This is a genomic window from Streptomyces sp. NPDC040622, assembly GCF_055593965.1.
The window spans coordinates 114,290-171,960 of sequence record NZ_JBVIXD010000003.1; the positions used below are offsets into that span (position 1 = coordinate 114,290).

At 71.2% G+C, this 57,671-nt stretch carries 42 protein-coding genes, 2 tRNA genes and 2 pseudogenes (2 of these 46 running past the window's edge); 15 read left to right on the plus strand and 31 right to left on the minus strand.

Annotated elements, in window-relative coordinates; all coding sequences use genetic code 11:
- The 4 genes from ACZ592_RS08900 to ACZ592_RS08915 form a co-directional block, all read right to left on the minus strand.
- A protein-coding gene (locus tag ACZ592_RS08900) for an AfsR/SARP family transcriptional regulator (protein WP_471580834.1) crosses the window boundary here: on the minus strand, positions 1–2,968 show its 5' portion. The gene continues 407 nt to the left of window position 1, outside the view; the window shows 2,968 of its 3,375 coding nt (coding positions 1–2,968); its start codon is at positions 2,966–2,968; the stop codon falls past the left edge of the window.
- Between the two features lie 410 nt (positions 2,969–3,378).
- Entirely contained in the window at positions 3,379–5,574 is a 2,196-nt protein-coding gene (locus ACZ592_RS08905; RefSeq protein WP_471580835.1) for a sensor histidine kinase, read from the minus strand.
- The gene (locus tag ACZ592_RS08910; protein WP_471580836.1) at positions 5,564–6,343 is read right to left on the minus strand and encodes a response regulator transcription factor; all 780 of its coding nucleotides are present in this window, start codon (positions 6,341–6,343) and stop codon (positions 5,564–5,566) included. Before ACZ592_RS08910 ends, ACZ592_RS08905 begins: the two co-directional genes overlap by 11 nt.
- A gap of 205 nt (positions 6,344–6,548) precedes the next feature.
- A complete protein-coding gene (locus tag ACZ592_RS08915) occupies positions 6,549–7,034 on the minus strand; it encodes a hypothetical protein (protein WP_471580837.1) in 486 nt (161 codons plus the stop codon).
- Between the two features lie 328 nt (positions 7,035–7,362).
- Here ACZ592_RS08915 and ACZ592_RS08920 point away from each other — a divergent pair, with 328 nt between their 5' ends.
- Complete coding sequence (locus ACZ592_RS08920; RefSeq protein ID WP_471580838.1) at positions 7,363–9,126, plus strand: histidine kinase; 1,764 nt, start codon at positions 7,363–7,365, stop codon at positions 9,124–9,126.
- Between the two features lie 33 nt (positions 9,127–9,159).
- The gene (locus tag ACZ592_RS08925; protein WP_471581399.1) at positions 9,160–9,870 is read left to right on the plus strand and encodes a response regulator; all 711 of its coding nucleotides are present in this window, start codon (positions 9,160–9,162) and stop codon (positions 9,868–9,870) included.
- A gap of 598 nt (positions 9,871–10,468) precedes the next feature.
- Here the strand turns inward: ACZ592_RS08925 and ACZ592_RS08930 are convergent.
- A complete protein-coding gene (locus tag ACZ592_RS08930; protein ID WP_471580839.1) occupies positions 10,469–11,917 on the minus strand; it encodes an aminotransferase-like domain-containing protein in 1,449 nt (482 codons plus the stop codon).
- Positions 11,918–12,030: 113 nt separating this feature from the next.
- Between ACZ592_RS08930 and ACZ592_RS08935 the strand changes: the two genes are divergently transcribed.
- The gene (locus ACZ592_RS08935; RefSeq protein WP_471580840.1) at positions 12,031–12,933 is read left to right on the plus strand and encodes an alpha/beta fold hydrolase; all 903 of its coding nucleotides are present in this window, start codon (positions 12,031–12,033) and stop codon (positions 12,931–12,933) included.
- Positions 12,934–13,026: 93 nt separating this feature from the next.
- On the opposite strand, the gene ACZ592_RS08940 is transcribed toward ACZ592_RS08935, so the two are convergent.
- The 3 genes and pseudogenes from ACZ592_RS08940 to ACZ592_RS08950 all read right to left on the minus strand — a co-directional run.
- On the minus strand, positions 13,027–13,803 hold the full coding sequence (locus ACZ592_RS08940; protein ID WP_471580841.1) for an SDR family NAD(P)-dependent oxidoreductase: 777 nt from the start codon (positions 13,801–13,803) through the stop codon (positions 13,027–13,029).
- Positions 13,796–14,374, minus strand: coding sequence for a cupin domain-containing protein (locus tag ACZ592_RS08945; RefSeq protein WP_471580842.1), 579 nt, complete (start codon positions 14,372–14,374; stop codon positions 13,796–13,798). The genes ACZ592_RS08940 and ACZ592_RS08945 overlap by 8 nt, the downstream gene beginning before the upstream one ends.
- Positions 14,375–14,644: 270 nt before the next feature.
- Positions 14,645–15,172, minus strand: a pseudogene (locus tag ACZ592_RS08950) (TetR/AcrR family transcriptional regulator); the annotation flags it as partial.
- A gap of 165 nt (positions 15,173–15,337) precedes the next feature.
- On the opposite strand from ACZ592_RS08950, the gene ACZ592_RS08955 reads away from it, so the two are divergent.
- Entirely contained in the window at positions 15,338–17,293 is a 1,956-nt protein-coding gene (locus ACZ592_RS08955; protein ID WP_471580843.1) for a serine/threonine-protein kinase, read from the plus strand.
- A gap of 653 nt (positions 17,294–17,946) precedes the next feature.
- On the opposite strand, the gene ACZ592_RS08960 is transcribed toward ACZ592_RS08955, so the two are convergent.
- From ACZ592_RS08960 to ACZ592_RS08975, 4 genes are all read right to left on the minus strand, one after another.
- The gene (locus ACZ592_RS08960) at positions 17,947–18,909 is read right to left on the minus strand and encodes a restriction endonuclease subunit S domain-containing protein (RefSeq protein ID WP_471580844.1); all 963 of its coding nucleotides are present in this window, start codon (positions 18,907–18,909) and stop codon (positions 17,947–17,949) included.
- Positions 18,910–18,914: 5 nt separating this feature from the next.
- The gene (locus ACZ592_RS08965) at positions 18,915–20,513 is read right to left on the minus strand and encodes an HsdM family class I SAM-dependent methyltransferase (protein ID WP_471580845.1); all 1,599 of its coding nucleotides are present in this window, start codon (positions 20,511–20,513) and stop codon (positions 18,915–18,917) included.
- A 166-nt stretch (positions 20,514–20,679) separates the two neighbouring features.
- A tRNA-Met gene (locus ACZ592_RS08970) sits at positions 20,680–20,753 on the minus strand.
- Positions 20,754–20,835: 82 nt separating this feature from the next.
- Positions 20,836–21,336 (minus strand): NUDIX domain-containing protein, encoded by a 501-nt coding sequence (locus tag ACZ592_RS08975; protein WP_471580846.1) that lies wholly within the window; start codon positions 21,334–21,336, stop codon positions 20,836–20,838.
- Between the two features lie 118 nt (positions 21,337–21,454).
- Here ACZ592_RS08975 and serS point away from each other — a divergent pair, with 118 nt between their 5' ends.
- From serS to ACZ592_RS09015, 8 genes and pseudogenes are all read left to right on the plus strand, one after another.
- On the plus strand, positions 21,455–22,690 hold the full coding sequence (serS, locus tag ACZ592_RS08980; protein WP_471580847.1) for a serine--tRNA ligase: 1,236 nt from the start codon (positions 21,455–21,457) through the stop codon (positions 22,688–22,690).
- Positions 22,691–23,713 (plus strand): glycosyltransferase, encoded by a 1,023-nt coding sequence (locus ACZ592_RS08985; protein WP_471580848.1) that lies wholly within the window; start codon positions 22,691–22,693, stop codon positions 23,711–23,713.
- Between the two features lie 50 nt (positions 23,714–23,763).
- A complete protein-coding gene (locus tag ACZ592_RS08990) occupies positions 23,764–24,702 on the plus strand; it encodes a hypothetical protein (protein ID WP_471580849.1) in 939 nt (312 codons plus the stop codon).
- Positions 24,703–24,766: 64 nt separating this feature from the next.
- The gene (locus ACZ592_RS08995) at positions 24,767–25,672 is read left to right on the plus strand and encodes a nucleotidyltransferase domain-containing protein (RefSeq protein ID WP_471580850.1); all 906 of its coding nucleotides are present in this window, start codon (positions 24,767–24,769) and stop codon (positions 25,670–25,672) included.
- A 2-nt stretch (positions 25,673–25,674) separates the two neighbouring features.
- The gene (locus ACZ592_RS09000) at positions 25,675–26,313 is read left to right on the plus strand and encodes a Cap15 family cyclic dinucleotide receptor domain-containing protein (protein ID WP_471580851.1); all 639 of its coding nucleotides are present in this window, start codon (positions 25,675–25,677) and stop codon (positions 26,311–26,313) included.
- A gap of 393 nt (positions 26,314–26,706) precedes the next feature.
- Positions 26,707–27,270, plus strand: a complete 564-nt coding sequence (locus tag ACZ592_RS09005) for an SPDY domain-containing protein (protein ID WP_471580852.1) — start codon at positions 26,707–26,709, stop codon at positions 27,268–27,270.
- 89 nt (positions 27,271–27,359) lie between these two features.
- Positions 27,360–27,815, plus strand: a complete 456-nt coding sequence (locus tag ACZ592_RS09010) for a hypothetical protein (protein ID WP_471580853.1) — start codon at positions 27,360–27,362, stop codon at positions 27,813–27,815.
- An 83-nt stretch (positions 27,816–27,898) separates the two neighbouring features.
- Positions 27,899–29,518 (plus strand): annotated as a pseudogene (locus ACZ592_RS09015) (tyrosine-type recombinase/integrase).
- Positions 29,519–29,635: 117 nt separating this feature from the next.
- Here ACZ592_RS09015 and ACZ592_RS09020 read toward each other — a convergent pair.
- The 11 genes from ACZ592_RS09020 to bldG all read right to left on the minus strand — a co-directional run bounded on the left by ACZ592_RS09020 (position 29,636) and on the right by bldG (position 46,586).
- Positions 29,636–29,709, minus strand: a tRNA-Thr gene (locus tag ACZ592_RS09020).
- A 106-nt stretch (positions 29,710–29,815) separates the two neighbouring features.
- A complete protein-coding gene (locus ACZ592_RS09025) occupies positions 29,816–31,387 on the minus strand; it encodes an alpha/beta hydrolase (RefSeq protein WP_471580854.1) in 1,572 nt (523 codons plus the stop codon).
- A gap of 171 nt (positions 31,388–31,558) precedes the next feature.
- Positions 31,559–32,764: a DNA polymerase III subunit delta' gene (locus ACZ592_RS09030; protein ID WP_471580855.1), complete on the minus strand. Its 1,206-nt coding sequence runs from the start codon at positions 32,762–32,764 to the stop codon at positions 31,559–31,561.
- Between the two features lie 244 nt (positions 32,765–33,008).
- Entirely contained in the window at positions 33,009–36,242 is a 3,234-nt protein-coding gene (gene tmk, locus ACZ592_RS09035; RefSeq protein WP_471580856.1) for a dTMP kinase, read from the minus strand.
- 119 nt (positions 36,243–36,361) lie between these two features.
- Positions 36,362–39,190 carry a type I DNA topoisomerase gene (gene topA / locus ACZ592_RS09040; RefSeq protein ID WP_471580857.1) on the minus strand — a complete coding sequence of 943 codons (2,829 nt, stop codon included), beginning with the start codon at positions 39,188–39,190 and terminating at the stop codon, positions 36,362–36,364.
- Positions 39,191–39,620: 430 nt separating this feature from the next.
- Complete coding sequence (locus ACZ592_RS09045; RefSeq protein ID WP_471580858.1) at positions 39,621–39,818, minus strand: hypothetical protein; 198 nt, start codon at positions 39,816–39,818, stop codon at positions 39,621–39,623.
- 380 nt (positions 39,819–40,198) lie between these two features.
- Positions 40,199–41,713, minus strand: coding sequence for a DUF7059 domain-containing protein (locus ACZ592_RS09050; RefSeq protein WP_471580859.1), 1,515 nt, complete (start codon positions 41,711–41,713; stop codon positions 40,199–40,201).
- A 125-nt stretch (positions 41,714–41,838) separates the two neighbouring features.
- Complete coding sequence (locus ACZ592_RS09055; protein WP_471580860.1) at positions 41,839–42,423, minus strand: small secreted protein; 585 nt, start codon at positions 42,421–42,423, stop codon at positions 41,839–41,841.
- Positions 42,424–42,701: 278 nt separating this feature from the next.
- Positions 42,702–45,104, minus strand: coding sequence for a sodium-translocating pyrophosphatase (locus ACZ592_RS09060; protein WP_471580861.1), 2,403 nt, complete (start codon positions 45,102–45,104; stop codon positions 42,702–42,704).
- 549 nt (positions 45,105–45,653) lie between these two features.
- Positions 45,654–46,094 (minus strand): ATP-binding protein, encoded by a 441-nt coding sequence (locus ACZ592_RS09065; RefSeq protein ID WP_471580862.1) that lies wholly within the window; start codon positions 46,092–46,094, stop codon positions 45,654–45,656.
- 150 nt (positions 46,095–46,244) lie between these two features.
- Entirely contained in the window at positions 46,245–46,586 is a 342-nt protein-coding gene (gene bldG / locus ACZ592_RS09070) for an anti-sigma factor antagonist BldG (RefSeq protein WP_003975386.1), read from the minus strand.
- A gap of 80 nt (positions 46,587–46,666) precedes the next feature.
- Here bldG and ACZ592_RS09075 point away from each other — a divergent pair, with 80 nt between their 5' ends.
- On the plus strand, positions 46,667–49,147 hold the full coding sequence (locus tag ACZ592_RS09075; RefSeq protein WP_471580863.1) for a DEAD/DEAH box helicase: 2,481 nt from the start codon (positions 46,667–46,669) through the stop codon (positions 49,145–49,147).
- A gap of 387 nt (positions 49,148–49,534) precedes the next feature.
- Here ACZ592_RS09075 and ACZ592_RS09080 read toward each other — a convergent pair whose 3' ends face one another.
- The 7 genes from ACZ592_RS09080 to ssd form a co-directional block, all read right to left on the minus strand.
- Entirely contained in the window at positions 49,535–49,915 is a 381-nt protein-coding gene (locus tag ACZ592_RS09080; RefSeq protein ID WP_471580864.1) for an Rv3654c family TadE-like protein, read from the minus strand.
- Complete coding sequence (locus tag ACZ592_RS09085; protein ID WP_471580865.1) at positions 49,912–50,325, minus strand: TadE family type IV pilus minor pilin; 414 nt, start codon at positions 50,323–50,325, stop codon at positions 49,912–49,914. Before ACZ592_RS09085 ends, ACZ592_RS09080 begins: the two co-directional genes overlap by 4 nt.
- Positions 50,312–50,449 carry a DUF4244 domain-containing protein gene (locus tag ACZ592_RS09090; protein ID WP_471580866.1) on the minus strand — a complete coding sequence of 46 codons (138 nt, stop codon included), beginning with the start codon at positions 50,447–50,449 and terminating at the stop codon, positions 50,312–50,314. Before ACZ592_RS09090 ends, ACZ592_RS09085 begins: the two co-directional genes overlap by 14 nt.
- A 322-nt stretch (positions 50,450–50,771) precedes the next feature.
- Complete coding sequence (locus tag ACZ592_RS09095; protein WP_471580867.1) at positions 50,772–51,560, minus strand: type II secretion system F family protein; 789 nt, start codon at positions 51,558–51,560, stop codon at positions 50,772–50,774.
- Complete coding sequence (locus tag ACZ592_RS09100; RefSeq protein WP_471580868.1) at positions 51,557–52,426, minus strand: type II secretion system F family protein; 870 nt, start codon at positions 52,424–52,426, stop codon at positions 51,557–51,559. The genes ACZ592_RS09095 and ACZ592_RS09100 overlap by 4 nt, the downstream gene beginning before the upstream one ends.
- On the minus strand, positions 52,423–53,598 hold the full coding sequence (locus tag ACZ592_RS09105; protein ID WP_471580869.1) for a TadA family conjugal transfer-associated ATPase: 1,176 nt from the start codon (positions 53,596–53,598) through the stop codon (positions 52,423–52,425). The genes ACZ592_RS09100 and ACZ592_RS09105 overlap by 4 nt, the downstream gene beginning before the upstream one ends.
- The gene (gene ssd / locus ACZ592_RS09110; RefSeq protein ID WP_471580870.1) at positions 53,595–54,725 is read right to left on the minus strand and encodes a septum site-determining protein Ssd; all 1,131 of its coding nucleotides are present in this window, start codon (positions 54,723–54,725) and stop codon (positions 53,595–53,597) included. Before ssd ends, ACZ592_RS09105 begins: the two co-directional genes overlap by 4 nt.
- A 522-nt stretch (positions 54,726–55,247) precedes the next feature.
- Here ssd and ACZ592_RS09115 point away from each other — a divergent pair.
- Positions 55,248–56,072 carry an HAD family hydrolase gene (locus tag ACZ592_RS09115; protein WP_471580871.1) on the plus strand — a complete coding sequence of 275 codons (825 nt, stop codon included), beginning with the start codon at positions 55,248–55,250 and terminating at the stop codon, positions 56,070–56,072.
- Positions 56,073–56,534: 462 nt separating this feature from the next.
- Here ACZ592_RS09115 and ACZ592_RS09120 read toward each other — a convergent pair whose 3' ends face one another.
- The gene (locus ACZ592_RS09120) at positions 56,535–57,389 is read right to left on the minus strand and encodes a Fic family protein (RefSeq protein WP_471580872.1); all 855 of its coding nucleotides are present in this window, start codon (positions 57,387–57,389) and stop codon (positions 56,535–56,537) included.
- Positions 57,390–57,490: 101 nt separating this feature from the next.
- Between ACZ592_RS09120 and ACZ592_RS09125 the strand changes: the two genes are divergently transcribed.
- Positions 57,491–57,671: the 5' end (the start) of an ATP-binding protein gene (locus tag ACZ592_RS09125; RefSeq protein WP_471580873.1), read on the plus strand. It continues 800 nt past the right edge of the window; 181 of the gene's 981 nt are visible here — the first part of the coding sequence; it begins with the start codon at positions 57,491–57,493; its stop codon lies beyond the right edge, outside the window.

Consider the following 57,671-nt stretch of genomic DNA (forward strand, 5'->3'; position numbering starts at 1 on the left):
CATGCCCGAAGGCGTCCCCGATGGCGAGGCTGCGTTCGTGATGGGCGATGGCGGCGCGGGCGTCCGTGTGCTCGTACAGGTTGCCGAGGTGGCTGAGGGTGATCGCCTCGCTGAGCGGGTCGGCGAGCTCCTTGGCCAGGTCCAGGCTCTGGTGGAGGGCTTCGGCGGACTCGTCGTGGCGGCCGAGGCCTTCGAGGAGGAGGCCGCGGTTGCTGAGGCCTCGGCGTACGCAGGACACGATGCCGAGCGCACGCCACAGGGACAGTGCCTCGTCGTTCAGGGCGAGCGCCTCGCTGCTGCGCCCCAGCATGAACTGCAGGCCGGCGAGGTCGTTGAGGGCCTGCGCCTCGGCGGCGGTGTCGCCCTGGTGGCGGGCGGCGGCCAGGGCGCGCGCGCCGAGCGCGGCCAGTTCGGTGAGACGGCCGCGGCGCTGGAGGTACGGGAAGAGGCAGCGGACCAGGACGGGCAGCAGCCCGTCGGGGGCGGTGTGGCGCTCGGTGAGGGCGACGACGTTCGCGAGCTCGCGGTCGCCCCAGGCGAAGGCGGCCTCCGTGGTCAGGGGCGGGGACGCCTCGACGGCCCGGCCGGGGCGCGTGAGGTGGGGCGTGACGCCGCGCAGCCGGTCCGTACGGTCCAGACCCTCGGGCATGATCGCCAGGAGGGAGCGCCTGGCGGCCTCCGCGTACCAACGGAAGGCCTCGTCGACGACGTCCGCGGTACTGGCTGTTGCGGTGGTTCCGGCCGTTGCCGTGGTTCCGGCCGTTGCCGTGGTTCCGGCCGTTTCGTCGGTGGCCGCTGCCGCCTCCCTCGCGAAGTCGCGTACGAGATCGTGCGGTGTGTACCGGCCGTACGACGTCTCGTCGAGGAGCGCGACGTCGACGAGACGGTCGAGGGCCGCTCCGGCACGCGCCTCGCCGGTGCCCAACAGCCGCGCCAGGAGCGGCACTTCGTACGTGGGCAGGTCGAGCGCGCCGATCCGGGCGAGGGCGAGGGCCGCGTCACGGTCGGCCTCGCGGTCCGAGGTGCGCAGGGCGTCGAGGGCGACGGCGAGGGAACGGCGCACGCTCAGGTCGTCGTACTCCAGGTGCCGCAGCCGGCCACCGCTGACGGTGAGGAGTTCGGCGAGGGCGTCCGGGGTGAGGGCGCGGCGGGCCGCGAGGCGGGCGGCGACGATGCGCAGCGCGAGCGGGAGGCGACCCGCGAGGTCGACCAGGGCGTGCCCGGCGTCGAGTCCGGCGCGTCCGGAGACGGCGCGCAGGAGGGCGGCGCTGTCGCCGTAGGAGAGGAGTTCCAGCGGGAAGCGCGCCGCGCCGTCGAGGGCGGTCAGCGGTGAACGGCTGGTGACGACGACCGCGCAGCCGGGCCCCGCGGGCAGCAGTGGGCGCACCTGCGCGGCGGTCGCGGCGTCGTCCAGGATCATGAGGGTCCGGGTGGGAGCGAGCAGCGAGCGGAGCAACGCGCTGTCCGCGTCGGGCACTTCGGGATTCCCGTCGCTCCCGTCAATCCCATCGCCCCCGTCGCTCCCGCCACTCCCGTCGCTCCCGTGGTTGTCGGGGATGTGGCGGGGCTCGGCGCCGAGGTCGCGCAGGAGTGCGGCGAGGGCCTGACCCGGGGTGAGGGGGGTCATGCCCGGAGTCGCGCCGCGCAGGTTGACGTAGAGCTGCCCGTCCGGGAAGTCCTCCCGCAGCGCGTGCGCCACGTGCACGGCGAGCGCGCTCTTGCCGACCCCGGCCATCCCGGAGACGACGGCGACGCGCGCGCCTTCACCCAGGACGCCCCGGAGGTCCCGGACGGTGTCGTCCCGTCCGGTGAAGTGGGCCGGACCAGGCGGAAGTTGGGCGGGACGGGCGACGGAAACCGGCTGCCGCCGGGACGTGGAAGCCCGCGGCGAACCCTCACCCTCCGGGACCGCACCCCCGGAGGAGACGGCCTCCCCGGAGGAGACGGCCGCACCCCCGGAACGGACGGCCGCACCCCCGGAGGGAGCCGCGCCCTCTGCGGAAGCCGCACCGTCGGAACCGACCACCGTGTCAGAAGCGCCCGCCGCACCGGACACGCCCGTCGCACCGCACCCGACCGTCGCACCGGAGCCGATCGCCGCCTCGCGAGCAGCCGCCCCTCCCCCGAGCCGAGCCTCCCCCGCGGGCGCTTGCCCCTCCGCGACAGCATCGTCCCGGCCCGCACCCGCCGGCCCCCGCAGCACCTCCCCGTGCGCGTCACGCACCGCCGCCCCCGGTTCCACACCCAGTTCCTCGACCAGTCGGTGGCGCAGTTCACGGTGGACGGCGAGGGCCTCAGCCTGGCGGCCCGTGCGGTGGAGGACCAGCATCAGCTGGCGGTGGAAGACCTCGCGGAGGGGGTGTTCGGCGACCAGCGACGTCAGTTCGGGGGCGAGTTCGGTGAGTCCGGTGCCGAGTTCCAGTTCGGCGTCGTACCGCCATTGAAGGGCGAGGAGGCGGGCCTCTTCCAGGCGCGGTACGAGGGGGTGGCCGAGCAGCGAGTCCGGGAGGCCGCTCAACGGCGTACCGCGCCACAGTGCGAGCGCGTCCGTGGCGCAGGCGGCTGCCCGCTCCCAGTCACCCTCCGCGTGCGCGGCCCGCGCCCGTGCCACCAGACGCTCGAAGACCCGTACGTCCAACTCGCCCTCGTCGACGCGGAGTCGGTACCCCGGCGGCACCGCGTGCAGCCGTTGCGGGTCGTCGAGGAGGCGCCGCAGCCGGGTCACGTGGTTCTGCAGGGAGGCCTGTGCGGAGGCCGGCGGGAAGTCGCCCCACAGCGCGTCCTTGAGGGCGCCGAGGGAGACGACCCGGTCGGGTTCCAGCAGGAGCGCGGCCAGCAGGGCACGGCCCTTGGCGCTGCGTACGGGGTGCGGTTCGCCCACGGCGTCGTACACGGCGGGCGCCCCCAGCAGACCGAACCGGAGCCCGCACCGCTCGCTCACACCGCTCTCCCCGCGCTGTCCCGCCATGTCCCACGGTGTCCCGCGGCACGTGCCGCCGTACTGCCGCCGCACTGCTTTCGTACCGCCGACGCGCCGCGTCAGTACCGCTGACGCACCGCCGTCGCACGGCCGCGCAGGCGCGACCGTTGGCCACATGTTAGCGATCCGTTGGCGAGATCTGATCTGATCACGACATCGGATCTGGCCCGCCGGTACTCGCGCACAGCGCGTAGCTCGGGGGAGTGTGGCCGCCGCGGCCAGATCCGGGGGCAGAGAGAGCCCCGGTCGGCGGAGGTGACCGACCGGGGCTTTCGCCCTGCCCAAGGCCCAGGCCCAAGCCCAGGCCCAGGCCTCAGTCCCAAGCCCAAGCTCAGGCCCAGGCCCCGGCCCCGGCCCCGGCCCCGACCCAAGGCCCCGGCCCAGGCCTCACCGCCGGATCAGGACTGCCCGACGCGCTCCCGTTCCGACTCCACCGGCAGCCGCACCGTGAACAGCGACCCCTTCCCCGGCACGCTCTCCGCCGTCACCGTGCCGTCGTGCGCCTCCACCAGTTTCCGCACGATCGACAGGCCCAGTCCGCTGCCGCCCGTCGCACGGGTCCGTGACTTGTCGGCGCGCCAGAAGCGGTCGAAGACGTGCGGCAGGTCGGCGGGCGCGATGCCGGTGCCGGTGTCGGCGACCTCGACGAGGACCGCGTCGGCCGTGGTGCGGCAGCTGATGCGGACGCTGCCGCCCTCGGGGGTGTGGCGGACGGCGTTGGAGACGAGGTTGCCGATCGCCTGGCGCAGCCGCAGCGGATCGGCCGTGATCCACGGGTCGCCGTACACCGTCGCCCTGAGCCTCACCCCGGCCGCGTCCGCGCGCGCCTGGTGTGCCGCCGCCACCTGCTCGGCGATCTCGGCGGCGCGCACGGGATCGCGGTGCAGCCGCAGCGTGCCGGCGTCGGCGGCCGCCAGGTCCTGCAGGTCGTCGACGATGTGCTGGAGCAGCAGGGCCTCTTCGAGGAGCGAGGTGACCAGTTCGGGGTCGGTGTCGACGACGCCGTCCTCCGCCGCCTCGAGCCAGCCGCGGATGTTGGACAGCGGGGTGCGCAGCTCGTGCGCCACATCGCTGACCATGGCCTTGCGCTGTTCCTCCAGGGCCTTGCGGTGGGCCGCCATGTCGTTGAAGGCGGCGGCGAGTTGGCTGATCTCGCCCGCCGAACGGGTGGCCCGCTCCGGCACCGGTTCACTCGTCTCGCCCGCCTTCATGCGCCGCGTCGCGGTGGTGAGCGCGCGCAGCGGCCGGGTGAGGCGGGTCGCGGCGAGCGCCGTGATGGCGACGGTGACGGCGAGGACGGCGGCGGCGAGCCCGGCCAGGCGCACGGTGTTGGCCCGGGAGAGGCTGAAGCCCGGCGTGCTCCGGGTGCCGTCGGAGCTGGTGATGAAGAGCAGGGCGGGCGAGGAGACGTAGGGGCCGAGTTGTTCGCGGCGCGCGGTGTCGACGCAGGACGCGGTGGCGTCGGTGGTGGCGCCGGGACCGATCGCCCCGGATCCGCCGGGCAGCCCCGGGGCCTCGCGGCTCGGCTCCACGGGCGGGTACGTCGGGACGGCGGCGCCGACGGGCCTCGGTCCCGACCGTCCGTCCAGGTCGAGGCCGACCGGGACGGGATCGAGGCCGTGCCGCTTCAGGCAGGCGTCGGCGAGGGAGTTGAGCTTCATGAGGGCCTTGTGCTCGGTGTCGCTCGGCATGTCGAGCACGGGGATGCGGCACTGGGACTGCAGGAAGTCGGCGGGGTCGTGGTCGACCCGCACGGTCGGGCGCCCACCGGGGTTGATGACGACCTCGGGGGTCATGCCGAGCTTCGCCAGACAGGCCGCCCGGCGGTCGGCGGCCCGCCTGAGCTGCTTGCGTTCCGTTTCGGTGAGGCGGTAGGGACCGACCGCACGCGGGTCGATGCGGTCGGCGGTCGCGCTCCCGTCCCCCGCGCCCCCTTCCGTACGGCCCGGCGCGAGCGTCGAGTCGACGGCGAGGGGGTCGAGGACGGCGGAGGCGGTCGGGGGCAGCCCGGTGCGCCGGGTGTCGCCGTTCGCGGCGCCGTCCTTCTCCGCCCCCTTGTGCTCAGCCCCCTTGTGCTCCGCCCCGTGCTCAGCCCCCTTGTGCTCCGCCCCTTTCCGCTCCGCCCCGCCCTGCGCCGACCTCTCCTTGTCCGACGTGCCCTTGCCTGACTGCCCGTCGCCAGACTGGCCGGTGCCCGCCTGCCCGTCGCCTCGGCCGTCGCCTTGTCCGTCGCCTTGTCCCTCGTCCGACTTGCCGGAGTCCTTCGACGGGCCGCGCTTCGGAGGGGCCGACGAGTCCGCGATGACCTTGCGGTCCTGGGTGGTGAGGGCTACGCGGCGGCCGGTACGACGGGACAGTTCACGGACGGCCTCGTCGGCGCCCCGCCACTCCGGAGCGCTCGCGCCGATGCCGAGGAGCTTGTCGTAGATGTGCGCGTCGTCGGCGAGGACCTGGCCCTGCTCCTGCCGCAGCGCCCCGGTCGTGGTCTGCGCGGCGAGCCAGGTGGTCGCGGCGATGGACCCGATGGAGACGACGACGGACACGGCGAGCAGCCGGGCCAGCAGGCTCTTCCGGAGCGGAATGTCACGCGCCACGCCGCGCCGCCGCCCCACTCACGTCCGACCGCGCCGTCACCGCACCGGCGGGCCCCGCCCCCGTCAGCTTGTACCCCACCCCGAAGACCGTCACCAGGCGGTCCGGGCGGCGAGGGTCGCACTCGATCTTCTTGCGGAGGTTGAGGATGTGGACGTCGACCGTGCGGGCGGATATGTAACCGGACGAGCCGTGGATGCGGTCGAGCAGCTGGGGGCGGGTGAAGACCCGGTCCGGCTCCTCCGCGAGCACCGTCAGCAGGTCGAACTCGCCCGGCGTGCAGTCGATGTGCCGCCCCTCGACCGTCACCTCGTGCCGCAGCGGATCGACGACGAGGCCGCCGACGCGCAGGATCCGCCGGTCGGCGTCGGGCAGCGGCGGGTGGAAGCCGCCCGCGCGGCGCAGCAGCGTCCGCACCCGGGCCATCAGCTCGCGCGGGCTGTACGGCTTGGTGAGGTAGTCGTCCGCGCCCTGGTCGAGCCCCGCGAGCAGGTCGTCCTCGGTGGTGCGGGCGGTCAGCATCAGGACCGGCAGCCGGGTCAGCTCCGGCGGCCCGCCCCCGTCCCGCAGGCGCCGGGTGACCTCAAGGCCGTCGGTGCCCGGCATCATCACGTCGAGGATGAGCAGGTCGGGCGTCCTGCGCCGCACCTCGGCCAGGGCGGCGGCACCGTCGTGGACGACGGCGACCGCGTGGCCCTCGCGCTCCAGGTAGCGGCGGACCAACTCGGCCTGTTTCTCGTCGTCCTCCGCGACCAGGACAAAAGCGCACATGGCGTTGAGGATAGGCACGGCCCGTCCCGATCATGAGAGGCGGACGGGATCCGGACAGTGTCCTGACAGGATCCTCATAAGTGGCGGCCACACTGGCCGGCCCTCCCGGCGGGCCTCCCGAGAGGCCTCCCGGATGACCTCGCGGGTGGCCTCCGAAGACGTGTCGCTTCATTGGGAAGACGCGGCACTTCTTTGAGGAGACGCGTCACTTCTTTGAGAAGCCGCCTCCGTTGGCCGGGGAGACGTCCCCGTTGGTCCAGGCGTAGACCGTGTCCCCCTGGGTCGCGACCCGGTACTGGAAGTGGTCCCCGCACTCCGTACGGGAGGTGCGCGGCGTCCGGTCCGGCCACCACGGCGCGTCCAGCTCCGGTTCGCCGACCCGGGGTGCGCCCGGCGCGCAGACCGCGCCCCTCTCCTCGGTGGACGGCCCGCGCGTGAAGCGGATCAGCTTCGCGTCGCCGGTCGTCTTCACCTTCACCTTGACGTTCCTGGCGTCCGCGGGGATCCACGAGGGCAGCACGAAGGCCAGGTCACCCTTGGTGGGCGCGTCCGCCGCCGTGGCGAAGGCCTTCGTCTTCTCCTTGAAGACGTGCTCGCTGACGGCGTCCGGCATCAGCGAACTGTCCTTGAGCGCGGGCGCCGCGACGGCCACGGCACCGGCGGCCGCCAGGCACCCCACAGCAGTGAACACGACCGCACCGGTCCGCTTCCCGAACCCCCTGGACGACCCGGGAGAGGAAGACGAGACAGGCGATGAAGACGGGGTGGGCGATGAAGACGAGGCGGGCGAGGCGGGCGGCTTGGACTGCTCGGACGACTTGGACTGCTCGGACGGCTTGGACTGCTCGGACGGTCCGGACGATCTGATCAGCGGCATACGTCCAGTCTTCGGGCCGCCGCGCCCGATTCCGTACGGCCCGGGGACGAACATCCGCCTCTGCCCAAAGACAGAGGTCGCACCGCGCATCCGACTCAAGATGTACGCGGAGCACCGCACCATCTGTCCAATACTTGACGTTATGCCCCACCCCGCCCAGTCGGCCCACCCAGCGACCTCGCGCAGCTCCCCCTTCGCCCCGGGGCCGTACACGACCCGGGACCTGGTCCGCGCCGTCCTGGAGGCGCTGGCCGGCGGCGCCCTGCTCGTCCTCGCGTACTCGGGCACCACCAGCGCCGTCACCCAGCTGCCGCGCCCCGCGAAGATCGGTTACGGCGTCCTCGTGCTGGCCGCGCTCGTGGTCCGGCGACGCTTCCCGGTCGGGAGCCTGCTCGCGCTGGCCGGGCTCGCGGGGGCGATGCCGGCCACCGGGCTGCTCGTCGCGGTGGCCGTGTACCCGGCGGCACGGCAGCTGGCCGAGCCCCGGCGCCGGGTCGCCGTGCTGCTCACCGCGGCCGCCCTGACGATGCTCGTGGCGACGGCGACCGCGCGTCCCCTCGCCGTGGGCAGCTGGCAGTACGGGCTTGCGCTCGGGGCGATGCTCGCGGCCGTGACCGTCGTCGTGCCCGGCCTGGTCGGCACCGCGGCCGGGCAGCAGGACCGCCTGGTGCGGGCGCTGCGGGAACGTACCGCCGCGGCCGAGCAGGCGCGCCGCCTCGCCGACAGCGAGTCCCGCATCCACGAGCGTTCACGGATCGCCGCCGAGATGCACGACCTGGTGGGCCACCGGCTCAGCCTGATCTCCCTGCACGCGGGCGGCCTCGAACTGGCCCTCTCCCAGCAGGCCCCCGCGCTGCGCGGCGAGGCGACGATGCTGCGCAAGGCGACCCGGGACGCGATGAACGAACTCCGCGAAGTCCTCGGCGTACTCGGCCCGCTGGGGCGCGACACCGGCACGAACGCCCTCACCGACGCGACCGGCACCCGCCCCGACATCGAGGCCCTCGCGGCGGAGTCGCGGGGCGTCGGCATCCCCGTGACCCTCACCTGGCAGGGCCCGGACCTGGGCGCGGCGGACGGCCCCTCGGTGCGCAGGGCGGTCCACCGGGTCGTACGGGAGTCACTGACGAACGTGCACCGGTACGCGACGGGGGCCCCGGTCGCCGTGACCGTCACGCACACCGAGGCCGGGGTGGAGATCGTCGTACGCAACGCACCGCCGCCCGCACCGCCATCGGCGACGACCGGACTCGGCACCGGACGCGGCCTGGTCGGGCTGCGGGAGCGGGTGGCGCTGCTCGGCGGCACGTTCGATGCGGGCGCGGAGCCCGGCGGCGGCTTCGCCGTGACGGCGTCGATCCCGGCGGACCGGACGGCGGCCGGCGCCGCGGCCCCGCCGGACGAGCCGGACCTCCCCGGGCCGCCGCTCCCGGACACCACGGCCGAGGAGAGCGCGGTCGGCGGTCTGCAGGGGCGCATCGCGGGGGTGCTCACCACGCTGCTCGGGATGGGCGGCATCGCCCTGCTGCTCGGCCTCGGGCTCGGTCTGGTGAGCGAGGCCCGGCCGGGTCCGGACCTGGCGGAGCGCCAGGAAGTGCGCGTCGGCATGTCGAAGGCGGAGGTGGAGCGTTCGGTGCCGCCGGACAGCGCGGCGGTGCGGGCCGCGGCGGCCGGACGCGGCCCTGCCCGCCCCGCGGGGACGACGAGCTGCCTCTACCCGTCCACGGACGGTGGGATCGGCGACGGGACCCACGGCGGGGGCGATGGGGACGACGAGGGCGATGGGGGCGACGACGGGCGCGACGACGGGAGAGAAGCCGCCCGTTTTGCGGTAACTCGATACTGTTTCAGGGATGATGTTCTGACGTCCATCGACCACTTCACCGTGCCGCTGGCCAGACCGTAGGAGCAACACATGACGACGCCGCCGACGCCGCCGATGCCCCCGACACCGCCGGGACGGCCCGCCCCGGCCGGCTCCACCATCCGTGTCCTGCTCGCCGACGACGAGGAGATGATCCGGCACGGCGTCCGCATGATCCTCCAGCACGCCGAGGGCATCGAAGTCGTCGGCGAGGCGGTGAACGGCGCAGAGGCGGTCACCCTCGCCACCGAGCTCCACCCCGACGTCGCCCTCGTCGACATCCGCATGCCGGTGCTCGACGGGCTCGCGGCGATCGGCCCGCTGACCGCCCTGGACCCGGCGCCGCAGGTCGTCATGCTCACCACCTTCGGCGACGAGGAGAACGTGACGCGCGCCCTGCGGGCCGGCGCGGGCGGCTTCCTCCTCAAGGATGAGGGCCCCGACGAGCTGATCCGCGCCGTGCGGGCGGCGGCGTCCGGCGACGCGGTGCTCTCGCCCGGCGTGACGGGGACGGTCATCAAGCGGATGCTCCAGGGCGGCGACCCGGCCGCCGCCTCCTCGTCCGCGGCCCCTTCCCCGGACAGCCGCCTGGCCTCCCTCACCGGCCGCGAGCGCGAGGTCCTCGCCATGCTCGGCGCGGGCCTGCCGAACCTGGAGATCGGGCTGCGGCTCGGCATCGGCGTGGGCACGGTCAAGACGCACGTGGCCGCGGTGCTCGACAAGACGGACAGCGACAGCCGCGTCCAGGCGGCCCTCCTGGCCCACCAGGCGGGCCTGGCGTCCTGAGGAGCGGGCGCTGACCCCTGCCGGGCACCGGCCCACCGAGCCTCCACCCACCCCGCCACCGCATCACCGAACCGCCGGCCTTCCCGACCACCGCGTCACCGAAGCGCCGTACCGCCGGAGGCTGACCTTCCCGACCACTGCTTCACCGGACCGCCGGAGGCCGACCCTCCCGACCACTGCTTCACCGGACCGCCGGAGGCCGACCCTCCCGACCGCCGCTTCACCGAACCACCGAAGGCTGACCTTCCCGACCACTGCTTCACCGAACCACCGAAGGCCGACCCTCCCGACCACTGCTTCACCGAACCACCGAAGGCCGACCCTCCCGACCACTGCTTCACCGAACCACCGAAGGCCGACCCTCCCGACCGCTGCTTCACCGAACCGCCGGCCGGCCGGACCGCCGGAGGCCGACCTTCCCGACCGCCGCATCACCGAACCGCCGGCCGACCGGACCGCCGGAAGCCGACCCTCCCAACCACCGCATCACCGGACCACCGGACCACCGGCCTTCCCGCCCACCGCGCCGCCCGCCCCGCCTGCGCCACACGGCGCGCCCCCAACTCCCCACTCGCCCCGCCCTACCCGGCCGGGCCCCCTACCACCGCCCCTGACCCAACCCCAGCCCCTGCCCCTGCCCCTGCCCCACCATCCCCGCAAGCGTCTCCAGCGCCCCCGCGAGCACGTCCGGTGGCGGTGACGCGATGCCGATCCGTACCGCGTCCGGCGCGGCGTGTGCGCCGGTGGCGAAGGCGGAGCCCGGGGTGACGGCGATGCCGCGTTCGGCCGCCGCCGCGACGAAGGCCTCCGCGCGCCACGGCGACGGTAGCTCCCACCAGCAGAAGAAGGAACGGAGATCGGCGCGGAACCGGCCGCGTACGCCCGACTCGATCAACCGTTCCCGCACGATCCGCTGCCGCGCGCCCGCGTCCGCGCGCTTGGCCTCGACCAGCCGCTGCACGGCTCCGTCGGCGACCCACCGTACGGCCGCCTCCAGGTTGAACGCCGGCGCCGTCCACGCCCCCGACCGCAGGCCGTGCGCAAGGGCGTCCGCGTGGACGGGCGGGACGGCGAGCATGCCGACGGTCAGGCCCGGCGCGAGCCGCTTGGAGAGGCTGTCGACCAGGACGACGCGCTCCGGGAGCAGGGCGGCGAGCGGCGCGGGCGCGTCCTCGGCGAGGAACGCCCACGTGCTGTCCTCGATGACGGGAGCATTCAACTCCCGCATCACACGGGCCAGTTCCGCCCGCCGCTCCTCCCCCGCCGTGACGGACAGCGGATTGTGCAGGGTCGGCTGTACGTAGACGGCGCTGAGGGGCGCGCGCCGGTGGGCGTCGGCGAGCGCCTCGGGCCGCATGCCCTCCCCGTCCACCGCGATCGGCACGAGCAGGATCCCGAGTTGCCCCGCGATGGCCTTGACCAGCGGGTACGTCACCTCCTCGACGCCGACGCGACTGCCGGGGCGGGCGAACGCGGAGAGCGCGGCGGCGATGGCCTGGCGACCATTCCCGGCGAACAGCACCCGTTCCGGCTCCGGCCGCCAGCCGCTCCGGGCGAGGACGGAGGCGGCGGCCTCCCGCGCCTGCGGGGAGCCGTCGGGCGCGGCGGTCCGGGTCGCCGCCAGCAGTACATCGGGCCGCAGGAGCGGAGTGAGCGACCGGCCCAGGAGCTCGGACTGCCCTTCGACCACGGGGTAGTTGAGTTCGAGGTTGACGAGGTCCGGACCCGACGACCCCGGCGACCCCGACCACCCCGACGACCCCGATGATCCGGACGGGCCGGACGGGCCGGGCGGGCCTTCCGTGAGGGCGGCGCCCCCCGGATGCGGCGCGGCGGCCCGCACGAACGTGCCGCGCCCCACCTCCCCGACGACCAGTCCCCGCCGCGCGAGCTCCCCGTACACGCGGATGGCCGTGGAGTTGGCGATGCGTCTGCGCCGGGCGAACAGCCGCTGCGGGGGCAGTTGTTGGCCGGGGCGCAGCACCCCGGTCTCGATCTCGCGGGCCACGTCGTCGGCGACCCTCCGGTACTCGTCCCGCCGCGCCATCGCCCCGCCTCTCCCCACCGATCCCGCCGCACGGGCTCTCGCCCGCCACGCACATTGCACCGAGAGCAAAGATCCTATTGCACCGCGACGTGGGCCGCGCCTAGCCTCCTTTCATGGCAACCGCACAGGTCAACGGCATCTCCATCGGTTACGACGACACCGGGCGCGACGACATCGGCCGCACCGACACCGGACGCGAGGAGAGCAGCCGGGAGGCGAGCAGCCGGGAAGAGCCCGGCCGCGAGGTGAGCAGCCGGGAAGAGCCCGCCCGCGAGGACGGCCGCGCGAAGCGCACCCTCGTCCTCCTCCACGGCCACCCCTTCGACCGCTCCATGTGGGCCCCGCAGCGTGCCGCCCTCGCCGCGACCCACCGCGTCATCACCCCGGACCTGCGCGGCTACGGCGAGTCCACCGTCGTGCCCGGCACCACCCCCTTCGCCACCTTCGCAGAGGACGTCGCCGCACTCCTGGACCACCTGGGCGTAAGGCAGTTCGCGCTCGGCGGTCTCTCCATGGGCGGTCAGCTCGCGATGGAGTGCTACCGCCTGTTCCCGGAACGCATCACGGGACTGCTCCTCGCCGACACCTTCCCTGCCGCCGAGACCCCGGAGGGCAAGGTCTTCCGCAACGCCCTCGCCGACCGGCTCCTCACCGAGGGCATGAAGGGGTACGCGGACGAGGTGCGGGACAAGATGGTGGCGCCGGCCAACACGGAGGCGTCCGCGTACGTCCACCGGATGATGCTGGCCGCGCCGCCCGAGGGAGCCGCCGCCGCCCTGCGCGGGCGGGCCGAACGCCCCGACTACCAGGATCTGTTGACCCGCGCCGACGTCCCGTCCCTGGTCGTCGTGGGCCGCGACGACACGTACACGCCGGTCGCCGACGCCGAGGCCATGCACGCCGCGCTCCCCGACGCCGCCTTGCACGTCGTGGAGTCGGCGGCCCACATGCCGAACCTGGAACGCCCCGACGCGTTCAACGCGGCGCTCCGCACCTGGCTGGCCCGCCTCCCCTGAAGCCACCGGCCGCGCCGACCACCGTCAGCCAGCCACCCAACTCCACCCCACCCCATCCCACACACCGCCCCACCCTCGCCCCGCCCCGGCGGCCTACCAGGTGGGCCGCGCCCCCACCCCGCCGTCCACGACGAGGTCCGTCCCGGTGATCCAGGACGCCGCGTCCGAGGCGAGGAACACGCACGCGCCGCCGATGTCCTCCGGCCGCCCGAGCCGCCCGAGCGGCGCCGCCCTGCCCCACCGCGCCACGCCGTCGGGCCAGTCCTCGGCGAGACCGGGCCGGTCGATCAGGCCGGGCGAGACGCTGTTGACGCGGATGCCCCGCGGGCCGTACTCCAGCGCCGCCGAGCGGGCGAACATGATCAGTGCGGCCTTGGACGCGCTGTAGTGCGCATGGCCGGGGGCGGGGCCCGAGCCCTCGATGGACGCGATGTGCGTGACTGTGCCGCCGCCCTCCTGGCCGCCCATGACCTCGGCAGCGGCCTGCGTGCAGCAGAACGCGCTCGTCACGTTCGCCTCCGACACCTGCCGCCAGTCCGCGGCCGTCATGCCGTCGAGCTCCTGCACCGGCTGGATCCCCGCGCTGTTGACCAGCGCGTCCAGGCGCCCGCGCCAGGCGTGCGCCTCCGCCACGAGCCGGTGGCACTCCTCCTCGCGCGTCAGGTCCGCCGCCACGGCGACGGCGTCACCGCCCGCCGCCACGATCCGGCCCACCAGTTCCCCGGCCCGCGCCCCGCCGCTGCGGTGGTGGACGACGACCGCCGCCCCCGCCTGGGCGAATCGCCAGGCGATCCCGGCGCCGATGCCGCCGCTCGCGCCGGTGACCAGCGCGACGCGTCCGGTCAGCTGAGGCAGTGTCTCGTCACGCATCGGCGCCGTCCTCCCCGATCTCCACGTCCGACGAGGGCTCCCCGGACGTCCCTGGCCCCGCACCGGCCCCTGCCATCCGCAAGGGCTCCCCGGTCCTGCACAGTTCGCGGATCAGCCCCGCCCGCCCCGGATACCGCACGCCCAACTCGTCCGGGTCCCCGCCCTCGTAGTCCTCGGGAAGGAACCCGGGCGCCATGGTCGTCCCGAAGAGCGCCCATCCGTGGCCGCCGCCGGCCGCGACCCGCGCACCCATCCACGTCCCCGCCGGGACCACCACCTGCACCTGGCCTCCGCCGGGGCCGAGCACCGCCACCCGGTCCGTGCCGTCGGGCGCGAGGAGGAGCAGTTCCAGCGCGTCCCCCTCGTAGAAGTGCCAGACCTCGTCGATGGGCAGCCGGTGCAGGGCGGAGAAGTCACCGGGCTCGGTGGTCAGGAGCACGACGATCGCCGACCCGGCGGGGCGCCCGACGGCGTCCGGCGGCCCGGCCCAGGTGCGGCGGTACAGCCCGCCCTCCACCGGCAGCGGCAGCAGGCCGTGCCGCGCGGCCACTTCTTCAGCAGTTTCGACCATGGTCGATCGCTCCCCGGACCGCACGCGTCGTAACCACGCACCTCGCCACGTGTCTCCCCGTGCGTCTCACGCATCACCGAGATGCGGTCAAGGTGCCAGCGAGCGCCAGATCCGCTCCGGCAGGACCCGCGCGGCCTCGGCCAGATCGACACGGTCGGCACCACCGGTGTCCTCGGCGCCACCGGCGCCACCGGCGCCACCGGAACCACCGGAACCACCGGAACCACCGGAACCACCAGAACCACCGACACCACCGACACCACCGGCATCGTCGACGCCGGAGAGCCAGCGGCGCGCGGTCGCGACGACGGGCCCCATGACCAGCGCCTCGACCAGGGGTTCGGGGAGCGGGGCGAGTTCGCCCGAGGCGGTGTGCAGGCGCACCCACGCGGCCAGCGGCGAGAGCTGGGCCTCCTGGGCGTCGCGCACCGCCCTGGCCTGCGCCATCCCGAGCCGGTCGGCATAGGAGGAGTGCAGGAGGCGGGAGGCGTCCGGGTGCTCCTCGACGAAGGCCAGATAGGCCCGTACGAGGGCGCGGATGCCGGACCGGGCGGTGCGGGTGCGCGCCACGGCCGCGCCCAGAGCGTCGAGCAGCCGCCCCAGCCAGCGCAGCAGCAGCGCGTTCATGAGGCCGTCGACGCTGCCGAAGTGGTGGTAGAGGCTGCCGAGGCTGACACCGCTGGCCTTGCCGAGGGCGCCGACGGTGACGCCCTGCTCGCCGGATTCGGCGTACACGCGCAGCGCGGCGGCGAGGAGGCGCTCGGCGGTTTCCTCGCCTCGTTGTTGCTTGGGACTCATCGCGACCGTTGCCCGGACTTCATCGTGACCGCTGCTCGACACCCATCGTAACCACCGGCGTATCCAGGGAAGTTGAATACATTTCTAGAAAGATCTTCTCCTCTCATCGCTCGATGGTCCAGACTGTGCGGGTCCGGCCACGGGGGGCCGGTGAACGGGGAGAACGTGAACGGGGCAGGCGGTACGGGCGGGACGAGCGGGGCAGCCGGGTTCGATCTGACGGGCAGCGGCGCCGAGCCGCTGCGCGACCAGGACCCCCGGCGGATCGGGACGATCCCGCTGGTGGGCCGGCTGGGCGCCGGCGGCATGGGACGGGTGTACCTCGGCGTCGTCGACGGACGGTACGCCGCCGTCAAGCAGATGCTGGCGTCCGTCGTCGCCGAGGACCGGGGGTTCCTGCGCCGCTTCGGCCAGGAGATGGACAACCTCGGGCGGTTGCCCGCCGGGGCGACCGCACCGCTCCTCGCCAGCGACCGCACCGCCGAACCGCCGTGGTTCGCCACCGGATACGTCCCCGGCATCACCCTGTCCGAGGCCGTCGAGCAGCACGGCGGCGCGCTGTCCGGCGACGCCCTGTGGCTGCTGCTGCGCGAGGTCGCGGCAGGCCTGACCGCGGTGCACGACCTCGACATGGTGCACCGGGACCTCAAGCCGTCGAACGTCATGCTGACCCTCGACGGCGTCACCCTCATCGACTTCGGCATCGCCCGCGCCGCCGAGCAGAGCCAGCTGACGCAGACGGGTCTCGTCGTCGGCACACCCGCGTACATGTCGCCCGAACAGGCCTCGGGAAAGCGGCAGTTGACGAGCGCGTCCGACCTGTTCGCGCTCGGTCTGCTCGTCGGCTACGCGGCGAGCGGCCGCTGGCCCTTCCCGGGCGACGGCAGCCCGCTCTACCGGATCGTGCACGACGAGCCCGACCTCGCACCGCTGCGCGCGCTCGACACCGAACTGGCCGACCTGGTCGCGACCTGCCTGGACAAGGACCCGGAAGGCCGCCCGACCGCACCCGAATTGGTGGCCCTCGCCGACCGTCACGGGCCGCCGACCGCATCCGTCTGGGCCGCCCCGGTCACGGAACTCCTCGCGGCACGAGCCGCGTTCGCCGCGCGGACCCCGGAGCCACCCCTGCCCGAAACCGCGGCAGACCCGGCCCCCGCACCCGTCCCTGCACCCGCCGCTGCCCCTGTCCCTGTCCCTGTCCCCGAGACCACGCCCGACGCCGAAGCCGACGCCGACGCGGATGCCCGCTCCCGGCCGCCGCGGCGCGAACGGCGGCGCACACGCATCCTGATGGCCGTCGTGCCGGTCGTGGTGGTCGCCGCGGGGACGACCCTCGCCCTGCAGAACCTGCCGTACGTCACCGACTCGGACAGCGCGGCGGGCTCGACACCGTCCGCCGCGGTCACGGGATCGGCGGACCCGGCGGGACCGGGCGACGCGGACGGCTCGGCGAAGCCCGGGTCGAAGAAGTCGGAGAAGCCCAAGGACGACGAGAAGTCCAAGGAGAAGGGCGGGGACGGGGACGACGGCAAGGGCGGGGACGAGCGACCGTCCGGCGGGTCCGCCGGGAAGGACGGCTCCGAGGACGGTTCCAAGGACGGCGGCGACTCGTCCGGCGCGGGGTCCGGCTCCGGATCCGGCTCGTCCGGGAGCTCGTCCGGGGCAGGTTCCTCGGGTTCAAGTTCTGGCTCGGGCTCTGGCTCGCCCGGCGGCGGCTCCGGTGACTCGCCGGACTCACCGGACTCCCCGCCGTCGGGGTCCTCGGGCCCCTTCCGTCTGAAGAACGCCGACAACGACGCCTGTCTGACCCAGGTCTACGGTTCCGCCGACGACGGAAGCTGCGGCGACCCGAGCGCCTCGTGGAAGACCGTGGGCGCGGAGAACAACAGCTTCAAGGTGGTCAACAAGCGGTCCGGCTCCTGCCTGGTCGCCAACATGCTCGGCCAGGCCGTCTTCGTCGGCGACTGCACCCAGGGCAGCGCCCGCCTGTGGCGCTGGGGCTCTGGCGGCACCCTCAAGAGCACCGCGAACGGCGGCTGCCTCGACCTCGCCTACGGCGGCGGGGTGTCGGCCTCGACCTGCCAGTCCGGGAAGGCGTCACAGCGCTGGGCACGGTGACGGACGGAAGGCCACGCCGGCGCCGCACAGGGCCTCGCCCCCCGCCGCGCCCCTCGCTTGGCTAGCGCCGAGGAAAGAGGAAGGACTCAACGATCCGGGTGTCGTACTCGTACCCGTGGACCCGGATCTCAGCTATGGCCACGAAGTCGCGCTGGTCCACTTCCGCAGCCAACTGAGCTGCCAGAGCAGCATCTCGCCCGCGTCACTCACATGAAGGACACACACCGAGTCGGGAAAGATCAGCTGCCCGTCATCGAGACGAAGGCTGTCCGGAAGGTGCATGACCCTCCCGTTCCAGCGTCCAGGACGCGCTGCGACGCATCGAAGACTGCTGCGCCACCGGCCCGAGCACCTCGTGCACAACAACGTCGGCGAACCCGCTGAACGAGAAAACCCCAGCTCAGAAAAGTCTGAACTGGGGTTCCAGAGGAGCCGCCTTCGGGATTCGAACCCGAGACCTACGCGTTACGAGGGCTTGCAAGATCGTGACGGCGGATGATCCGTGATCATGCTCAGTCCGGTTTTGCCTGGTCAGCGACTTGTCGGGCTCGGCGGCGTGACACTCGATCCAACGGGTGCTGGTCCGTCCGCTCACGCATCGCTCACGCAGAAAAGCGCCTAGCCACGCAAGCAATCATGAGACTACCCAGCCGTCACTCGACGTCGTCAGCCTCATTTTCAAGATCTTCCACGGCCGCAGCCACGCTCGACATAAAGATGTGATGCTTGTCGTCGTTTGCCAGGTAGGCCACCAGGTTCTCTCGCAGCCGCTGCGTCCCCAGGTAGTAGTCCCGGAACGCCTTCGAGACCTCGTCCGCTGCCTCCCGGCTCCGAGGTACCGGGATGCGGATCTCCCTATATCGCCGACCGACATCTTCACGGTTGGTCTGCATGAAGACGACGCGATCCCACTGGCGGCGCACGGCTTTCAGCGTCATCGCCCACAAGAGATAGAAGTTATCGAAGGAGGCGGACTCTGAGGCGCGCAGCACCAGTACCTCCTTGGTCAGCACGACCCTCTCTTGCCCTGGCATGATTACCGCAAAATCGCCGATATTCTTGCTGGTCCGGATCGGAGTGATCAGGTCATACTCTTCGAGTCCAGATTCAGCCCCTTTCCAAAATCGCTCGGCGACCACATCCGGCACGCGATTCGTCGGGTTGATATTCACCTGGCCGGCGCGGATATCCGATACTTTAATGTATGGGACATGCCCGGTTCGAAAGTCTGCCGATGGGCTCCCATGCCCATGCATCGAGACCAGCACTCCATGGTCAATCAATTCTTCGATAGAAGCGCTCGTGAAATCAGCCATCGCAGGCGTGTCCATGAGTGCAAAGAATTCACGCACTGAACGTTCATCAAAGTAGTTCGGAACGGCAGTCAGCTGCTCAGTGAATTCTCCCTCGTCCACCCAGCGACTTGTTTCCGTCGTACCAAACTCATCCACCAGAGTGGCGACATCTGCTGCGATCTGATCGTCGATTACATCTGTTCGAGTTCCAGTATCGGCAGCAACGACGAACAGCTCCTCGCCGTCCTTGTTGATCCCCACCGTCGGGGCATAGGAGACGAAAATCTGACCTTCACGGAACCAAGCCGGCTTATGCACCATGGAAATCACTTCTTCTCAAAGACGTAGAAGTTGGTCTTTGCCCTGCAGAACCCTTGAAATGCTTCCATGGGGATATTAAGGACGCCTCGCAAGGTGAACCGGTCGCTCAGCCATTCTGGCAGCCATTTATACGTAGGCGAGAAAAAGTACGTTTCCGGCAGAATAATGCCGAGCCTGCCCCCCTTCATCAGGAGCCTGTACGATCGCTCAAGAAAGACGAGGCCAATTTCGAGATCTGCGTACTCACCCGGCTTTCGATTGGCTGCGGCAGCGATGCTGTAATCGTTACGACGCGCATCGACCTTGCTGACCTTTAGGTTCTTACCGAAAGGCGGATTCGTGATCACCACCGTGAACGAACCATCACTAAGCGGACGCTCAAGCTGAGGGTAGTCCTTCGCCCACCTGTCACCCCTTATCGAGTCACCAATGTGCACGTTGACAGATCCGTCGCCGATACCCACCATGATCGCCCGAGTGAGCTTGACGTTAATGGAGTCTTTGTCTACTCCATAGACGTTCCGGTGCGCCCAGGTTCTTGCTGCAGCGGCAGAGTCGCCCGCAGGGATTCGATCGACCAGCGAAAGGAACGCTTCGGTGAGAAAGCCGCCCGTTCCACATGCCGGGTCGATAATCCTGTCTTCCAGGCGAATATCCATCATCTTCACGGCAGCAGCAATTACGCGCTGCGGGGTGAAGTACTGCCCTTCACCTGCCTTCAGGTTCGCCCTGCGAAATACCTGGAAGGCGGAAGAGATCGCTTCGGCGCCCACATCATTCAGGTTCAAGCTGGAAAGCTCGTACACAGCCTCCTGAATGGTGTGATCATCCAGTTCCAGGGCGCCTTCGCGATGCTCAGCAAACACTTCCGGTCGGAAATTCTTAAGAGCATCGAACTGCGCTCGCATCGCCTTAGCCGTAGCGGCTTCACCGCCCTGAGAGAGCTGGAAAGCGACTGGCTTGCTGTGGTCATACGATGCGTTTGAGTCTGACTCCAGCTTGAGCAGCAGGATATTACAAAGTTCGTTTAGTTGCGCTTCCGAACGAGTCGATCGACTGTCTCTCGCGACCACCACATCCAGTAGGCGGCTAAAGATCGACCGCAGTTGCCCGCTCTTAGGTGTAACCAAGTCGCTGAATGTCAACGGCTTCTCGGAGGGGCGCGTAAACCCTTCCCCGGGCTGCGGCAGGCCGCGGTTTCGAACATGCTGAAAACGACCGTCGGCCAGCTTATAGACTCTGACGTTATCGGAACCGTTGGTCCAATAGCCCATCCGCGCGCGCGGCTCACGAGTCAGGTAGATCTCAAGCTGCGAAATGCCAGCGTCAATCGTCGGCTGCTTGAATTCACAGATGACTAGGAGGTGCTCCCAATTACCTGCATTCCGCACATCGTCAAAAATGGCCAGATCAACAGGCCACCCAGCGAAGGATTTCCCGTCCTCGCGCTTCGCGGCGTCGTGGGGCGCCTGTGGTACGCGCCATTCAGGCTTCCACTGCAGCTGACCCAGATCCCAACCTGCCTCCATGAGGCTCTTAAGCACCGGCATCCGCACCTGCTGGTGCTCGGGGCCACTGAGGGTACGCGAAGAGTCATCCGTCACAGCACACAACCTTAGCCGCTTGTCTCAAATCACCGGCGCCTAGCGCGAGCAGCACCTCGGGTAACGGGGCCCTGAGCAGGTTCCCATCCACTCATACGACAGACGGACGGCCGAACCTGCAACTATCAGGTTCGGCCGTCCATGATGTCCTGAGACATCGCACTCGTAGCGGGGACAGGATTTGAACCTGCGACCTCTGGGTTATGAGCCCAGCGAGCTACCGAGCTGCTCCACCCCGCGTCGGTATCTCAACCATACGCCATGCTGGCACCGACGTTGTCCACCTCTGGGAGCCTTCGGCCTGGGGAGTGGCGCTGATCTTTTACTTTCCCGATCTTGGCTCCCCTGCTGGTTCCGGCGCCCTTCCATGCTCCAGATAGGCGGTCACCCCGCTGGCGCGGGCCTGGATACCAACAGCGACTCGGCGGACGAGGCGAGGAATGGTGAGTTCCGGCAGTTGCTGAGCGTCGTAGAAGTCGTAGCTGCTGAGCTCATCGGGCTGGAGCTCGATGTGCCGGCACTGATCTGGGGTGAGGCGGCCCCCGTCGAAGAGGTAGAGCACCTTGTCGCCCTCCCCCGGGTTCGGCGCCCAGTCCACGACGAGCAGCCGGCCGATCTCGGGCTTGATGCCAAGCTCCTCCTGGACCTCGCGGACGCAGGCTTGAAGGGGTGACTCCCCAGCCTCGACGTACCCGCCGGGGATATCCCGGTAGTCCTTGTACGACGGCTCGACGAGCAGGACCCTGTCGGCGTCGTCGAAGAAGAGCGCGCCAGCGGCCATGCGCGGGTGGGCCATCTTCGCTTCGTGCTCGTTCTCGGTCACAGGACGGACTCTAACCGCCGACCACGCCGAGCCTGCGGGCCAGGTCGGCCACCGGCTGGGACGGGCGGCCTCGGGTGCCGCGGATCCAGCCGATGACCAGTTCGCGGCTCAGGTAGTGGTGGCGCACCTGTTCGGGTGCGGCGCGCTCGGCGTCCAGCTCCAGTCCCGGCGCAACCAGAGCATCCGCTCGGCCGACGAGCTGCGGGCGGAGTCCAAGCGGGTGGCGAGCGAGGTCCAGCAGACGGCCAAGCAGGGTGGGGACATCTCCAAGCTGAAGGAGCGCGCCCGCGAGCTGAAGGACCAGATCCGCGACATCGAGGCCGCGCAGGAGAAGGTCCAGGAGGAGCTCACCGAGCTCCTGCTGACCATCCCGAATCTCCCCGACGACGAGACCCCGGACGGCGACTCCGAGGAGTTCGCGGTCGAGATCCGACGCGTCGGCAACCCGCCGGCGTTCTCGTTCGAGCCGAAGGACCACGTCGACCTGGGCGAGGCCACCGGCATCCTCGACTTTGCCCGCGCCACGAAGCTGTCCGGCTCGCGCTTCGCGGTCTCCCGCGGCGCTGGCGCCGCCCTGGAGCGCGCGCTGGCCACGCTCTTCCTCGACATCCACACGCGCCGCCACGGCTACGTCGAGCACGGTGTCCCGTACCTGGTGACCCGCAAGACGATGACCGGCACCGGTCAGCTGCCCAAGTTCGAGGAGGACCTGTTCAAGACCGGCGCCGCCGATCGCGACCTGTTCCTCATCCCGACGGCCGAGGTCCCGCTGACCAATCTCTACTCCGACGAGATCATCCCGCCCGCCGAGTTGCCCCTGGCCCTCACGGCGCACACCCCGTGCTTCCGCTACGAGGCGGGCTCATACGGGCGCGACACCCGCGGCCTGATCCGCCAGCACCAGTTCTCCAAGGTCGAGATGGTCAAGATCGTCGCCCCGGAGACCGCGGACGCCGAGCTGGAGACGATGGTCGGCCACGCCGAGGCATGCCTGAAGGAGCTCGGCCTCGCCTACCGCGTGGTCAAGCTGGCCGCCGGCGACACCGGCTTCTCCGCCCAGCTCACGTACGACATCGAGGTCTGGATCCCGAGCCAGAACACCTACCGGGAGATCTCCTCGATCTCCAACTTCGGCACCTTCCAGGCCCGCCGCGCCAACATCCGCACCCGCGGCGAGGACGGCAAGCCCAAGCTCGTCGCCACCCTCAACGGCTCCGGCCTGCCCGTCGGCCGCACCCTGGCCGCACTCCTCGAACAGTGCCAGCAGCAGGACGGCTCGCTCGTCCTCCCCGAATCCCTCTTCCCGTACCTCGGCTTCCGCCGGATCTCGGCGGACGGAACACCGGAGGCATAAGTGCTCGTCGGCGTCTGCGACTTCCCCGGTAGCTACGCCTTTCCACCCGCCGGTTACGGCGGAATCGAACGATGGCTGTGGGCGGTCGCCGTAGGCGCCCGAACCGCAGGCGCCGACGTACACCTCCTCGGGCCGGGCTGGCTCGCGGACCTGGAACACGACTGGGTCCGTAAGCCGGTCCGCCTGGAGGACATCACCGCCGGATCGCTCGCCGAACGCGAGCTCCGCGCCAACGGCTACGACCTCCTGGTCGTGGGCCACGAATACCCCTCGCTGCCCGCGTGGACCCGCACGTGGAGCGAGCTGGACTGCGACGTCGCCACGTTCCAGCACTCCCCGGTCTTCCAGCACACCGACGCCGCCTTCGACGGCAAGCGGTCCCGCCTCTACTGCTACTCGCCCGAGATGATCGAGCGGTACGCCAGCTGCGAGCCCATCCAGGAACTGGCCGTACACCTCGGCCTCGACGAAGAGGAGCCGCCCGCCGTCGCCGAGCGCGACCTTGTGTGGCTCGGCCGCGTCGATGCGGAGAAGGCGCCCCATCTGGCAGCCCGCGCCGCCCAGTTACTCGGCCGCCGGATACGGATCGTCGGCCCGGTCTTCGACGAGGAGTACGTACGCAGCCACGCTCGGCTCCTCAACGCGGACCACGTCGAGTGGGTCGGCGAACTCGGCGGCCCCGCCAAGACCGCCGCCATCCGCGACGCCTCCGTCTTCGTCTACACGTACGCCCGCACCTACGTGGAGGCCGGGGCCGCTGTCTTCGGAGAATCCCTCCGCGCCGGCACGCCCATGGCCGCGCTCACCTGGCGCACTGGCACCTGCGCCGAAGCGGCCCTGTGCGACGAGACCGGCACGATCGCCGTGGCCGACCCCGAGGTGGACGACGAGGCAGCCGCCCACCAACTGGCACACGCCATCGAGCAGGCGGGGAGCCTGGATCACCGGCAGGTCCAGGAGATCGGCCTCCAACGCTTCGACCCGGCCCGGCACTTCACCGCGATGGCGGCACCGCCGTGCTGACCCGATCAGTTAACTCGGCCGGGGACACGCTGGCCCGACAGATACCGGCCGTGCTCCGCGCGAAGTTAGGTCCGCACTGGGAGTTCACGACCACCGCCGACCGCATCGAAATTCGGCACCCGCACCGGGACACTCCCTACAGACCACCACGTAGAAGCCCCTCGTGGCGGGAGCTGCTCGACAGCCTGGAGACCTCCTTCGCGAGTGACGGAGCCGCTCGCGACACTGCCCTGCCCCTCCGCTGGGGCAGGGAGACGGAACTGACCATCTCCGCGGTACAAGCCCTCGACCCCCTCCTCAAGGACGGCAGGCCCCACACCTACCGAAGCGGCTTCCTCGCCCAACCGGTCGTCCGCTTCACCGGCCAGCGCGATGCCACGGGCCTCCTGAAAGACGGGTTCCTCACCTCCTTCGTCAACATCTCCCGCGTTCAGCGCGTGAACAACCTGGACGAGTACGGCACCGTCCTGGACGGCTGGGTGACCACGCTCTCCCAACTCGGTTTTCACGCCCATCACTTGCGGATCTACGGATCGTTGCGACCGTGGCGGCGGAGGCAGGTCGAAGGCATCACGCTCCGCTTCGCCCACCGGAACCTCACCCTCGGAGACATCGTCCTCCTGTGGCACACCGAACACCCTGATCGCCTGGCGGTGGACCTCGGAACGGGCTTGGAGCGCCTGGCGTGGGCGCGCGCCCAGGCTCGCTGGTGCGACCTGATCTACGGCCGATTCGCCCACACGGCACCATCGGCGACGCTGGACGCCATCCGCACTGCCACGCTTCTCCTGGGCTTCGGGATCGCCCCGGCGGCCCGGGGCGCCGGCGGAATCACCCGTCGCGTCGTAGGCACCATCGTCCCGGACGACATACGCCTCGGTGTGAGCGCCTTCGTCCGGTACACGTACGACTATTGGTCGCTGTTCAGCCCTCCGCGCGTTCCGTGGCCAGAGGTCGCTCGCACCATCGAGGACGAGGCTCTTCCGTAGGTCGATTTGTCGGCCCTCACCTCTACGCTGTCCCCGACACAAGGCTGAAGGTGGAGAGTGGTTCATGGCACGACAGCTGACGGTCACGCAGCGGCTCGCTCTGATCAGCAAGTGGAAGAGCCCGCCGGGTCCTTCCGAGCAACTTCGGCTGGAGCGGGCCGAGCGCATGGTGAAAGAGGCGGTCGACCGGCACGGAGTGTTCCGGGGCCTCGACATCACGGTCGCGGCGAAGGGGTCCTACCCCAACAAGACCAACGTCCGCGGCGACAGCGACGTGGACATCATGGTGAAGCTGAACGATCCCGTTCATACCGACAGCGCCACGCCTTGGTGGGCCAGCGAACAAGCCGACGCAGGGACCTGGACCAGAACCAGGCTCCGCAACGAGGTCTATGCCGTTCTCACGAAACGCTTCGGATGGGTGGACCCAGATCACAACATCGCGTTCTACGTGCCGGAGGTCGTTGGCAGCCGTCCCAGCATCGACGTGGTGCCGTGCTTCAAGTGGGTGAAGTACGACTTCTCGGCGCCCGGAGGCCAGTACGTGGGGAGCGTGGTCTACGGCCGCAATGGCAAGCGGACCATCAACTGGCCGGAGCTCCAGCTAGCCAACGGCCGCCTGAAGAACAACAACACCAACCTGCGGTACAAGTTCGTGGTGCGTGTCCTGAAGAACGTGGAGAACGACCTCGCCGCCGATGGCGTCATCAAGGCCCTGCCGTCGTACTTCTCCGAGTGCTTGATCTACAACGTGCAGAATCACGTCTTCCACACTGGCGACTTCGACGACGCGGTTCGAGCGAGCCTGGAAGACGTCTACCAGCAACTCACGGGGGCTTGGTTCGGTTCCGAGCGCATGGTGGAGCCGAACGGGATCAAGAAGGTCTTCGGTGAAGGTCAGAAGTGGACCGAGAAAGACGCGCGCGAACTCATCGAAGGAGCCTGGTACTACCTCGGTTATGGGAGCTGACGATGGCTACGGCCACCAGCATCCGTACGGGAGCCGCCATCGCCGCCACTCTGTACACAGTTCTCCTCCTCGTACTCGGCCTGTACCCATCGCAGTTCCGGTACCTGTTCGCCTACATCCCGACTGCTGTCGGGTACGGGGTGATCATCTTTGACAAGTGGGCCTGGCACTGGCCCGGCATCCACCGTTTCACAGGCCGACCTTGGGTCACCGGCACCTGGCGCGTAATCCTGTCCCCCAGCCCCGACAGTCATATACCGAAGGGCGGAAACCGGGGCCCGATCATCACGTACATGACGATCGAGCAGAACTTCTGGAGCCTGCACGCCACGCTCCGCACCAAGGAGAGCGCCTCTCACTCAAACAACGCCACCGTCAGTTCCCCCCAGAAGTCCGGCACCGCCGAAATCGGGTTCCTGTACGACAACACTCCCCGCGTGGAGCACCAACACCGCAGCCCGCGCCATGAGGGCGCCTGCCACATCTCCGTCACTGGTCTGAATCCCCAGACCGCAACCGGGCACTACTACACCAGTCGATTCACCGCCGGCGACATGGACTTCACTCTGCTCAATCGCTCCATCGGCTACGGCACGTTCGCCGAAACACAGGCAGCGGACCCAGAGCACACAACCAGCTGACTGCCCCGCCACTGAGAAAGCCGACGTCTCTGGTGCCGCCCGATACGGGTGAACCCTCTTCCAACCCAATTCCTGGTCGGGGACCTTCAAGGCAGCTGTCCGAGTCTCACCAGTTCGCCGGGGGCAGACAGGAAAGACCGCAGAACTACTGGTGCGCTGCCACACGGCATGTGAACCTACAACGCCCTGCCGGAAGATCCCGAGCCCACGGAGGCGCGCCTGTATCCGCATCACCCCGACGATCACTCCCACCCCGACATACCCGAACCGCTGTATTGGGTCGCCCGACGCCACCTCGCTGGTGATGACGACGTCCTCGCCGAGCGAGTTGGCGACGCCCTGACCGACCTCGGCTGGCGCATGTGGCCGACGGCCCGGAACACGCTGCTGTACGTGAGCCCGGACGAGTTGTGTGGCGCCGAGTGGATCCTCTCAAGCTACCCGTTCGAGCTTGTCGGTCTGCCTGTGGCTTGGCAGTTGAGTGTCCGCCGGCATGCCGACTCGACCATGCCGGAGTGGAACGCGTACTTCACCCGCGGTGTCCCCTACGAGGCGGTCACCGACCTCGTCGTTGCGATCGACTCGTGCGAGGCGCTCGGAGTCGGCCTCGAGGAGCCCGATACGGTCGTCTCCGCGCTCGGCGCCCAGGGCTGGGTCCGCGACGTGGACCGACCCCACACCACCATCTCGGACCCCGGGTTCTCGTGCACGGTCTCCCTGGAACTACAGCCGCCACTCGTCCGGGACTCCGATCCGCGCCCGGACCTACTGGGCTGGCAGATGTGGGCGGATCCCGTTCTCGGCGCCCCGTATCTCTGGTGCGCCACCTTTAGCGCGAGCGTCCCTCACCAGCTGGTCGCGGCGTTCGCCTCCGCACTCGCCTCTCCTGCCCCTCTACCCCGCCGCACCCTGCCAACGGGCGCCGAGGAGCGGCTCAGCGTCGTGCGTCACATCTGATGCCGCTGGCGCGAGCAGCGGTTGCGCCGCTGGCCACCCCACCGTTCTGTACGCCCTTTCACCTGCCCGCTGACAGAGATGGAGACTGCATGTTCCGACGACGTGCCCGTGCCGACCGTGAGTTCCGCGAAGCCCAGCGCGAGGGGTTCGCTCTCCTGCAGATGCTGGCCCACGAGCCCTCGCCATTCGACACCGTCCGCACCGCGGCCCAGGCGCCGGTGCCAGATGGATCGGCCCCCGAGGCGCACATGCCCGACTTCCTTCCGCCGGACTTCCGGGCGCCATGCCGCCAGGACGTCTCCGGGTTCATGATGCGCTGGGACCTGCCGCTCGTCATCGACGGCGAGGTCCATGCGTGCCACTGTGGTGCGTACCGGAACTGGATCGTGTTCAACATGCGCGACGACTCAGTGTGGCTCCGCTGCCCGGACGGACACGAGACGCAAGAGCCTCGCCTCGACACCGCCTGGTACAACCGCAACTCCGGCCCGGTCGACCGCTTCCACCCCATCCTCGAAGACGGTCTGCGCCACCTCGGCCACTGACCTCGCGGAACCCCTTCCCACGCCCCTTCGCATCACCGGTGTCTGGAGCACCGGCTCGGTCAGCCCTTCCGCTTCGCATCAACATAAGGGGCTCCACCTACCGCCGCTGCTCCTGCCGCGACCCCAAGACCGGCAAGGAACTCGGCGCCTCCTGCCCCAAGCGCAACAGCAGGAACCACTGCACCTACTCGATACGCCAGGAGCTGCCACCGCGTGAGGACGGCGGCCGCAGGTCCTTCGCCCGACAGCCGCGAGGGCGCCCAGGCCGATCTCGACCACGTACGCGCCCTCCTGGGCCTGGCCGAGCCGGACGACCCCGAGGGCACAGAGCTGATCGCCGAGATGCTGGCCGAGGTCAGCCGCGAGCGGACACCTCTGCCCGACGTCGAGGAGACGAGGCGACGCCTCAACGCCGGCCAGGACCTCATCGGCAGCCTGACCGTGGCCGAGTGGCTCGACCGGTGGCTGGACGGGAAGCGCATAGGCAAGTCCGGCCTGAACCGCTACGAGACCGACATCCGCGTGCACTTGAAGCCGCGCATCGGCAACCGGCGCCTCGACCGGCTGCGCGTCAGCCACCTCAGTGAGATGTTCACGGACATCCACGACGCCAACGCCCAGACCCTGGAAGACAACGCCCAACGGCGGGCCGCGATCGACGATTTGGCGACGATCCGTAGAAGGGCGGGGAGCACCGCGCCCGCCGCAAGGCGATGAAGGCCGCGATCGACGAGATGCCGCCCTTCCGTCGCATCACCGGCCCCGCCACGCGCCAGCACGTCAAGGCCACCACCCTCCGCGCGGCCCTGAACGACGCGATCGGGCAGCAGATCATCACGTTCAACCCGGCCGCCCACGTCGAGATCGACCCCGTGCGCAAGCCGAAGGCGCTCGTGTGGACGGACGAACGCGTCGCCAAGTGGGAGCAGACGGGCGAGAAGCCGTCGCCCGTGATGGTCTGGACGCCCCAACAGACCGGTTCCTTCCTCGACTTCGTCGCCGAGGACCGGATGTACGCGATGTAGCACCTGATCGCGTTCCGCGGACTGCGTCGTGGCGAGGCATGCGGGCAGCCGTGGTCGGAGACGAACCTCGACACTCACTCCCTCACCGTCTCCTCCCAACTCGTCCAGGACGGCTGGGAGATCGAGGCATCCGATCCCAAGACGGACAGCGGCTATCGCATGGTCGCACTCGACGACGACACCGTCGTCGTCCTGAAGCGGCACCGGGAACGGCAGGACGCGGACCGCAAGGAGTGGGGCTCGGCCTGGGTCGGCACCGGCCACGTCTTCACCCAGGAAGACGGCTCCTGGCTCCACCCTGGCAAGGTGACCGACCTCTTCGAGCGCCTCGTCGCCGCCTCCGGCCTCCCGCCGATCCGGCTGCATGATCTACGCCACGGTGCTGCAACCCTCATGCTCGCCGCCGACATCGACATCAAGATCGTGTCGGACACCCTTGGCCACAGCGACACCCGGATCACACGGGACATCTACCAGAGCGTCCTGCCCCACGTCGGCAGGAGCGCCGCCGAAGCGACCGCGAAGCTCGTCCCCCTCCAGCGCAAGGCCAAGGCCGAGAAGGCGGCACGCAAGGCCGCGAAGAAGGAGAAGGCCAAGAACGCCGGCAAGTCGAAGGACAAGCCGAAAGCCCAGGCCAAGGCGGACAAGAAGGCCAAGCGCCGGGAGCCCAAGAAGTAGGTCCCTGAGCCGCTCCGATCACGCAAGCACTTCCGAAACCTCCCCGTCGCGCGGCTCGGCATGCCCCGAACATGAAAAAACCCCAGGTCACGGCGAGTGAGTCCTGGGGTGATTCCGAGCCGCCTTCGGGATTCGAACCCGAGACCTACGCATTACGAGTGCGTTGCTCTGGCCATCTGAGCTAAGGCGGCGCGCCGTCCGCACCATGGTGCGATCAGCAACGCGGCCAAGTCTACACAGTTTTCGAGGGTGCTCCGCACACCCCCGCCCGAGGGCCTCGGACCGCGGCCCCCACGCCTATGAGCAGCGCTTTCCTTCCTTCGGGACGGTGCCCTTCAGGAGGTAGGCGTTGATCGTCGAGTCGATGCACTCGCTGCCCCGGCCGTACGCCGTGTGGCCGTCGCCCTCGTAGGTCAGCAGGCGGCCGGAGGAGAGCTGGGAGGCCAGGGCCTTCGCCCAGCGGTAGGGGGTCGCCGGGTCGCGGGTCGTGCCCGCCACCACGATCGGGTCCGCACCCTTCGCTTCGATGCGGTGCGGCTTGCCCGTGGCCCGCACCGGCCAGTACGTGCAGTTCAGGGACGACCAGGCGAGGCCCTCGCCGAAGACCGGGGAGGCCTTCTCGAAGGAGGGCAGGTCCTTCTCGACCTCGGTGGGCGAGGCGAAGGCGGGCGGCAGGTCCAGGCAGTTCACGGCCGCGTTGGCGAACATGAGGTTCGCATACTTCCCGTCGCCGTCCCGCTCGTAGTAGCCGTCGGAGAGGGCGAGCAGGCCCGCGCCGTCCTTGTCCTTCATCGCGGAGGTGAGCGCGTCGCGCAGTTGCGGCCAGCCCGCCTCGTCGTACATCGCCGCGATCACGCCCGTCGTGGCGAGCGCCTCGCCGAGTTTCCTCTCGTGGTTCCCGCCCACGGCCAGCGGCTTGCGGTCCAGCTCGTCGAAGAAGGACTTCAGGCGCTTGCCCGCGTCCTCGGGGCTCTTGTCCCCCAGGGGGCAGTCCGCGCCGCGCGCCACGCAGTCCTTCGCGAAGGACCGGAACGCCGTCTCGAAGCCGGCCGTCTGGTCGCGGTTCATGCGCCGCGCGGGCAGTGAGGGGTCCATCGCGCCGTCGAGGACCAGGCGGCCGACGCGCTCGGGGTAGAGCTCGGCGTACGTCGCGCCGAGGAACGTCCCGTACGAAGCGCCCACGTACGACAGCTTCTCGTCGCCGAGCGCCGCCCGCAGCACGTCCATGTCGCGGGCCGCCTCGACCGTCGAGACGTGCGGAAGGACCTCGGCCGAGTGGGCCTCGCAGCCGTCCGCGAACGTCTTGAAGGCGGCGCGCAGGCCCTCGGTCTCGCGCTGGTCGTCGGGCGTGACGTCGGTCTGCGTGTACGCGTCCATCCGCTTGCCGTCGAGACAGGTGACGGGCTCGCTGCGGGCCACGCCGCGCGGGTCGACGGCCACCATGTCGTAGCGGGCGCGGACCTGGGCGGGGTAGCCGAGCGCCGCGTACGACTGGAGGTAGCCGACCGCGGAGCCGCCGGGGCCGCCGGGGTTGACCAGGAGCGAGCCGAGGCGGCCCTTCTTCTTGGTGGCCTGCTTGCGGGCGACGGCCAGCTTGATGTCGCCCTCCCCCGGCTCGGCGTAGTCGAGCGGGGCCTTCATGGAGGCGCACTCGAAGCCGGGGACGCCGCACTCGTGCCAGCTCAGCTTCTGTCCGTAGTACGGGGCGAGCTCCGCCGGCACCGAGTGGGACAGCGACGTCATGGAGGCGCCCGCGGTCGAACTCCCTGACGAACAGCCGGAGATGAGCAGCCCCGCGGCCACGATCAGGGTGCCGCACGTGCGGAGGGCGAGATGACGGCTGCGGCGGCCGCGACGGCTGTGGTCCATCACGCGAGGGTAACTCTCCGCGAGCACGTGATCACTCATGGCGCTCGTACGAGTGACTCCGTCAACGCCCGGCCGGACGCGAAACCCCGCCCTCTCGCCCCGCCCTCAGCCCTCAGCCCTCAGGCCCTGCCTTCAAGCCCCGCCCTCAAGCAACGCCCGGCGCCGCCGTCCTCACCCCGCCCGCAGCGCCACCGTCATCGCCTCGACCGCGAGCAGCGGCGCCACATTGCGGTCCAGGGCGACGCGGCAGGCGCCGATGGCCTCGATGCGGCGCAGCGTGGACTCGGGCGAGGTGCCCACGGCCATGCGCTGCAGCATGTCCTGCACCTCGGTGTTGGCGATGGCCACCCGCGAACCCAGCTGCAGGGCCAGAACGTCCCGGTAGACGCCGGTCAGGTCGACCAGGGCGAGGTCGAGGCTGTCGCGCTGCGTACGGGTCCTGCGGCGCTTCTGCCGGTCCTCGAGCTCCTTCATCGCGCCGGCCGTACCGCGCGGCATCCGGCCGCCCTGCGCCGCCCCGAGCGCCGCCTTCAGCTCCTCGGTCTCCTTGACGTCGACCTCCTCGGCGACCTGCTTGGCGTCCTCGCCCGCCGTGTCGATCAGCTCCTGCGCGGCCTTCAGACAGCCGCCGATCTCCGCCACCCGCTGCGGCATCTTCAGGACGGCCGCCCTGCGCTCCCGCGCGCGCGGGTCCGTCGCCAGGCGCCGCGCGCGGCCGATGTGCCCCTGCGTGGCGCGGGCCACCGTCGCGGCGACGTCGGGCTCGATGCCGTCCCTGCGGACGAGCAGGTCGGCCACCGCGTCCACCGGGGGCGTACGCAGCGTCAGGTGCCGGCAACGGGAGCGGATGGTCGGCAGCACGTCCTCCAGGGAGGGCGCGCAGAGCAGCCACACCGTGCGGGGGGCCGGCTCCTCTACCGCCTTCAGGAGGACGTTGCCCGCGCCCTCGGTGAGACGGTCGGCGTCCTCAAGGACGATGACCTGCCAGCGTCCGACGGCCGGCGAGAGCTGCGCCCTACGGACGAGTTCGCGGGTCTCCTTCACACCGATGGACAGCATGTCCGTGCGCACCACTTCCACGTCGGCGTGCGTGCCGACCAGGCTGGTGTGGCAACCGTCGCAGAACCCGCAGCCGGGGACGCCGCCGAGCGCGCGGTCCGGGCTGGTGCACTGCAGGGCTGCGGCGAAGGCGCGTGCGGCGGTGGCCCGGCCGGAGCCGGGCGGGCCCGTGAACAGCCAGGCGTGCGTCATCTTCGACGACTCGGGCGGCGGGGAGTCCGCGGCGGCCGCCGTCACCAGGGCGTCGGCGTCCCGGGCGGCAGCACTCAGCTGCTCGCCCACCCGCTCCTGCCCCACCAGGTCGTCCCACACGCTCATGGGGTCACCGCCTTACGCTGCGCTCTGCTCCGGCCGGGCGCCGGACTGCCACCGGATCGACACGGGATCGACCGTCGTGACCGGACTGCCCATTGTGGAGGACGCCACTGACAATCCCCGCCGGGCCCGGCCGTCTACCAGGCCCAGCCGTCTGCCACTGCCGGACCCAGCCGTCTGCCACTGCCGGGGCCGGCCGTCCGCCGGGCCCCGGCCTCGCGGCCTCGCGGCCTCGCGGCCGCACGGCTCAGCGGCCCTTGCGGCCGCGGCGCCCACGGCCGCCCTGGTCCTCGCCCGCGTCGCCCCGGTCGTCCTCGTGCGAGCCGAGCAGTTCGTCGGCCAGCGACGGCAGGTCGTCGAGCGGCGTCTCCTCGGCCCAGTCGGAGCGGGATCGCCGGGGCACGCCCTGCTCGTCGACCTGGGGCAGTTCGCGGGTGCGCTCGTTGGGACCGTCGGGCGAGGACGCGGGACGCTCGTCCCTGAAGTAGCCCGGCGGCACCTTGTCGTCCTGGACGGCCGGCAGCACGGCCGTCTCGTCCGCGGCTCCCTCGGGCGCCGGCGGCTGCGGCAGCACCTCGGTGTCCTCCGGGCCGGGGCCGTCGGCCCGGAACGCGGGCAGGACGGCCGTCTCGTCGGCCGCCCCGGCGGGCAGTGCGACGACCGGCGTGGACACGGTGGTCTCGTTGTCCGGCACGGACTCCTCCGAGGAACCGGTGCCCCTCTTCTCGGACGTCTCGGCCTTCGGCGCCTCCCGCGCCTCCCGCGCCTTCTCCGGCTTCTCCGCCTTCTCCGAAGCACCGGTGTCCTTGGCCGGCGGAGTCGACTTCGGCTGTGCCGCAGACGCCGCGGACGACTGCGAGCGCGCCGGGCTGGACGACACCGACGGCGTAGCCGCCGCGGCCGCCGAAGCCGCCGCGAGACGGCGCGCCTCCTCGGCCCGCAGCAGCGCCTCCTCCGCCTTGCGCTGCTTCTCGAGCCGCCGCTCCTCGGCCTCGGCCCGCAGCCGCGCCTCTTCCTCCGCCTCACGGCGGCGCTTGGCCTCCTCGGCCGCCCGCACCTTCTCCTCGGCCAGGAGCCTGGCCTTCTCCTCCTCGGCCTTGCGCCGCGCCTCCTCGGCGCGCTTCCTGGCCTCCTCGGCCTGGCGCTCGGCCTCGCGGCGCTGGGCCTCCTCCAGCTCGCGCCGCTTGCGCTCCTCCTCCTCGGCACGGAGCTTGGCGAGCTGCTCCTGGCGCTCGCGCTCCAGGCGCTCTTCCTCGGCCTTGCGGGCGGCCTCTTCCTCGGCCTTGCGCCTGGCCTCCTCCTCGGCGGCCTTGCGGGCCTCCTCCTGCGCCTTCACCTCGGCTTCGGAGAGCGGCAGGACGAGGTCGAGCCGGTGCCGGATCACAGTCGTGACCGCTTCCGGCTCCTGGGAGGCGTCCACGATCAGGTAGCGCCCCGGGTCACCGGCGGCGAGCGTGAGGAATCCGGCGCGCACGCGTGCGTGGAACTCGGCCGGCTCCGACTCGAGGCGGTCGGGCGCCTCCGTGAACCGCTCGCGGGCGGCCTCGGGCGACACGTCGAGCAGGCACGTCAGGTGCGGTACGAGGCCGCCGGTCGCCCAGCGGTTGATGCGGGCCACCTCGGTGGGCGACAGGTCGCGTCCCGCGCCCTGGTAGGCGACGGACGAGTCGATGTAGCGGTCGGAGATGACCACGGCGCCGCGCTCCAGGGCGGGGCGTACGACGGTGTCGACGTGTTCGGCCCGGTCCGCCGCGTACAGGAGCGCCTCGGCGCGGTGCGAGAGGCCGGCCGACGACACGTCGAGGAGGATCGACCGCAGCCGCTTGCCGACGGGCGTCGCGCCCGGCTCGCGCGTGACGACGACCTCGTGCCCCTTGGCGCGGATCCACTCGGCGAGCGCCTCGGCCTGCGTGGACTTCCCGGCGCCGTCGCCGCCCTCCAGGGCGATGAAGAAGCCGGTGGCGCAGGGCGCCTGCGCCGGGTCGTCGCCGCCGCGCAGCGCGTCCCGCAGGTCGTGCCGGAGGGGCACGCCCTGCCGGTCGTCGGCCTTGGCGAGGACGAGCGCGGCCACCGGCAGCAGCAGCGCGCCGACCAGCATCAGGGTGAAGGCGGCGCCGCCGTGGTCGAAGACGAACTTGCCGTTGACCATGCGGTGCGGCCCGATCGCGGCGGCGACCACGGGGGCCACCAGCGCGCCGATCGCGAGGCTGAGCCGGACGACCGCCTGGAGGTGCTCCGTGGTGCGGGCCCTGCGGTAGTCCTCGACCTCCTGGTCGAGGAGCGCGTGCCCGATGTTCGCGGCGACGCCCGCGCAGACCCCGGTGAGGACCAGGAGCAGCAGCACGGTCGTCACGTCGGGCACGAGGCCCGCGGCGAGCAGTGCGACGCCGGTGAGGGCGATGGCGAGGGCGAGCAGCCTGCGGCGCGAGAGCGAGGGCAGCAGGGTCGGCGCGGTGCGGATGCCGAGGGCGGTGCCGCCGGTCAGGGCGAGGACGATCAGGCCGTACGTGACGGGCCCGCCACCCAGGTCCTTGGCGTGCAGCACGGCGACGGCGACGGCCGCCGCGACGGCTCCCGCGACGGCGGCGCAGGCCGCGACGAAGAGCGGGATCGCGCCGGTGCGGCCCTTGTCGGTGCCGGTGCCGGTGCGCGGGCGGCGCAGTCCCTCGAGCGGGCTGCGCGCGCGGGGCGTCTGCGTACCGGGAATCTCAAGGAAGTAGACGATCGACAGCGACGCGGCGAAGAGTCCGGCCGCCATGAAGGAGGCGAGTCCCGCCTGGTGCAGGTCGAACCAGTCGAGTCCGGCGCCGAGGAGGTTGCCGATGAGTGTGATGGCGACGAGGGTCGCGGCCGCGATGGGCAGGGCGAGGAATCCCGTACGCAGGGAGAGGCGCCGCAGCGCGTCCATGTGGTCCGGCAGCGGCCGCACCGTCGCGCCCTCCAGGGGCGGCGCGGGCAGCAGCGCGGGTGCCGCGCTCTCCCGGGCCACCGTCCAGAACCGTTCGGCGACCCCGATCACGAAGGACGTCACCAGGATCACCGCGAGGGCGTTGTCCGGGGTCCAGTCGATCCACAAGGGGGCGACGATCAGCAGTCCGGCCCGTACACCGTCGGCGCCGACCATGGTCCAGCGGCGGTCGAGCGGGCCGTCCGGAGAGGTCAGTGAGGTGAGCGGCCCGAGAAGTACCGCTCCGAAGAGCAGCGTCGCGAGGACGCGTGCTCCGAAGACGGCGGTGATGGCGAAGGCCACGCCCCGATAGCCGCCTCCGAAGGCGCCTTCGGCGATGGCCGACTGGAGCGCAAGGATCACCAGGACGAGCAGTGCGAGCGCGTCGCCGACACAGTCGACGAGCTGTGCGCTCCACAGCCTCTTCAGCTGGGGTACGCGCAGCAAGGCGCGGAGGGCACGCTCTCGGGAATCTGCGACCAGGGCGTCGTCGGGGGCCGGGATTCCGGCCGTTGGCTGCTCGGCACGCGTCATCCGTCCAGCCTATCTGGACGGGTTGCCTCCTCGCGGAGCCACCCGAACAAACGACCGTCAGGTCCCGATGTGCGCACAATGCCGGGCACCGTCGAACGCGGCGCCCGGCACAGGAAACGTCACTCCTCCGAAGAGGCGCTCTTCGAAGCCGTCGCCTTCGTAGCGGTCGTCTTCTTGGCCGCGGTCTTCTTGGCGGTGGTCGTCTTCTTGGCCGCCGTGGTCTTCTTGGCAGCCGTCTTCTTCGCGGGTGCCTTCTTGGCGGGCGCCTTCTTGGCCGTCTTCTTCGCCGGCCCCTTCGCCCGCTTCTCCGCCAGGAGCTCGTAGCCGCGCTCCGCGGTGATGTCCTCGACGGAGTCCGCCGCCCGCAGCGTCGCGTTCGTCTCGCCGTCGGTGACGTACGCCCCGAAGCGACCGTCCTTGACGACGACCGGCTTCCCGCTGACCGGGTCCTCGCCGAGCTCCTTGAGCGGCGGCTTCGCGGCCGCGCGCCCCCGCTGCTTCGGCTTGGAGTAGATCTCCAGGGCCTCTTCGAGCGTGATGGTGAAGAGCTGGTCCTCGGTGTCGATCGACCGCGAGTCCGTGCCCTTCTTCAGGTACGGGCCGTACCGGCCGTTCTGCGCGGTGATCTCGACGCCCTCGGCGTCGGCGCCGACCACGCGCGGCAGGGACATCAGCTTGAGGGCGTCCTGGAGGGTGACCGTGTCGAGCGACATGGACTTGAAGAGCGAGGCCGTACGCGGCTTGACCGCGTTCTTGCCGGTCTTCGGGGTGCCCTCGGGGAGGATCTCCGTCACGTACGGGCCGTAGCGGCCGTCCTTGGCGACGATCTGGTGGCCGCTCTGCGGGTCCGCGCCCAGTTCGAAGTCGCCGCTCGGCTTGGCGAGCAGCTCCTCCGCGTACTCGACGGTCAGCTCGTCGGGCGCGAGGTCGTCGGGGACGTCCGCGCGCTGGTGGTTCTCGGAGTCGCGCTCGCCGCGCTCGACGTAGGGGCCGTAGCGGCCGACGCGCAGCACGATGTCGTTGCCGACCGGGAAGGACGACACCTCGCGGGCATCGATCGCCCCGAGGTCGGTGACGAGTTCCTTGAGGCCGCCGAGGTGGTCGCCGTCGCCGTTGCCCGCTTCGGCGGCGCCGCCGGAGCCCTCGCCCTCGCCGAAGTAGAAGCGCCGCAGCCACGGCACGGCCTGCGCCTCGCCGCGTGCGATGCGGTCGAGGTCGTCCTCCATCTTGGCGGTGAAGTCGTAGTCGACGAGCCGGCCGAAGTGCTTCTCCAGCAGGTTGACGACGGCGAACGACAGGAAGGAGGGCACGAGTGCCGTCCCCTTCTTGAAGACGTAGCCGCGGTCGAGGATCGTGCCGATGATCGACGCGTACGTCGACGGGCGGCCGATCTCGCGCTCTTCGAGTTCCTTGACCAGCGAGGCCTCGGTGTAGCGGGCCGGGGGCTTGGTGGCGTGTCCGTCGACGGAGATCTCGTCGGCGGAGAGCGCGTCGCCCTCGCTGACCTGCGGAAGCCTGCGCTCGCGGTCGTCCAGCTCGGCGTTCGGGTCGTCGGCGCCCTCGACGTACGCCTTGAGGAAGCCGTGGAAGGTGATGGTCTTGCCGGACGCGCTGAACTCGGCGTCGCGGCCGTCGGCGGCCGTGCCACCGATCTTGACCGTGACGGAGTTGCCGACCGCGTCCTTCATCTGGGAGGCGACGGTCCGCTTCCAGATGAGCTCGTAGAGGCGGAACTGGTCGCCGGTCAGGCCGGTCTCGGCGGGCGTGCGGAAACGATCACCCGACGGGCGGATCGCCTCGTGCGCCTCCTGCGCGTTCTTGACCTTGCCGGCGTACGTGCGGGGCTTGTCCGGCAGATAGTCGCTGCCGTAGAGCTGCGTGACCTGCGCACGGGCGGCCGTGACCGCCGTGTCGGACAGGGTCGTGGAGTCCGTACGCATGTAGGTGATGAAGCCGTTCTCGTACAGCTTCTGGGCCACCTGCATGGTGGCCTTCGCGCCGAAGCCGAGCTTGCGGCTCGCCTCCTGCTGCATCGTCGTCGTACGGAAGGGCGCGTACGGCGAGCGGCGGTAGGGCTTCGACTCGACGGAGCGTACGGAGAACCGCGTGTCCTGGAGGGCGGCGGCCAGCGCGCGGGCGTTGGCCTCGTCCAGGTGGAGGGTGTTCGCGCTGTTGGGCTTCAGCTGGCCGAGCGAGCTGAAGTCACGGCCCTGCGCGATGCGCTTGCCGTCGACCGCGGTGAGGCGGGCGACCAGCTGCGCGGGGTCGGAGGCATCACCGGTGCGGCCGGTGCCGAAGGTGCCGGTCAGGTCCCAGTACTCGGCGGAGCGGAAGGCGATGCGCTCGCGCTCACGCTCGACGACGAGGCGGGTGGCGACCGACTGGACGCGGCCGGCCGACAGGCGCGGCATGACCTTCTTCCACAGGACCGGCGAGACCTCGTAGCCGTAGAGGCGGTCGAGGATGCGGCGGGTCTCCTGGGCGTCGACCATGCGCTTGTTGAGCTCGCGCGGGTTGGCGACGGCGCTGCGGATCGCGTCCTTGGTGATCTCGTGGAAGACCATCCGGTGGACGGGGACCTTGGGCTTCAGGACCTCGAGGAGGTGCCACGCGATGGCTTCGCCCTCGCGGTCCTCATCGGTGGCGAGGAAGAGTTCGTCGGAGTCCTTCAGGAGGTCCTTGAGCTTCTTGACCTGCGCCTTCTTGTCGGCATTGACGACATAGATGGGCTGGAAGTCGTGTTCGACGTCCACGCCGAGGCGGCGCACCTCGCCGGTGTACTTCTCGGGCACCTCCGCGGCGCCGTTGGGGAGGTCGCGGATGTGCCCGACGCTGGCCTCGACTACGTAGCCGGGGCCGAGGTAGCTCTTGATCGTCTTCGCCTTGGCAGGCGACTCGACGATGACGAGTCGGCGGCCGCCCTGTGCGGTCTCGCTGGTCGGGGACAACTTCGCTCTTCTCTCCGGTCGACGCTCGGTGGCAGTGCGCGGTGGCGGTGCCCAGGTGCACTGCTCGCTCGCCCCGCCCGCCGCGGTGCGCGGCGGCGGTGCTCGTGTGCAGTGCGCCGGCAGTGCCCGCATGGCTTGCGTTGCGCTGTCGCTGCGGAGTGTGACGGTACATCCCGCCCCCGTGTCAAACGGGAAAAGCCCGCAACGGCCACTCGAACGGTAACCCGACTACCGCCATTCCTGCCGCCCGGAGTAGCGACCCGCTGTTTCGGCGCCCGGCCCGGCCGGAGGACCGGTGGCACCTGCGCGATCACCGGGAGCGGGGTGTGCGCCGGGCCGGAAGAAGGGCGTACGCCCAGCCGGGGCGCGGCGGCACGGCCAACCGGAAGGGAGGAGTCCGGCGCGTCGCGGGACCCTCGTCACCGCCGGCTCACAGCCGCGTGAAACACCACGCCCCGAGGATCAGCGCACCCGATCCCGCCAGCGTGGCGAGCGTCGCCGATGCGACGGGGTTCACACCCTGGGCGACCGGGGAGCGGTGCGCGACCCGCACGCCCGTCCACAGCAGCAGTCCCGCGCCGAACAGTGCGAACACCGTTCCGGCGAAGATCGCCGGTCCGCTCTCCATGGCCTTGCCTCCCCGTGCCGAGTTCCCCTGCCGGGAGGCTGACACGCACGGGAATCGGGCGGACGAAATCGCGGTGAACGGCGAGCGGACCGCTTGTGCCACGCGGGTCGTACGGGCCGGGGGGGGCGTGGGCAGCCCGGGGCGGGGACGGGGTCGTACGGGACCGGTGGCGCGAGTCGTACAGGACCGGTGGCGAGTCGTACGGGCCCGGTGGCGCGAGTCGTACGGGCAAACGGTGCCCGCACCCACCCGGCGCACCGCACCCCAACACCGCACCCCCGCGCCCCGGCCCGCCCCGCGCCCGGCGCACCCGAAATGCCCGTTGCGGCCGGGATGTTGGCCTGATTCCCTCCCCGCGCGGCGGGGGAGGCGCAGGGCCGCTACGCCCCGACCGGCAGCAGGAAGCCCTGCTGGACGAGGAGCCTGATCTGCGCGGGCGTCCGGTCCCGCAGCAACACCGGGTCCTCCCCGACCAGTTGCGCGATGGCGTCGAGGATCCGCCCGGCGCTCAGCGAGCCGTCGCAGACACCCGCGAACCCGGCGCCCACGGTGTCCACCTTGGTGGCCCGCCGCATCCCTCGGTTCTGGCGCAGCACGACGTGCTCCGGGTCCTCGGCGCCCGGCAGCCCGACCTGCTCCTGCACGACCTCGTCGGCGAGCTTGAAGTGCCCGGTGAGCAGCGCGGCGTCGTCGTGCGTGCGCAGATAGTCCTGCCGCTCGAAGAACTCCCGCACCGTGTCGCCGAGCGGCTGCTCGACGGGGTGCGGCCACTCCTCGACGGTGACGGAGGGCTCGTCGGCACCCGACTTCCTGAGGGCGATCCAGCCGAAGCCGACGGCACGCGTGCCCCGCGCCTCGAACTCGTCCAGCCACGCGTCGTACCGCGCCGCGTACTGCGCGGGGTCCGTGCGGTGGTCCCCCGCGTCGCGCAGCCACAGCTCCGCGTACTGCGTGATGTCCTGCACCTCGCGCTGCACGATCCAGGCGTCGCAGCCGCGGGGCACCCAGGACCGCAGACGGTCCTGCCACTCCTCGCCCGCCACGTGCTGCCAGTTGGCCAGGAAGTGCGCGTACCCCCCTTCGTTCAACCGCTCCCCCGCCTCCTGAACGAGCGACCTGCACAGATCGTCCCCGCCCATCCCGCCGTCCCGGTAGGTGAGCCGGGTGCCCGGAGAGATCACGAAGGGCGGGTTCGAGACGATCAGGTCGTACGTCTCGTCCGCCACCGGCTCGAAGAGCGAGCCCTCGCGCAGGTCGGCCGCGGGGGCCCCGGACAGTGCCAGGGTGAGGCGGGTGAACCGCAGCGCCCTGGGGTTGAGGTCGGTCGCGGTCACGCGCGTGGCGTGCTGCGCGGCGTGCAGGGCCTGGATGCCGGAACCGGTACCGAGGTCGAGGGCGCTCGCGACGGGCATGCGCACGGTGATCCCCGCGAGCGTCGTGGACGCGCCGCCCACGCCCAGGACGACGCCCTCCTCGTGACTGCCGATCCCGCCGGCACCGCCGACCGCGCAGCCCAGGTCGGAGACGATGAACCAGTCCTCGCCGCCCGGCCCGCCGTACGGGCGCACGTCCACGGTCGCCCGCAGCGCGCCGTCCCGCTCGGCCAGCCAGTCGCTCTCCAGGAGGGCGTCGACGGGCAGAACGTCCGCCACGCGCGCGTGCGGCACGGATTCCTGCAACAGGAAGAGGCGTACGAGGGCCGCGAGGGCGTCGTCCCCGCGCGTGGCCCGCAGCGCGGGCACGGTCTCGCTGCGGGCGAGCGCGGCGTACGCGGGCGCCCCGAGCAGCTCGAGCAGCCCGTCGGCGGTGAAGTCGGCTCCGATCAGGGCGGCGCGCAGGGAGACGGCCACATCGGCGCGGTCGGACGAGGGCAGGGGGAGGCTGGCGTTACTCACCTCTCCATTGTGGCCCGCACGGCGCACGGATGCCCCGGCGCGTACCGACGCCCTTGCCGCGCGCCGACGCCCTCGGCGCGTGCCTGGGCACCGAGGGCGTCGACGGCGCAGGACCGGTGAAGGGGCTAGCTCTTGGCGGACGGCGTGGCGGACGCGCTCTTGCAGCTGTCCTGCTTGCCCATCGCCTTGCCGACCTCCCCCTCCTGCAGCTTCTCCAGGGCCTCGTTGCCGCTCTTGCTCAGCTTGTCCAGGTCACCCGCGATGTCCTTGAGACCGTCGGCGAAGTCCGCCTGGTTCTTGGTGTCGAGGCCGTCGACCTGCTTCTTCAGCTCCTCGTACGACTTGGAGATGCCGTTCAGTTCCTTGACGGCGTCGTCCGTCTTCTTCTTCCCGTCGTCGACCGGCGGCGCGCCGGCGCTCTTCACGGCGCTGCCCATCGACTTGTAGGCGTCAGACATGTCCTGGAACGCCTTGGAGTCGGTCTTCTGGACGTCGGCCGGCGAGCTGTTGTCGGAGGTCTGCTTCTGGATCGCGGCGTTGGCGTCCGCGATCTTCTTCGACTCGGGCTGTACGGAGTCACAGACCTTCTTGGCCCAGTCGTCCAGCTTCTTGTTGCCGTCGTCGCTGCATCCTGACAGGGCGAGTACCAGTACCGCACCGCCGGACAGTGCGGCTGCAAGCTTCTTGTTCACCGGATTGGTCCCTTCCATGGCTCTCGGCCCCGGAACTTACACGCCAACTGGGCTACATCCGCATGCCGGGGGCCCGGTACTACCGCTATTGCAGCCATTTGCACCAAGCGGCGTAAGGCTGTGGAGCGCGAGAGAAGGCTCACGGCTCGCCCGCGCACGCCGACGGGCGGACGGCCACTCAGAAAGTGCCGCCCGCCCGCGCGTTGGGCGGAACCCGCCCCGGAGTCACCAGGCCGGGCGTCGGGGCCCTGCTGGCAGGGCTGTCAGGACTTCTCCGGCCGAGCGTCGAGAGCTCGCTACGAGACCACGGCCGGGTCGGCCGGCTTGGCCACCCGCTCCGCGTCGCCGTCGTCCTCGACGGCGATGCCCCTCCTCTTTGAGATGTAGACGGCGCCGATGATGATCGCGATGGAGAGCGCAGCGATCAGCACGCGCATCCCGACGCTGGCGTCGTCCCCGTAGCTGAACTTGATGACCGCGGGCGCGATGAGCAGCGCCACCAGGTTCATCACCTTCAGCAGGGGGTTGATCGCCGGGCCCGCGGTGTCCTTGAACGGGTCGCCGACCGTGTCGCCGATGACGGTCGCGGCATGGGCCTCGCTGCCCTTGCCGCCGTGGTGGCCGTCCTCGACGAGCTTCTTGGCGTTGTCCCAGGCACCACCGGAGTTGGCCAGGAAGACGGCCATGAGCGTGCCCGTGCCGATCGCGCCCGCGAGGAACGAGCCGAGCGCGCCGACGCCGAGCGAGAAGCCGACCGCGATCGGCGTGAGCACGGCGAGCAGACCCGGCGTGGCCAGCTCGCGGAGCGCGTCCTTGGTGCAGATGTCGACGACGCGTCCGTACTCCGGTTCCTCGCTGTAGTCCATGATCCCGGGGTGCTCGCGGAACTGCCGCCGCACCTCGTAGACCACGGCTCCCGCCGACCGCGACACCGCGTTGATCGCGAGCCCCGAGAAGAGGAAGACGACCGCGGCGCCGAGGATGAGGCCCACCAGGTTGTTGGGCTGTGAGATGTCCATCACCAGGTTCATCGGAGCGCCGTCGCCCAGTTTCTCGCCGACGTCCTTGGCCGCTTCCGCGATGGCGTCGCGGTACGACCCGAAGAGCGCCGCCGCCGCGAGGACCGCGGTCGCGATGGCGATGCCCTTGGTGATGGCTTTGGTGGTGTTGCCGACGGCGTCCAGGTCGGTGAGCACCTGCGCGCCCGCGCCCTCGACGTCGCCGGACATCTCGGCGATGCCCTGCGCGTTGTCGGAGACGGGACCGAAGGTGTCCATGGCGACGATGACGCCGACCGTGGTCAGCAGGCCCGTGCCGGCGAGCGCGACGGCGAAGAGGGCGAGCATGATCGACGTACCGCCGAGCAGGAACGCCCCGTACACGCCGAGACCGATCAGCAGCGCGGTGTAGACCGCCGACTCCAGACCGAGCGAGATGCCGGCGAGGACCACGGTGGCCGGGCCGGTGAGCGAGGTCTTGCCGATGTCCCGTACGGGACGCCGGTTGGTCTCGGTGAAGTAGCCGGTGAGCTGCTGGATCAGCGCGGCCATCACGATGCCGATGGCCACGGCGACGAGCGCGAGGATCCGCGGATCGCCGTCGTGGCCCTTGATCGCCGCGTCCGTGACGCCGTCCAGCTCCGTGTACGTGGACGGGAGATAGATGTAGACGGCCGCGGCGACCAGCGCGAGCGAGATGAACGCGGAGATGAAGAATCCCCGGTTGATCGCGCTCATGCCACTGCGGTCGGAGCGCCGGGGCGCCACCGCGAAGATGCCGATCATCGCCGTCACGACGCCGATGGCCGGGACGAGCAGCGGGAAGGCGAGCCCGGAGTCGCCGAACGCCACCTTGCCGAGGATCAGCGCGGCGACGAGCGTCACGGCGTAGGACTCGAAGAGGTCGGCGGCCATACCGGCACAGTCGCCGACGTTGTCGCCCACGTTGTCGGCGATGGTCGCGGCATTGCGCGGATCGTCCTCCGGAATGCCCTGCTCGACCTTGCCGACCAGGTCGGCGCCGACGTCGGCGGCCTTGGTGAAGATGCCGCCGCCGACCCGCATGAACATCGCGATCAGCGCCGCGCCGAGGCCGAAGCCTTCGAGCACCTTCGGCGCGTCGGCCGCGTAGACGAGCACCACACAGGAGGCGCCCAGAAGACCGAGCCCCACCGTGAACATGCCGACGACGCCGCCCGTGCGGAAAGCGATCTTCATGGCCTTGTGCGAGACGGCGGTGAGATCCTTTTCGGGCTCACCCTCGGCCGGAGTGGCTTCTCGGGCAGCGGCCGCCACACGCACATTGCTGCGCACGGCGAGCCACATACCGATATAACCGGTGGTCGCCGAGAACGCCGCTCCGACCAAGAAGAAGATCGATCGTCCGGCGCGCTGATTCCAGTCGTCCGCGGGCAGCAGCATGAGCAGGAAGAACACCACGACGGCGAATACGCCGAGAGTGCGCAACTGCCGGCCCAGATAGGCGTTCGCGCCCACCTGGATCGCCTTCGCGATCTTCTTCATGCTGTCGGTGCCCTCGCCCGCCGCCAGTACCTGGCGTACGAGGACGCCCGCGACGACGAGCGCCGCGAGCGCGACCACCGCGATGACCATCACGATGAGGCGATTGTCATCTGTCAGGACTGCGGCTGCGAAGGTTGAGGGGTGGTCAAACTGATGAGGGGTAGAAAGCCCCGCCATTCGTCCTCCTTGACGCTTGGGCTGAGCTCAAGATGTGGACGGATTGTAGGGAGCGGAACCTGATCAAAACAGAGCACCACAAACGGAATTGACTTGAGATTGCTCCTCAGCAAATGATCGCGATCGACGATTGACCCCGAAAGCAGTAATGCCCCAAAACCGTTGACGCTAGATCGTCGATCTAGGCCAATAAATGATCAGAAAAAGAAAAGCACCTGTTCACAGGCCGTACTCGCCGTGGGGTCAGCGGGGCCCGAGGAGGGCGATCAGAGGGCCCGGGAGGGCGGGCGTCGACCCGGACCGACGCGGGGGCGTGGCGGGGCTCGTACTGGGCGTCTCGGGGCGCCTGAGGGGGCAGGACGGACGTCTGACGGGCGATGCCGTGGTGATGTGCGTGTGATGTGCGCCGTGGTGATGTGCGTGTCCGCGTGCGCAGAGGGCCCGGATGCGGAGCCGTGGGGCCGCGTACGGGCAGGGCGCCGAGTCCAGGAGACGGGCAGGGGGCAGGGGGGCGGAGGAGGGCGGGCTGGAGAGCGCTCGCAGGCCGCGTCAGGGAAGGAGCGTCGCCGGGGTCGCCGGCCAGCTCATGCGGATGAGGCCGCCGGACTCGCCGGACGTGACCTCCACGTCGTCCACGAGACCGCTGATGACCGCGAGGCCCATGTCGTCCTCGCCCTCGGCCTCCGCGTCGTCGCCCACGCCAAGCCGCGTGCCGGGCGCCCGGTCACCGGGCGCCGCACGGGGTGCCTCGTCGCCGACCTCGATGGAGAACTGCTTCTCGTCCTCGATCAGCGCCACCCGCACCGGCGCCGACACACCACTGCTCTGATGCAGGCCCACGGCGCGCGTGCAGGCCTCGCCGACCGCGAGCCTGACCTCGTCGAGAACGGCCTCGTCCACTCCGGCCCTGCGCGCCACCGCGGCCGCCACGAGACGGGCGGTCCTGACGTGCTCGGGCAGCGCGCTGAAGCGGAGCTCAACGGTGGCCATGCATCCCCCTCGACATACGCACGTGCTGTCAGGGGGCCGGGCCGCAGGCCCGGTCCCCTGCTGTACTGCCAGCCCGGGCCCCGGAGGGCCCGGCGGGTCCGACTTCCGCCCGGCCGAAGAATCGGCCGGCACTCAGTCGGTGGCCACGACTCAGTCGGTGGCCGCGACCGCTTCCTCGACCGAGGTGTGAATGGGGAACACCTTGGTCAGGCCGGTGATACGGAAGATCTTGAGAATGCGCTCCTGGTTGCAGACCAGGCGCAGCGAGCCCTCATGGGCACGCACCCGCTTCAGGCCGCCGACCAGTACGCCGAGCCCGGTGGAGTCGAGGAAGTCCACGCCCTCCATGTCGACGACCAGGTGGAAACTGCCGTCGTTCACCAGCTCGACCAACTGCTCGCGCAGCTTGGGCGCGGTATATACATCGATTTCGCCACCGACCTCGACGACCGTACGATCGCCGACGGTACGGGTCGACAGGGACAGGTCCACGGATCCTCCAGCACCTTGCTATCGAGCGGTCATCCCTCGGGACACCTCGGCAGAGCCCCCAGGACGGATCGCCAGCCGCGATGGCATTCAATCACTTACCGGCAGGCGTGCACGACGCCTTGGGACCATTGTCCATCCCGCCAGTGACACACTCGGTGCCGATGGCCAAAATTTCCTCTCCCGGAGGACCCTCTGCGGGAGCCCCGGCACACACGTCCCCGCGGACCGTTCTTGACCGGCTCACCGCGGGGCCGAGCCGTGCATCGCGCGTCACTCATACGGAGCACTTGCCCCCACGTGAGGCCCGGTATGCAGTCTGGCCCGACCGCATCCGGCCCGAGGTCATATCCGCCGTCCAGGGCGCGGGCATCGAGCACCCCTGGGCCCACCAGGCCCAGGCCGCCGAGCACGCCCTGGACGGGGAATCCGTGGTCGTCGCCACCGGCACCGCCTCGGGGAAGTCCCTGGCCTACCTCACCCCCGTCCTCTCCGCCCTCCTCGACGGCTCCGAAGCCCCGAACGGCCGCGGCACCACCGCCCTGTACCTGGCCCCCACCAAGGCCCTGGCCGCCGACCAGCGCCGGGCCGTGCGGGAACTCGCGGCCCCTCTCGGCAACGCGGTGCGGCCCGCCGTGTACGACGGCGACACCCCCTTCGAGGAACGCGAATGGGTCCGGCAGTACGCCAACTACGTGCTGACCAACCCCGACATGCTGCACCGCGGGATCCTTCCCTCCCACCCGCGCTGGTCCTCCTTCCTGCGCGCCCTGCGCTACGTCGTCATCGACGAGTGCCACACCTACCGCGGCGTCTTCGGCTCCCACGTCGCCCAGGTCCTGCGCCGACTGCGCCGCCTCTGCGCCCGCTACGGCTCCGAGCCCGTCTTCCTCCTCGCCTCCGCCACCTCCGCCGACCCCGCCGCCTCCGCGGAGCGCCTCACCGGACTGCCCGTGAAAGAGGTCGCGGACGACGCCTCACCCCGCGGCGACCTCGTCTTCGCCCTCTGGGAGCCTCCTCTCACCGAACTCCACGGCGAGAAGGGCGCCCCGGTCCGCCGCACCGCCACCGCCGAGACCGCCGACCTGCTCACCGACCTGACCGTCCAGGGCGTGCGCTCCGTCGCGTTCGTACGCTCCCGGCGCGGCGCCGAACTGATCTCCGTGATCGCCCAGGAACGCCTCGCCGAGGTCGACCGCTCCCTCCCCCGCCGCGTCGCCGCCTACCGCGGCGGCTACCTCCCCGAGGAGCGCCGCGCCTTGGAGCGCGCCCTGCACTCCGGAGAGCTCCTCGGCCTCGCCGCCACCACCGCCCTCGAACTCGGCGTCGACGTCTCCGGGTTGGACGCCGTCATCATCGCCGGCTACCCGGGCACCCGGGCCTCGCTCTGGCAGCAGGCCGGGCGCGCGGGGCGCTCCGGGCAGGGCGCCCTGGCCGTTCTCGTCGCCCGCGACGATCCGCTGGACACGTATCTCGTCCACCACCCCGAGGCGCTGTTCCAGCAGCCCGTGGAGTCCACGGTCCTCGACCCCGACAACCCGTACGTCCTCGCACCCCATCTCTGCGCCGCCGCCTCGGAACTTCCCCTGGTCGACGAGGACTTCGTCCTCTTCGGGCCCGCCGCCGAGGAGCTGCTCCCCCAGCTGGAGGCCGCGAAGCTGCTGCGCCGCCGGACCAAGGCCTGGCACTGGACCCGCAGGGAGCGGGCCGCCGACCTCACCGACATCCGGGGCGAGGGCGGGAAGCCCGTCCAGATCGTCGAGGAGGGCACGGGACGCCTGCTCGGCACGGTCGACGCGTCCGCCGCGCACACCACCGTCCACGAAGGCGCGGTCCACCTCCACCAAGGACGCACGTACCTCGTCCGGCATCTCGACCTGGACGACTCGGTGGCCCTCGTCGAGGAGGCCGTGCCGCCCTACTCCACGACCGCGCGCGACACCACGGCCATCTCCATCCTGGAGACGGACACGGAGGTCCCCTGGGGGGCCGGGCGGCTCTGCTACGGCTCCGTCGAGGTCACCAATCAAGTCGTCTCCTTCCTGCGCCGCAGACTCATCACCGGCGAAGTGCTCGGCGAGACCAAGCTCGACCTCCCTCCTCGTACGCTCCGTACGCGCGCGGTGTGGTGGACCGTCACCGAGGACCAACTCGACGCCGCCCGCGTCAATCCCGAGATCCTCGGCGGCGCCCTGCACGCCGCGGAGCACGCCTCGATCGGCATGCTTCCGCTCTTCGCCACGTGTGACCGCTGGGACATCGGGGGCGTCTCCGTGCCGCTGCACCCGGACACGCTCCTTCCCACGGTCTTCGTGTACGACGGCCATCCCGGCGGGGCGGGCTTCGCCGAACGGGCCTTCCGCACGGCGCGGGAGTGGCTGACGGCCACACGCCAGGCGATCGCGTCCTGCGAGTGCGAGGCGGGCTGCCCTTCGTGCATCCAGTCCCCCAAGTGCGGCAACGGCAACGATCCGCTGCACAAGCGCGGGGCGGTTCGGCTCCTTTCGGTTTTGCTGAGGGATGCGGAGGGGGTGGCGGGTCAGGGGGCAGGGGTTAGGAGTTAGGGAGCGGTGACTGGCGGGGCGCCTGGGGCGGACTCGCCTGGGGTTCGGCTGTGGGGCGGGGTCGCGGGGGTATGTACGTACTCGCTATCCCTGCGCCGCGCTGCACGAACAAAGACGCCATTGTTTCCTCGGTGCTCCGTGCGCACATACCCCCGCGCCCCCTCCGGCCGGTTGGGCGGGTGCCGGCCGGCTGTTGCTTTAGGGGCGCGGGGAACGGCGCGACAAGCCGCACCACACCCGCACCCGCAAACCGTCGAGGCGTCCGCGGCGAGTGGGCTTTCAGGGGCGCGGGGAACTGCGCGACAAGCCCAACACACCCGCGCCCGCCCACGCAGGGCAGACCCCACCCACCCAGGACCGTCCAAGGCCCAGGGGCCAGGCACCGCGCTACCGCTGAAGCCCAACAGCCGGAGGACCTCCCGGGCCCGCCCGGGACCTGACCGTGGCCGAGAAAGGGCCCGCCGAGGACGACACCGTGACCTCGGAGATCTCCCCCCGCACCACGCACCGCACGATCCGCGCCCCCTGCGCCTCAGCCACCCGCACGGCCCCCGCGCACGCCCCCGTGGAACCCTTCGCCCACCGGTCCGCCGCCGCGAGCGCCGCCAGGTCGGCCGCGCCGCCCGCCCGGTGCCGGGCCACGACGACCTGCGCCATCGTGAGAACCGCGCCGCAGATCACGCCGAGGACCGCCATGCCGACGACCACCCACACGGTGGCGGCCCCGCGATCGCCGCCTGCGCCACGCCACTTGCCTGCCCTCCTCACGCGCCCGCCCCCACCGTCTCTTCCGCCAACGCCACCGCCTCGGTCCGCAGCCGCAGGCCCAGGTGCAGCACCGCCGGTCCCGGCGCGTCCGCCGCCACCTCGACCCGCACCAGCTCTCCTTCGCGCCGTACGGTCACGCTCGCTCCGCGCGGCGCCGCCTGTCGTGCCGCTGCCACGGCCAGGGCATCCGGGTCCTGCCGGGCCGCCGCGCGGGCACCGGCCCGGGCGGCGTCGACGCACTGGATCTGCGCCGATAAGGCAAGGAGGGTCCAGATCAGCGCCATGGTGAACAGCACCAGCGTCGGCAGCACCACCGCCGCCTCCGCTGTCACGAATCCCCTGTCCGAGAGGCGTTGCCGGTACCGGAAGCAGTCGTGCCGCCTCGTCCGCTCCGCCTCAGAACGGAACATCGAGCGCCTTCTCCACGAGCGCCTGCAGAGCCGCCCTGACCTGGCCGCTCGTCACCACCTTGTAGAGCAGCCCGGCAAAGCCCACCGCCGCGATCAGCCCCATCGCGTACTCGGACGTCACCATCCCCGCGTCCTCGCCGACCGCGCGGCCCGCCCGACTCCTCAGTCCGTCAAGTCGGGTCCGGCCCCACTGACCCCAGACGTATCCCGTCGATCGGCCTCGCATCATCTGCCCCCGCATTTCAATCCCCTTGTTCACTCGGTTTGTTCACTCGGTCAGTTGTCAGACTTGATTGATTGATCTCGGTCGTTGAATCTCAGGTGTCGGACGTCGGGTGGCGGTGTCGGACGTCAGGTAGCGGACGTCAGGTGGCGGTCACCGTCGTCGGCCGGGCGCCTGTCCCCTGCCGGTCTGCACGAGTCGTGGTCGGGGTCGCTGCCCCCTCTCAGCCCTTGCTCAACAAGCCCTCCGCCAGACCGATCACCACCGGCAGCACTCCGACCGCCACGAACGCCGGCAGGAAGCACAGACCCACGGGTGCCGTCATCAGGACCGCGGCCCTGCGCGCCCCGGCCGTCGCCACCCGGCCCCGCTCCGCCCTGGCGTCCGCGGCCAGGCGTGCCACCGGGGCCGCGGCGGGTGCCCCGGACTCGCCCGCCCGCTCCAGAAGCCGGGCCAGTGGAGCGGCGCCGGGTATGGCGCCCAATTGCCGCCAGGAGTCGACTGGTTCGCCGCCCAGCCGCACCTCCGCCGCTCCGCGCGCCAGCCGAGTGCCCACGGGGCCCTGCAGGGATTCACCGACCGCGTGGGCCGCCGCCACCGGGCTCGCCCCTGCGGCTACGCAGGCCGCCAGAAGGTCCGCTGCCAGGGGGAGTTGTATGGACGTCCGTGTCGCCTCTCGCCGTTCGTCCGGGGTGCGCGAGGCTGCTTCTGTGCGCCGCCTCCGGCGTCGGACTCCGTAGCCGACCGCCGCTCCGGCCAGCAGGCCGGGGACTCCGCCCACCAGCGCGTGGACCGCGCTCGCCGTGCCTGCCACCAGCAGCCATTCCCGTGCTCCGCCCCAGCGACTCCACCATGGCGTCCGGCAGCGCGCGGGGGGTTCTGCCACGTCCAGCGTCTTCTTCGCTCGTCGCCGCAGGGCCCTCTCGCGTCGCGCCGCCAGCAGTGTCAGCGCCAGCCAGAGCACCGCCGCGATGTCCCACACGGCCACCCCCAGCCTGTGGACAACGTTCATCGGCCCTCCGCTCCCCGTACGATCCGCAGCGCCCACCAGGCGCCGACGGCCTCCAGTACTCCGCCGGCCGCCAGGCATCCGAGCCCCGGCCCTGTGTGAAGCAGCACCCGCAGCGGGTCCGCTCCCAGGGCGGAGCCCATCAGCAGGCCCAGTACCGGTAGCCCGGCGAGCATCACCGCGGTCGAGCGCGCGCCCGCCAACTGGGCACGGAGGTCGGCTCGCTGATCGCGCTCCGAGCGCAGGGCGGCCTCCAGGCGTTCCAGCCCCGCGGCGAGTCCCGCGCCGCGGTCCACCGCCACCCGCCAGCACGCCGCGAGCCCCAGGAGTCCTTCGGCGCCGGGCTCGCGAGCCGCCTCGCGCAGCGTCCCCGGCACATCGCCACCGAACCGCGCCGCCGCCAGCACCGCGCTGCGGGCCGAGGCGTCCCCGGCGCCCCGGTCCCGCGCGTCGGCGGAGTCGTCGAGGGCCAGTCGTAGCGCCTCTCCGGGCTGTCGTCCCGCCCGCACCTCACCCGCGAGCTCACCGCAGAGCGCGATCACCGCGTCGCCGCGCCGATCTCGGGCTCGGCGCGCGTCCCTGGCCCGCCGTACGCGCGCCGCCATCGGGACCCCGGCCGCGCCCATGACCAGGGGCAACACGGACTCCCCCAGCAGCGCGACCGCCGCCCCCGCGGCCAGGCACCACCATTCGTGGCGCAAGCGGCCTCGGGCGGCCTCCACCGTCCGGTGCCAGGCGGGGGCCAAGGGCGGTGCGGTGTCGGCGAACAGCACTCGCATGCGGTGGGATTGCGTGTTCCTCCGGCCCAGCAGGCCGGCCGCGCTTGCCGCGCACAGGGCCGCTGCCCATGTCGATGTCGATGGGGTCATTCGGCATCGCTCCAAGCGCCCTCCGCGAGGAGTGAGTTCAGTCGTGGCCAGCCCTGCTCCCGGGCGAAGGCCGCCTTGTCCCACCGCAGCGCCGGGACCGTCACCACCAGGCCGGAGGCCGCCCGCTCCAGGACGTGCACCTCGGCGATCCGACGGCGGCCCGCCCTGTCCCGTACGAGATGGATCACTACCGACAAGGCGGCGGCCAACTGGCTGTGCAGGGCTGCCCGATCGAGCCCCGCCGCTGTCCCCAGCGCCTCCAGGCGCGCGGGGACGTCGCCCGCGGCGTTGGCGTGGACCGTGCCGCAGCCGCCCTCGTGCCCGGTGTTCAGCGCGGCCAGCAGGTGCACCACCTCGGCGCCCCGCACCTCGCCGACGACCAGCCGGTCGGGGCGCATGCGCAGTGCCTGTCGCACCAGGTCGTCCAGGCCGACGAGGCCTGCTCCTTCCTGGTTGGCGGGTCGGGACTCCAGGCGCACCACGTGTGGGTGCTCGGGCCTCAACTCCGCGGAGTCCTCGGCCAGTACGATCCGCTCCTTGGGGCCGACCAGGCCCAGCAGTGCGCTCAGGAGTGTCGTCTTGCCGCTGCCGGTACCTCCGCTGATCAGGAAGGACAGCCGGGCGTCGAGCAGGGCGCGCAGGAAGCGGTCGCCGCCGGGCGGGAGCGTCCCCTCGGCGACCAGTTCCCCGAGGGTGAAGGCCCGGGGCCGTACGACCCGCAGGGAGAGACAGGCCGAGCCCACGGCGACCGGTGGCAGCACCGCGTGCAGTCGGGTGCCGTCCGGGAGGCGGGCGTCCACCCAGGGCCTGGCGTCGTCCAGGCGTCGCCCGGCCACGGCCGCGAGGCGCTGTGCGAGCCGCCGCACCGCCGCCGCGTCCCGGAACGTGATCCCTGTGAGCTCCAGGCCGCCGCCCCGGTCCACCCACACCCGGTCGGGCGCGGAGACCAGCACGTCGGTCACCGAGGCGTCCGCGAGCAGCGGCTCCAAGGGGCCCGCTCCGACCAGCTCGGAGCGCAACTGTTCGGCGGCGCCGAGGATTTCGGTGTCTCCGAGCACCCTGCCCTGGGCCCGCAGGGCTTCGGCGACCCGGGCCGGGGTCGGCTCCGTGCCGTTCTCCGCGAGCCACTGCCGGACCCCGTCCAGCATCCGCGTCCCGACCACCGCGCTCATGCGCCGCCTCCCCCGGCGTCGACCGGCACCCGGTCCCAGAAAGCCGCGCAGAACCGTGCCAGCGGTCCGCGCGCGGCGCCTCCGGGCGGCGTCCCCGCGGCCTGTGCCGACGACAGGCCGGGCTCCCAGGGCACCTCGCCGACCAGCGGCATCCCGAGCAGACGCGCGACCTCCTCGGAGTCGAGCCCGTCGGATCCCGCGAGCCCCGCACCCTGCGCGACCACCACCCGCAGATCCCGCAGCGCCATGCCCGCGGCGGACGCCACCCGTCGCGCGCCCGCCACCGCGCGCAGCTCCGCGGGCACGACAAGGAGTCCCAGATCGACCTGTGCCAGTGCCTCGGCGACCGTCTCGTCCACCCGGCGGGGCAGGTCCACGACCACCACTCCGCCGCGCCTGCGGGCCGCCGAGACGACCGCCCGCGCGGCCTCGGGCGCGACCGTGACCGCGTCGCCCCGGTCCCAGCTCAGGACCCGCAGGGCGTGGAGCTCCGGCAGGGACTCCGCCAGCGCGCCTCCGCCGAGCCTGCCCCGCGATGTGGCGAAGGCCGGCCAGCGGAGCCCCTCGGCGCTCTCGCCGCCCAGGAGCACGTCCAGGCCGCCGCCCAGCGGGTCCGCGTCGACGAGCATCGTGCGCCGGCCGGCCCTGGCCGCCGTGACCGCGAGGGCGCAGGCCAGGGTCGAGGCCCCGGCGCCGCCCCGGCCGCCGATGACGCCGACGGTGAGCGCGGGCCTCCCCACGCCTTCGGCGACGTCGGCGATGCGGTCCACGAGCCACTGCTCGCCGTCGGGCAGGAGCAGCACATGGTCGGCGCCGATCTCCACCGCCCGGCGCCAGACACCGGAATCGTCCTGATCCCGCCCAACCAGCACGACCCCGCGGCGTCGCACCGCCCCGCGCAGGCGGTCCGCCGCGTCGTCCCCGACCAGGACAAGCGGAGCCGATTCCCAGCCCTCCCTGCGCCCGGGCCCGCCGTGGTGCACCTCGGGCAGCGCGCCCGCCGCGGCGCACAGCCGCAGCAGGTCGTCCAGCAGCTCCACGTCCTCCGTGACGATCAGCGGTCCGCCCTGCCGCCCGGCGGTCGGCGCGGCCCTGTCCCGTGAAATGACTCCACCCACGATCTCCATCCCCCTCTCACACAACACGTCTGTGAATGCCGCGCTCCGCATCGCCGAAGAACCGGACAAAGCAATCCGGCCATGAACTTCGCGAGCGGAACGAGCGGAATCAGCGTGCGGGGCTGCGGGAAATCGTGTGGATCTTGGTCAATAACTGTGGACAAGGCGATGCCTGTGAATATCCCCATCACCCATACCGGTGACATCGCGCCGCCTTCGCGACGGCTTCCACAGAGCAGCCTCTCGGCTACACACAGTGACGGATCTTGCGCGGCTCAAATGAGCACAGAGTCGGCGCGGAGAGCGGCTCGAGGGCCGAACGAGGATCAACGGAGGGTTCAAAAACCCATCCGGACATGCGACGACCCCCGCCGGGGGGGAGAGCGGGGGTCGTCCCCACGGTCCGACTCGGGGGGGGAGGAGCCAGACCGGGTTAGCACGGTCGCGAACGATCCGTGACTTCCATGGTGTACCCGAGAGCCTTCTCAAGCAAACCCACGCGCCTCAGCTTACGCCGAATGGTGGGCGCCTATGCTCGGCCTCGTGGAAAACCACTCCTTGCCCCGCACTGCCGCGTTCTTTGACCTGGACAAGACGGTCATTGCGAAGTCGAGCACGCTCACCTTCAGCAAGTCGTTCTACCAAGGTGGCCTGATCAACCGCAGAGCGGTACTGCGCACCGCGTACTCGCAGTTCGTCTTCCTGGCGGGCGGCGCCGACCACGACCAGATGGAGCGGATGCGCGAGTACCTGTCCGCGCTGTGCCGCGGGTGGAACGTGCGACAGGTCAAAGAGATCGTCGCCGAGACCCTGCACGACCTGATCGACCCGATCATCTACGACGAGGCCGCCTCACTCATCGAGGAGCACCACACCGCGGGCCGCGACGTCGTCATCGTCTCCACCTCGGGCGCCGAGGTCGTCGAGCCGATCGGTGAGCTTCTCGGCGCCGACCGCGTGGTGGCGACCCGCATGGTGGTCGGGGACGACGGGTGCTTCACCGGCGAGGTGGAGTACTACGCGTACGGACCCACCAAGGCGCAGGCGATCAAGGAGCTCGCGCAGTCGGAGGGGTACGACCTCGACCGCTGCTTCGCCTACAGCGACTCGGCGACCGATCTGCCGATGCTGGAGTCCGTCGGGCACCCCTTCGCGGTCAACCCCGACCGCGCGCTGCGCCGCGAGGCCCTCACGCGCGCGTGGCCGATCCTCGACTTCCACCGTCCGGTGCGCCTGAAGCAGCGCCTGCCCGCGCCGCCCCGTCCCGCCCTCGTCGCCGTGGCCGCCGTCGGCGCCGCCGCAGCCACGGCGGGCCTGGTGTGGTTCACCAGCCGGCGCCGCGCCGCCGCGAGCTGAACAAGCCCCGGCAACCGACCCCCGACCCCCGCCACCGGGCCCCGCAGGCGGCGCCGGGAGGGGGCAGGAACGGGCAGGAACGGGCCGGAACGGGCCGGAACGGCCGAGCTGGAACGCACGTCCGATTCGCACCTGTTTGAACGTAAAAGTAAAGAAGTGCGGCCAGGACTTCCGCTTACCTCAGGACAGGAGTACAAAGGATTCAACGGCCCGCGAGACCAAGGACATCCGAGAGGATCACCTTCAAACGCAGTAAAGGCCCCACGGACCGAAGCATGAACACCGAGCACCCACGCGACGTCGACCCGTCGATTACGGGCCAGCCGCACCAGGTGACGGGCAACGTCCCGACCTGATGGGCAACACTTCGAGGACGCTTGGTAACCCGGTGGACATGCCAGCGGCGGTACGGATCTCCGTACCGCCGCATCCCTGTTCGGGCCCCTTTTCCGGGTGGCCTTCTTACGCCGCGCCGCGCTGCAGCGCCTCGCACACCGCCGTGGACTCCCTGACGCCGAGCTCGACCGCCCTGCCGCAGTGGGCGATCCAGGCCGCCATGCCCTCGGGCCTGCCGGACGCGTAGCCGTCCAGGGCCGCCACGTAGGCGGCGCGGCCCAGCTCCGCGTAACCCGCCTCCGCCGGACAGACCGACTTCGGGTCGAGGCCGCTGCCCACCAGGACGATACGTTCGGCGGCCCGCGCGACCAGGCCGTTGTGCGAGCCGAAGGGGCGCAGGCTGAGCAGTTCGCCGTGGACCACGGCGGCCATCACCAGCGCCGGCGCCGCACTGCCCGTGATGATCAGCCGCGACAGCCCCTCCAGTCGGCCCGCCACCTCGTCGGCGTCCGGCAGGGGAAGCTCGACCAGCGGTTCGTCGACGGACTCCCCGGCGAGCCTCGGGCGCCCCGCGCTCTCGTCGGAGTCGGCCGCGGCGACCAGGTGCAGGCGCGCCAGGACACGCAACGGTGACTGCCGCCAGATGGACAGGAGTTGACCGGCCTCGGCCGTCAGGCGCAGGGCCGCGCCGAGCGTGCGCGCCTCGCCGTCGCCGCTGAAATCGCTGCGCCGACGCACCTCTTCGAGCGCCCACTCGGCGCCGGAGAGCGCCGCGGAGCCGCGCGCGCCGCGCAGTGCCGCCTCGGAGGTGATCTCGTTGCTGCGGCGCCGCATGATCCGGTGCCCGTAGACGCGGTCCACGGCCTTGCGCACGGAGTCCACGGAGTCGGCCACGCCGGGGAGCGCCCCGAGCGCCGCGAGGGGGTCTCCGTCGACCGGGCCGGGTCGGGAGCCCGGAGAAGGGTCGGCTGTCGTACTCATGAGTACGACCCTACGTACTCCGGGGCTCCGGTCCACGAAGGAGTGGTCTTCTTCACGCGCACCGGGCACGCACGGTGCCTGAACGGCTACCCTTTGTGGTTATGAAAATCGCTTTCGTAGGGAAGGGCGGCAGCGGGAAGACCACGCTGTCCTCGCTCTTCATCCGCCACCTCGCCGGTACCGGCGCGCCCGTCATCGCGGTGGACGCCGACATCAACCAGCACCTGGGCCCCGCGCTGGGCCTCGACGAGGCGGTGGCCGCCGAACTGCCCGCCCTGGGCG

Bases quoted from the DNA above. Each gene is read 5' to 3' on its own strand.
- ACZ592_RS09090 (WP_471580866.1), bottom strand. From the start codon at position 50,449: ATGGTGACGTCCGAGTACGCGATGGGGCTGATCGCGGCGGTGGGCTTT.
- ACZ592_RS09115 (WP_471580871.1), top strand. From the start codon at position 55,248: ATGCTCGGCCTCGTGGAAAACCACTCCTTGCCCCGCACTGCCGCGTTC.
- ACZ592_RS09065 (WP_471580862.1), bottom strand. From the start codon at position 46,094: ATGGCCACCGTTGAGCTCCGCTTCAGCGCGCTGCCCGAGCACGTCAGG.
- ACZ592_RS09060 (WP_471580861.1), bottom strand. From the start codon at position 45,104: ATGGCGGGGCTTTCTACCCCTCATCAGTTTGACCACCCCTCAACCTTC.
- ACZ592_RS08930 (WP_471580839.1), bottom strand. From the start codon at position 11,917: ATGGCGCGGCGGGACGAGTACCGGAGGGTCGCCGACGACGTGGCCCGC.
- ACZ592_RS08945 (WP_471580842.1), bottom strand. From the start codon at position 14,374: ATGGTCGAAACTGCTGAAGAAGTGGCCGCGCGGCACGGCCTGCTGCCG.
- ACZ592_RS09105 (WP_471580869.1), bottom strand. From the start codon at position 53,598: ATGAGCGCGGTGGTCGGGACGCGGATGCTGGACGGGGTCCGGCAGTGG.
- ssd (WP_471580870.1), bottom strand. From the start codon at position 54,725: ATGGAGATCGTGGGTGGAGTCATTTCACGGGACAGGGCCGCGCCGACC.
- ACZ592_RS08925 (WP_471581399.1), top strand. From the start codon at position 9,160: ATGCCCCCGACACCGCCGGGACGGCCCGCCCCGGCCGGCTCCACCATC.
- ACZ592_RS09095 (WP_471580867.1), bottom strand. From the start codon at position 51,560: ATGAACGTTGTCCACAGGCTGGGGGTGGCCGTGTGGGACATCGCGGCG.
- ACZ592_RS08995 (WP_471580850.1), top strand. From the start codon at position 24,767: ATGGCACGACAGCTGACGGTCACGCAGCGGCTCGCTCTGATCAGCAAG.
- ACZ592_RS09055 (WP_471580860.1), bottom strand. From the start codon at position 42,423: ATGGAAGGGACCAATCCGGTGAACAAGAAGCTTGCAGCCGCACTGTCC.
- ACZ592_RS08960 (WP_471580844.1), bottom strand. From the start codon at position 18,909: ATGGTGCATAAGCCGGCTTGGTTCCGTGAAGGTCAGATTTTCGTCTCC.
- ACZ592_RS09030 (WP_471580855.1), bottom strand. From the start codon at position 32,764: ATGAGCGTGTGGGACGACCTGGTGGGGCAGGAGCGGGTGGGCGAGCAG.
- ACZ592_RS08910 (WP_471580836.1), bottom strand. From the start codon at position 6,343: ATGTGCGCTTTTGTCCTGGTCGCGGAGGACGACGAGAAACAGGCCGAG.
- tmk (WP_471580856.1), bottom strand. From the start codon at position 36,242: ATGACGCGTGCCGAGCAGCCAACGGCCGGAATCCCGGCCCCCGACGAC.
- ACZ592_RS09100 (WP_471580868.1), bottom strand. From the start codon at position 52,426: ATGACCCCATCGACATCGACATGGGCAGCGGCCCTGTGCGCGGCAAGC.
- ACZ592_RS09025 (WP_471580854.1), bottom strand. From the start codon at position 31,387: ATGGACCACAGCCGTCGCGGCCGCCGCAGCCGTCATCTCGCCCTCCGC.
- ACZ592_RS09010 (WP_471580853.1), top strand. From the start codon at position 27,360: ATGTTCCGACGACGTGCCCGTGCCGACCGTGAGTTCCGCGAAGCCCAG.
- ACZ592_RS08920 (WP_471580838.1), top strand. From the start codon at position 7,363: ATGCCCCACCCCGCCCAGTCGGCCCACCCAGCGACCTCGCGCAGCTCC.
- ACZ592_RS09075 (WP_471580863.1), top strand. From the start codon at position 46,667: ATGGCATTCAATCACTTACCGGCAGGCGTGCACGACGCCTTGGGACCA.
- ACZ592_RS09045 (WP_471580858.1), bottom strand. From the start codon at position 39,818: ATGGAGAGCGGACCGGCGATCTTCGCCGGAACGGTGTTCGCACTGTTC.
- ACZ592_RS09000 (WP_471580851.1), top strand. From the start codon at position 25,675: ATGGCTACGGCCACCAGCATCCGTACGGGAGCCGCCATCGCCGCCACT.
- ACZ592_RS09120 (WP_471580872.1), bottom strand. From the start codon at position 57,389: ATGAGTACGACAGCCGACCCTTCTCCGGGCTCCCGACCCGGCCCGGTC.
- ACZ592_RS09085 (WP_471580865.1), bottom strand. From the start codon at position 50,325: ATGTTCCGTTCTGAGGCGGAGCGGACGAGGCGGCACGACTGCTTCCGG.
- ACZ592_RS08935 (WP_471580840.1), top strand. From the start codon at position 12,031: ATGGCAACCGCACAGGTCAACGGCATCTCCATCGGTTACGACGACACC.
- ACZ592_RS08940 (WP_471580841.1), bottom strand. From the start codon at position 13,803: ATGCGTGACGAGACACTGCCTCAGCTGACCGGACGCGTCGCGCTGGTC.